The sequence below is a fragment of the Sulfitobacter sp. UBA1132 genome, from assembly GCF_002311545.1.
Lineage (GTDB): Bacteria > Pseudomonadota > Alphaproteobacteria > Rhodobacterales > Rhodobacteraceae > Sulfitobacter > Sulfitobacter pontiacus.
This window is the reverse complement of sequence record NZ_DCAN01000021.1, coordinates 63850-112231: the sequence shown is the minus strand read 5'-3', so window position 1 is coordinate 112231 and position 48382 is coordinate 63850. Positions and strand designations below refer to the sequence as shown.

Annotated in this window: 42 protein-coding genes, 1 tRNA gene, 1 other RNA gene, 1 pseudogene and 1 riboswitch; of the genes and pseudogenes, 22 read left to right on the top strand and 23 right to left on the bottom strand. The window is 61.9% G+C overall.

Annotation, left to right across the window (positions count from 1 at the left end):
* From cobJ to B4F27_RS17345, 7 genes and pseudogenes are all read right to left on the bottom strand, one after another.
* A pseudogene (gene cobJ / locus B4F27_RS17375) lies at positions 1 to 692 on the bottom strand (precorrin-3B C(17)-methyltransferase); the annotation flags it as partial.
* Positions 689 to 1405, bottom strand: a complete 717-nt coding sequence (locus B4F27_RS17370; RefSeq protein WP_286760277.1) for a precorrin-2 C(20)-methyltransferase — start codon at positions 1403 to 1405, stop codon at positions 689 to 691. The gene B4F27_RS17370 and the pseudogene cobJ, both read right to left, overlap by 4 nt.
* Positions 1406 to 1407: 2 nt before the next feature.
* On the bottom strand, positions 1408 to 2037 hold the full coding sequence (locus B4F27_RS17365; protein ID WP_005850082.1) for a precorrin-8X methylmutase: 630 nt from the start codon (positions 2035 to 2037) through the stop codon (positions 1408 to 1410).
* The gene (gene cobG, locus B4F27_RS17360) at positions 2038 to 3180 is read right to left on the bottom strand and encodes a precorrin-3B synthase (protein WP_286760276.1); all 1143 of its coding nucleotides are present in this window, start codon (positions 3178 to 3180) and stop codon (positions 2038 to 2040) included. It lies immediately after the preceding gene.
* The gene (cobN, locus tag B4F27_RS17355; protein WP_286760275.1) at positions 3177 to 6437 is read right to left on the bottom strand and encodes a cobaltochelatase subunit CobN; all 3261 of its coding nucleotides are present in this window, start codon (positions 6435 to 6437) and stop codon (positions 3177 to 3179) included. The genes cobG and cobN overlap by 4 nt, the downstream gene beginning before the upstream one ends.
* 6 nt (positions 6438 to 6443) lie before the next feature.
* On the bottom strand, positions 6444 to 7478 hold the full coding sequence (gene cobW / locus B4F27_RS17350; protein WP_009825395.1) for a cobalamin biosynthesis protein CobW: 1035 nt from the start codon (positions 7476 to 7478) through the stop codon (positions 6444 to 6446).
* A complete protein-coding gene (locus tag B4F27_RS17345; RefSeq protein WP_005850076.1) occupies positions 7475 to 7855 on the bottom strand; it encodes a DUF1636 family protein in 381 nt (126 codons plus the stop codon). The genes cobW and B4F27_RS17345 overlap by 4 nt, the downstream gene beginning before the upstream one ends.
* A gap of 94 nt (positions 7856 to 7949) precedes the next feature.
* Positions 7950 to 8167: riboswitch (cobalamin riboswitch) on the bottom strand.
* Positions 8168 to 8334: 167 nt separating this feature from the next.
* On the opposite strand from B4F27_RS17345, the gene B4F27_RS17340 reads away from it, so the two are divergent.
* On the top strand, positions 8335 to 9795 hold the full coding sequence (locus B4F27_RS17340) for a cobyric acid synthase (protein ID WP_286760274.1): 1461 nt from the start codon (positions 8335 to 8337) through the stop codon (positions 9793 to 9795).
* Between the two features lie 95 nt (positions 9796 to 9890).
* Positions 9891 to 10436: a biotin transporter BioY gene (locus tag B4F27_RS17335; protein WP_005850072.1), complete on the top strand. Its 546-nt coding sequence runs from the start codon at positions 9891 to 9893 to the stop codon at positions 10434 to 10436.
* A gap of 74 nt (positions 10437 to 10510) precedes the next feature.
* On the opposite strand, the gene B4F27_RS17330 is transcribed toward B4F27_RS17335, so the two are convergent.
* From B4F27_RS17330 to B4F27_RS17310, 5 genes are all read right to left on the bottom strand, one after another.
* Positions 10511 to 11932, bottom strand: a complete 1422-nt coding sequence (locus tag B4F27_RS17330; RefSeq protein WP_286760273.1) for a mannose-1-phosphate guanylyltransferase/mannose-6-phosphate isomerase — start codon at positions 11930 to 11932, stop codon at positions 10511 to 10513.
* Between the two features lie 54 nt (positions 11933 to 11986).
* Complete coding sequence (gene fcl / locus B4F27_RS17325) at positions 11987 to 12955, bottom strand: GDP-L-fucose synthase (protein WP_286760272.1); 969 nt, start codon at positions 12953 to 12955, stop codon at positions 11987 to 11989.
* A 4-nt stretch (positions 12956 to 12959) separates the two neighbouring features.
* Positions 12960 to 14084, bottom strand: coding sequence for a GDP-mannose 4,6-dehydratase (gene gmd, locus B4F27_RS17320; protein ID WP_286760271.1), 1125 nt, complete (start codon positions 14082 to 14084; stop codon positions 12960 to 12962).
* Between the two features lie 91 nt (positions 14085 to 14175).
* Positions 14176 to 15660 (bottom strand): phosphomannomutase/phosphoglucomutase, encoded by a 1485-nt coding sequence (locus B4F27_RS17315; RefSeq protein ID WP_009825389.1) that lies wholly within the window; start codon positions 15658 to 15660, stop codon positions 14176 to 14178.
* 216 nt (positions 15661 to 15876) lie between these two features.
* Positions 15877 to 18090, bottom strand: coding sequence for an NADP-dependent isocitrate dehydrogenase (locus tag B4F27_RS17310; protein WP_286760270.1), 2214 nt, complete (start codon positions 18088 to 18090; stop codon positions 15877 to 15879).
* A 519-nt stretch (positions 18091 to 18609) separates the two neighbouring features.
* Here B4F27_RS17310 and B4F27_RS17305 point away from each other — a divergent pair.
* From B4F27_RS17305 to B4F27_RS17295, 3 genes are read left to right on the top strand one after another with little or no spacing between them, the layout of a single operon-like run.
* Complete coding sequence (locus tag B4F27_RS17305) at positions 18610 to 19281, top strand: TetR/AcrR family transcriptional regulator (RefSeq protein WP_286760269.1); 672 nt, start codon at positions 18610 to 18612, stop codon at positions 19279 to 19281.
* A 30-nt stretch (positions 19282 to 19311) separates the two neighbouring features.
* Complete coding sequence (locus B4F27_RS17300) at positions 19312 to 19890, top strand: histidine phosphatase family protein (protein WP_286760268.1); 579 nt, start codon at positions 19312 to 19314, stop codon at positions 19888 to 19890.
* Positions 19883 to 20830, top strand: a complete 948-nt coding sequence (locus B4F27_RS17295; protein WP_286760267.1) for a 3-hydroxyacyl-CoA dehydrogenase NAD-binding domain-containing protein — start codon at positions 19883 to 19885, stop codon at positions 20828 to 20830. The genes B4F27_RS17300 and B4F27_RS17295 overlap by 8 nt, the downstream gene beginning before the upstream one ends.
* Positions 20831 to 20842: 12 nt before the next feature.
* On the opposite strand, the gene recR is transcribed toward B4F27_RS17295, so the two are convergent.
* The 4 genes from recR to B4F27_RS17275 all read right to left on the bottom strand — a co-directional run bounded on the left by recR (position 20843) and on the right by B4F27_RS17275 (position 24109).
* Complete coding sequence (gene recR / locus B4F27_RS17290; protein ID WP_005850052.1) at positions 20843 to 21436, bottom strand: recombination mediator RecR; 594 nt, start codon at positions 21434 to 21436, stop codon at positions 20843 to 20845.
* A gap of 72 nt (positions 21437 to 21508) precedes the next feature.
* Positions 21509 to 21853 (bottom strand): YbaB/EbfC family nucleoid-associated protein, encoded by a 345-nt coding sequence (locus B4F27_RS17285; protein WP_237277743.1) that lies wholly within the window; start codon positions 21851 to 21853, stop codon positions 21509 to 21511.
* A gap of 110 nt (positions 21854 to 21963) precedes the next feature.
* A complete protein-coding gene (locus B4F27_RS17280) occupies positions 21964 to 23712 on the bottom strand; it encodes a DNA polymerase III subunit gamma/tau (protein ID WP_005850048.1) in 1749 nt (582 codons plus the stop codon).
* Positions 23713 to 23746: 34 nt separating this feature from the next.
* A complete protein-coding gene (locus B4F27_RS17275) occupies positions 23747 to 24109 on the bottom strand; it encodes a DUF202 domain-containing protein (protein ID WP_037966831.1) in 363 nt (120 codons plus the stop codon).
* A 63-nt stretch (positions 24110 to 24172) separates the two neighbouring features.
* Here B4F27_RS17275 and B4F27_RS17270 point away from each other — a divergent pair, with 63 nt between their 5' ends.
* Positions 24173 to 25018, top strand: a complete 846-nt coding sequence (locus B4F27_RS17270; protein WP_005850043.1) for a KPN_02809 family neutral zinc metallopeptidase — start codon at positions 24173 to 24175, stop codon at positions 25016 to 25018.
* 237 nt (positions 25019 to 25255) lie between these two features.
* Here the strand turns inward: B4F27_RS17270 and ffs are convergent.
* Positions 25256 to 25353: signal recognition particle sRNA small type (ffs, locus tag B4F27_RS17265), an RNA gene on the bottom strand.
* A 148-nt stretch (positions 25354 to 25501) separates the two neighbouring features.
* Between ffs and nudC the strand changes: the two genes are divergently transcribed.
* Both nudC and B4F27_RS17255 read left to right on the top strand, forming a co-directional pair.
* Complete coding sequence (nudC, locus tag B4F27_RS17260; RefSeq protein ID WP_132998169.1) at positions 25502 to 26470, top strand: NAD(+) diphosphatase; 969 nt, start codon at positions 25502 to 25504, stop codon at positions 26468 to 26470.
* A gap of 36 nt (positions 26471 to 26506) precedes the next feature.
* Complete coding sequence (locus tag B4F27_RS17255) at positions 26507 to 26974, top strand: SRPBCC family protein (RefSeq protein ID WP_286760266.1); 468 nt, start codon at positions 26507 to 26509, stop codon at positions 26972 to 26974.
* Positions 26975 to 26997: 23 nt separating this feature from the next.
* On the opposite strand, the gene B4F27_RS17250 is transcribed toward B4F27_RS17255, so the two are convergent.
* The gene (locus B4F27_RS17250; protein WP_037941199.1) at positions 26998 to 27846 is read right to left on the bottom strand and encodes a prephenate dehydratase; all 849 of its coding nucleotides are present in this window, start codon (positions 27844 to 27846) and stop codon (positions 26998 to 27000) included.
* A 132-nt stretch (positions 27847 to 27978) separates the two neighbouring features.
* Here B4F27_RS17250 and B4F27_RS17245 point away from each other — a divergent pair, with 132 nt between their 5' ends.
* The 5 genes from B4F27_RS17245 to B4F27_RS17225 all read left to right on the top strand — a co-directional run bounded on the left by B4F27_RS17245 (position 27979) and on the right by B4F27_RS17225 (position 34430).
* Positions 27979 to 28488 carry a c-type cytochrome gene (locus B4F27_RS17245; protein ID WP_074637260.1) on the top strand — a complete coding sequence of 170 codons (510 nt, stop codon included), beginning with the start codon at positions 27979 to 27981 and terminating at the stop codon, positions 28486 to 28488.
* A gap of 187 nt (positions 28489 to 28675) precedes the next feature.
* Positions 28676 to 30625 carry an extracellular solute-binding protein gene (locus tag B4F27_RS17240; RefSeq protein ID WP_286760265.1) on the top strand — a complete coding sequence of 650 codons (1950 nt, stop codon included), beginning with the start codon at positions 28676 to 28678 and terminating at the stop codon, positions 30623 to 30625.
* A gap of 9 nt (positions 30626 to 30634) precedes the next feature.
* The gene (locus B4F27_RS17235; RefSeq protein ID WP_005850034.1) at positions 30635 to 31723 is read left to right on the top strand and encodes a microcin C ABC transporter permease YejB; all 1089 of its coding nucleotides are present in this window, start codon (positions 30635 to 30637) and stop codon (positions 31721 to 31723) included.
* Between the two features lie 5 nt (positions 31724 to 31728).
* Positions 31729 to 32835, top strand: coding sequence for an ABC transporter permease (locus tag B4F27_RS17230; protein ID WP_064215881.1), 1107 nt, complete (start codon positions 31729 to 31731; stop codon positions 32833 to 32835).
* The gene (locus tag B4F27_RS17225; protein ID WP_009825375.1) at positions 32832 to 34430 is read left to right on the top strand and encodes an ABC transporter ATP-binding protein; all 1599 of its coding nucleotides are present in this window, start codon (positions 32832 to 32834) and stop codon (positions 34428 to 34430) included. Before B4F27_RS17230 ends, B4F27_RS17225 begins: the two co-directional genes overlap by 4 nt.
* An 11-nt stretch (positions 34431 to 34441) precedes the next feature.
* Here B4F27_RS17225 and B4F27_RS17220 read toward each other — a convergent pair whose 3' ends face one another.
* Positions 34442 to 35950 carry a D-alanyl-D-alanine carboxypeptidase family protein gene (locus B4F27_RS17220; protein WP_037941210.1) on the bottom strand — a complete coding sequence of 503 codons (1509 nt, stop codon included), beginning with the start codon at positions 35948 to 35950 and terminating at the stop codon, positions 34442 to 34444.
* A gap of 245 nt (positions 35951 to 36195) precedes the next feature.
* A complete protein-coding gene (locus B4F27_RS17215; protein WP_037966822.1) occupies positions 36196 to 36888 on the bottom strand; it encodes an HAD family hydrolase in 693 nt (230 codons plus the stop codon).
* Positions 36889 to 36978: 90 nt separating this feature from the next.
* Between B4F27_RS17215 and clpS the strand changes: the two genes are divergently transcribed.
* Genes clpS through hemF form a run of 4 tightly spaced genes read left to right on the top strand, consistent with a single transcriptional unit; the run spans position 36979 to position 40067 of the window.
* A complete protein-coding gene (gene clpS, locus B4F27_RS17210) occupies positions 36979 to 37320 on the top strand; it encodes an ATP-dependent Clp protease adapter ClpS (RefSeq protein WP_005850026.1) in 342 nt (113 codons plus the stop codon).
* A 3-nt stretch (positions 37321 to 37323) separates the two neighbouring features.
* A complete protein-coding gene (locus tag B4F27_RS17205) occupies positions 37324 to 38316 on the top strand; it encodes a class I SAM-dependent methyltransferase (RefSeq protein WP_286760264.1) in 993 nt (330 codons plus the stop codon).
* Between the two features lie 29 nt (positions 38317 to 38345).
* On the top strand, positions 38346 to 39146 hold the full coding sequence (locus tag B4F27_RS17200; RefSeq protein WP_009825372.1) for an SDR family NAD(P)-dependent oxidoreductase: 801 nt from the start codon (positions 38346 to 38348) through the stop codon (positions 39144 to 39146).
* Positions 39147 to 39173: 27 nt separating this feature from the next.
* On the top strand, positions 39174 to 40067 hold the full coding sequence (gene hemF, locus B4F27_RS17195) for an oxygen-dependent coproporphyrinogen oxidase (protein ID WP_005850020.1): 894 nt from the start codon (positions 39174 to 39176) through the stop codon (positions 40065 to 40067).
* Positions 40068 to 40174: 107 nt separating this feature from the next.
* On the opposite strand, the gene B4F27_RS17190 is transcribed toward hemF, so the two are convergent.
* Positions 40175 to 40741: a fasciclin domain-containing protein gene (locus B4F27_RS17190; RefSeq protein WP_037953936.1), complete on the bottom strand. Its 567-nt coding sequence runs from the start codon at positions 40739 to 40741 to the stop codon at positions 40175 to 40177.
* Between the two features lie 102 nt (positions 40742 to 40843).
* Positions 40844 to 41797 (bottom strand): hydroxymethylbilane synthase, encoded by a 954-nt coding sequence (hemC, locus tag B4F27_RS17185; protein ID WP_286760263.1) that lies wholly within the window; start codon positions 41795 to 41797, stop codon positions 40844 to 40846.
* Positions 41798 to 41906: 109 nt separating this feature from the next.
* Here hemC and hemE point away from each other — a divergent pair, with 109 nt between their 5' ends.
* The 5 genes from hemE to B4F27_RS17160 all read left to right on the top strand — a co-directional run bounded on the left by hemE (position 41907) and on the right by B4F27_RS17160 (position 46340).
* Positions 41907 to 42956, top strand: a complete 1050-nt coding sequence (gene hemE / locus B4F27_RS17180) for a uroporphyrinogen decarboxylase (RefSeq protein ID WP_005850013.1) — start codon at positions 41907 to 41909, stop codon at positions 42954 to 42956.
* Between the two features lie 62 nt (positions 42957 to 43018).
* Positions 43019 to 43095 (top strand) — tRNA-Met (locus tag B4F27_RS17175).
* Between the two features lie 215 nt (positions 43096 to 43310).
* Positions 43311 to 44345 carry a TRAP transporter substrate-binding protein gene (locus B4F27_RS17170; RefSeq protein ID WP_037941222.1) on the top strand — a complete coding sequence of 345 codons (1035 nt, stop codon included), beginning with the start codon at positions 43311 to 43313 and terminating at the stop codon, positions 44343 to 44345.
* 95 nt (positions 44346 to 44440) lie between these two features.
* Positions 44441 to 45022 carry a TRAP transporter small permease gene (locus B4F27_RS17165; protein ID WP_286760262.1) on the top strand — a complete coding sequence of 194 codons (582 nt, stop codon included), beginning with the start codon at positions 44441 to 44443 and terminating at the stop codon, positions 45020 to 45022.
* 1 nt (position 45023) lies between these two features.
* Positions 45024 to 46340, top strand: coding sequence for a TRAP transporter large permease (locus B4F27_RS17160; protein ID WP_286760261.1), 1317 nt, complete (start codon positions 45024 to 45026; stop codon positions 46338 to 46340).
* A 77-nt stretch (positions 46341 to 46417) separates the two neighbouring features.
* Here B4F27_RS17160 and B4F27_RS17155 read toward each other — a convergent pair whose 3' ends face one another.
* The gene (locus B4F27_RS17155) at positions 46418 to 48085 is read right to left on the bottom strand and encodes an ABC transporter substrate-binding protein (RefSeq protein WP_286760260.1); all 1668 of its coding nucleotides are present in this window, start codon (positions 48083 to 48085) and stop codon (positions 46418 to 46420) included.
* Positions 48086 to 48382: the final 297 nt, after the last annotated feature.

The following is a 48382-nucleotide window of genomic DNA, read 5'->3' as shown; positions in this document are numbered from 1 at the left end:
TGTCGGCGTTGCCGACGATCACGACCGTGCGCATATCGGCCATCTCTGGCGTCGCTTCGGCCAGCGTGACGGTGCGCAATGTCTCGTCCGGGTGGCTGACGTTGCGCGCGAAAGAGATCAAGGTCTCCGGCCCGCAGGCCTCGCGCAGAATATCAAGCGCGGTGGCGAACTGATGCAGCCGCGAGGCAGAGCGCGGGTTGTAAAACGCCATGGCAANNCCCCGCTTCCCCCGCCAGCCGCAGCCGTTTTTCGATCAGCGACCAGGGCTTCAGATTGTCCGACAGGTTGATCGCGCAGAAATCATGCCCCAGCGGTGCCCCCAACCGCGCCGCCGCCGCGAGCATCGCGGTGATGCCGGGCAGGACGCGAATATCGATTGCCAGCCAGCCTTCCGGGCCTTTCTCTAACGCCTCGAACAGGGCAGAGGCCATGGCAAAAACCCCCGGATCGCCCGAAGACACCACCACAACGCGCCGCCCCGCCGCCGCCATTTCAAGCGCATGTGCGGCGCGGTCCAGCTCTACCCGGTTGTCGCTTTCATGCAGGGTCAGCCCGTCGCGCGGGGCAATCCGGCGCACATAGGGGATGTAGCCGACAATATCGGTCGCCGCGTCCACGGTGGCGCGCACCTCTGGCGTGACCAGCGCCTCGTCCCCGGGGCCAAGGCCGACAACCCGCACCCAGCCGGTCATGGCCGCCGTCCCTGACCATGCACGATCGCGATCGAGAAATAGGGCACGTCGGCCGGGACTTCCGTCAGCTTTTGCACCGTCTGCCCCGCCATCGTGCCTTTCTCGACCAGCCACGCGTCCTGCAAGCGGCCCGTCTTGGTCAGCGCACGCTTCAACTTATCAAGGTTGCGGCCAATCTTCATCACCACCAGCGCATCGGTATTAGCGGCCCGCGTGGCCAGCTCTTCCTCGTCCAGCGTGGCCATGAGCACGGTCAGCACATCATCACCCCAGGTGATCGGATGCCCCGTCGCGGTCCAGCAGCCCGACATGCCGGTGATGCCGGGCACGATCTCGACCTCGGCGCGGCCCTGAAGGCGGCTGTGCAGATGCATGAACGACCCGTAAAAGAACGGATCCCCTTCACAAAGCACGATCACATCTTCACTCTGCGCGAGGTCGGTCAAACGGTCAGCCCAATCATCGTAGAAGGCCGACAGCAGACGGTTGTATTCAGGATCGCTAAAGTGGATCTCTGTCGTGACGGGGTATTCCATCGCATGTTCCACCGCCGTCTCGGCCATGATGCCGTCCACGATGGTGCGGGCCTGCCCGCGCCGTCCGGGTTTGCGGAAAAACGCGACGTGCTGCGCGCCGGTCAGCAAACGGTGCGCCTTGACGCTCATCAATTCGGGATCGCCGGGGCCAAGCCCGATGCAAATGACCTTGCCCATCGTTATTCCTTCCACGTGGCCAGCGCGTTCACCGCCGCCACGGTAATTGCCGAACCGCCCAAACGCCCCTGCACGATCATCGACGGCACGGGCAAATCCTGCATCAACGCCTCTTTCGATTCCGCCGCGCCGACAAAGCCGACGGGGCAACCGATGATGGCCGCAGGGCGTGGGCAGTCGGGATCTTCGAGCATATTGAGCAGGTGGAACAGCGCCGTGGGCGCGTTGCCGATGGCCACCAAGGCCCCCGCCAGATGCGGCCGCCACAGTTCAAGCGCTGCGGCAGAGCGTGTGTTGCCCATCTGCTGCGCCAGCTCTGGCACCTTGGGGTCGCGCAGGGTGCAGATGATCTGGTTGTCAGCGGGCAAGCGCGTGCGGGTGATCCCTTCGGACACCATATGCGCGTCACACAGGATTGGCGCGCCGTCCGCCAGCGCCGCCCGTGCAATCTGCGCCATGTTTTCAGAAAACTGTACGTGCTTTTCCAGCCCGACCAGACCGGCGGCGTGGATCATCCGAACGGCGACACGTTCCTCATCGGGGGTGAACCGCGCCAGATCGGCCTCGGCGCGGATGGTGGCAAAGCTTTCCAGATAGATCGCGGCACCGTTGGTCTCGTAGGTGTGGGGCACTCAAAGCCTCCTGTCTTGAATTTGGGTCACTGTCAGCGGCGCGCTTTGCGGCGGATCGCCTGCGCGCCCGTGGCGGATAAGGGTGAAATGCCCGTCATGGCTGGCGGTCAGCGTGACGGGGGCAGGGGCGGGATGGGCGCAGCCTTTGGCACAGCCCGAGATATGGATCGTGTCGTCGCTGTCTGGCGACAGATGCGCGGCAATGGCGCGGGCGGCATCGCGTGTGTCCGACAAAGCCTGACGGCAGCCGGGGGCACCGGTGCAGACCTGCACACGGCGGCGCAGATCGCGGGCGTCGGTGATGAAATCGGGCAGCGGAGCTGATGGGGTGACCTCTTCCATCAACACCATGCGCCAAGGGGTCAGCCGCAGCGCACCAAGCTCCGCCAGCTGCGCAAAGCTTTCCGCCGTGGTCTGGCCAAAGGCAAACCCGAGAAGCGTGCCTTGCGGGGTCATACCGGGCTCAGGGACGGGCGCAGCGGGCAGGGGGACGGTATCAGCGCCCACAGGAGCCCCCTTCGTCGCGATCTGCGCGGCCATGCGCCCCCGCCCGTCGGTCACGCCACCGGTGTCCAGAAACCAGCGCGCCAGCGTCAGTGCGGCATCTGCGGCAGTCTCGACGCATACCAGTTGGCCCACCTCTGCCCCGTCCGCCCGGCAGATCAAGCCAGCGGCGCTACGTTCGATCCGGATATCGGCAGAGGTGCACGTCAGCACAGGCCGTGCTCCGCAATCGATCGCAAAGCCGAACTTGCTGGGCAGGTCGGGTGCGCCATCATCGGAAAGCGCATGGGCCAGAGCTTGCGCCACGCGGTGGCTGTCGTCCCCATCCTGCCAGAACGGCGTCACGGTGATATTGCGCCGCGCCTCTGCCGCCAGATCGGCATCGACAAGGCCAATCTCGCGCAGCCCGTCGATCAGCGCGGCTTGGCTATCAGTTGTCACCCCGCGCAGTTGCAGGTTCGCGCGGGCCGACAGGTCGATCATGCCATTGCCATAGGTGCGCGCCAGCGTGGCAACGCGGCGGATCTGGTCAGGGCTCAGCCGTCCCATCGGCACACGTAGCCGCACCACCAGCCCGTCGCCGGACATCATCGGCCGCAGCGCACCGGGGCACCAGCCAAAGACCAGCGGCGCGCTCATGCGGGGGTGCCTAATTCGGCAAGGACAGAGTTGCGGCGCGACGTCCAAAGCCCCGCCCGGTGCAGCGCATCAAACCGCGCGCGCAATGCAGCAAGCGCTTGCGGGTTGGCGTCCTGCATGAAGTCGACCAAATCATCGCGCCCGAGCGTGGCATCGAACATGGCGTCAAACAGATGGTCCGGCACGACGCCCGCCAGATGCGCAAAGGCGGCAAGGTGATCCAGCGTCGCGGCAATCTCGGCGGCACCGCGGAAACCATGCGTCATCATGCCAGTGGCCCAATCGGGGTTGGCGGCACGGGCGCGCACCACACGGGCGAGCTCCTCGGTCAGGGTGCGGGCACGAGGCTGGTCGGGGCGGGTGGCATCCAGATGGTAGAGCGCGGCAGCCCCGCCCTTGCCCAAACGCTGCATCGCGGCGGCAAAGCCGGCTTCATGGGCGGCGTAATCCTCTGCCATCAACAGATCGGTCTCGGGCAGGTCTTGCAGGTGCACGAAACTATCGGCCCGCGTCAGCTGCGTCTCAAGCGCGTCGCGGGCATAGGTGATCTCTCCGCGCGCGTCGATCGCGTAGGACGACGCAGCCAGCCACGCCTCGCCCGCCGCTGTGCGCGCCTCGTCGGAATAATCGTCCATCGCGGTGCCGATCCCCAAGCCATAGGATCCCGGGCGCGGGCCAAAGACACGGGGGGTCTGCACCAGATAGGGGTTATCAGCAGCCGTTTCGGGACGCTCGGCCAGCTTGGCAATTGCCGTCTCGAACAGCTGCGCCAGACCGGGGAACATATCGCGGAACAGGCCGGACACCCGCAGGGTCACGTCAATGCGCGGACGGTTCAACAGCGCAAGCGGCAGAATGTCGAACCCGCTCACACGGTCGCTGCCGTCATCCCAGCGGGGGGACAGACCCGCCAGATGCAGCGCCATGGCAAACTCCTCGCCCGCCGTGCGGATGGTGGCAGAGCCCCACATGTCCATGACCAACCCCTTGGGCCAGTCGCCGTGATCCTGCAAATGCTTGCGCAACAATTCCTCGGCCAGCTTCACCCCTTGGGTATAGGCCGCGCGCGAGGGCACGGCCCGTGGATCGGTGGTAAACAGGTTGCGCCCCGTGGGCCGCACATCGCTGCGTCCGCGATAGGGGGACCCCGACGGGCCGGGGGGCACAAACCGCGCAGACAGCGCCGCGATCAGCCCGTCGACCTCGCTCGTCCCATGATCGCCCGCGCCAAAGACATGCAGCCCGTCGCCATATTGCGTTTCCTTGATGTCGCAGACGAAGCGGTCGATGCGGGTCAGCGCCTCTGCCGCGCTGGCGCTGGCATCAAGGCCGAGGTCCTGTTCAACCCCGCGGCCCTGCGCCTCGGCTCGGATATCCGCGATCAGCCGGTCGCGCCGCGCAGGGTCCAGCCCGTCCGCGGTCGAGTATTCATCCAGCAGTCGCTCCAACCGGCCAAAGTCTTCGGGCAGCTTCGATGTCACCAAAGGGGGCGGCATATGGCCCACGGTCACGGCCCCGATACGGCGTTTGGCCTGCGCGGCCTCGCCGGGGTCATTGACGATAAAGGGATAGATCACCGGCATCGGGCCGATCAGCGCCTCGGGCCAGCAGGCGTCAGACAGGGCGACGGATTTGCCCGGCAGCCATTCCAGCGTGCCATGCGCCCCGACATGCACCATCGCATCCGCCTGCTGTTGCAGCCACAGATAGAAGGCGACATAGCCCGGGCGCGGCGTGCGGCTCAGGTCGTGATAGTCATCATCCCGTTCGGCCAGCGCCCCGCGTTCGGGTTGCAAGGCGACCAGCAGCTTGCCACTGCGCAGCGCCGGAAAACAGAACGCCCCGTCGTGAAACAGCGGATCATCCTGCGGCGCGCCCCAGCTGTCGGTCAGGTCATCGCGCAACGCCTGTGGCAGCTTTGCAAGCGCGGCCTCATACTCTGCCAGCGGCCAGCGGAGCGTTTCGGTGCAAAGACGGCTGGCAACCGTTTGCGTATCGGCAAAGTCCCCCGCATCCACGTCATAGCCTTGCGCCGCCAGCTGGGCCGTCATCTCCCGCAACGATGCCAGCGCATCCAGCCCCAGCGCATGGGCCATGTTCCAACCTTTGCCGGGGTAGGTGGACAGCACCACCCCCACAGACTTTGCCGCGTTGCCCTGCACCCGTAGCTGGTGCAAGCGCTGCACGCGATCGGCGATAAAATCCACGCGGTTCGCGTCGGCGCGATGGGCGAAACGGCTGTATTGCAGCGCCTCGTCCCGTTTGCCGGGCTGTTTAAAGCTGACGACACCGCCAAACAGACGGCCATCCACCTCGGGTAAGACGACGTGCATCGCCAGATCGGTGGGGGACAACCCGCGCTCTGATCCGGCCCAATCGCGCCGACGCGCGGTCGATAGGGCGACCTGCACCACGGGGCAATCTGATGCGCCCAGAACAGATGGTTCATCCGGCCCGCGCTGGGCGGAGAAAGCGGTGGCGTTCACGATCACCGCCGGATCAAGCCGGGCGATCTGCTGCGCGATCCACGGCGCGGTGTCCCCCTTGAGGCTGGGCGCGAAGAGCCCCACGGCGTCAAAGCCGCGCGCGTCAAGCGCGGTGATCAGCGCATCCACAGGATCGGTATCGGCAGCCGTCAGATAGGACCGGTAGAAGGTCACAATCGCGCGCGGCTTGTCGGAGGGTTCCGGCGCAGGGATCACGCCAGTGTGGGGGCGGTAGAACCCCGCTTCCGGCACGGTCTTGGCTCCTTTGGCCGGCCCCGCGTAAAGCCCCGCGGCCAGCGACAGCTGCGCCAGTGCCGCCTGCGCAGCCACCGCGCCGCCCGTATCGCACAGATGTTGCAAGCGTCTTAACGTCGAATGCGGCAGCGTCGACAGCGCGTCGAGCCGCGGGTCCGGTTGCCCGTCCGCAGGCAGCACCGCCAGCGCGATCTGCTGCTTGCGCGCCATATCCTGCAAGGTCGCCAGCCCGTAAGGCCAATAGCTTTCGCCCCCGATCAGCCGCACCAATACCGCCTTGGCCCCTGCAAGGGTCTGTTCGGCATAGGTATCGACCGACAACGGATGTTTCAGCGCGACCAGATTGGCCAGCCGCAACGACGGCAAGCCCCCTTCCGCACGATGCCAGCCCGCCGCGAAAGCCCCCAGATCACTGTCCGAAAAGGACAGCACCACCAGATCCGCCGGCGTCTGCCCCAGGTCTTGGGGCAGATCGCTTTGGTCCAGTCCGTGGCTTTCGCGAAAGACGACATGCATGGCGGCTTAGCCCTCCAGCACCGCGCGGATCGCGGCTTCGTTCACGTGATCATGCTCTGCGATCACAACCAGCTGGCTGCGGCGCGGCATGTCCCCCCAAGGGCGGTCGAACTGGCTGCGCACGCGCTCGCCCACGGCCTGCACCAGCAGACGCATCGGTTTGTCCTGCACCGCGATATAGCCTTTGACGCGCAGGATTTTCTGTTCGCGCGCCAAGCGCAACACGGCGGCCTCAAGGGTGGCGACATCGGCGACCTCGCCCATGTCGATCACCACGCTTTCAAAGTCGTCATGTTCGTGATCATCATGCCCGTCGTGGTGGCTGGGGCGCGCGTCGATGTCATCTTCGGCGGCGGCTTCCAGACCCAGCACAACGCGCGGGTCGATCACGCCTTCGGTCATCGGAATGATCGGCAGCTTGCGCGGCGCATGCGCCTCGATCACCTTGCGCGCGGCCTCGACGCCGTCGGGGCCTGCCAGATCGGCCTTGGACAGCAGCACGATGTCGGCGCAGGCGATTTGGTCTTCAAACACCTCGGACAAAGGCGTTTCGTGGTCCAGACTGTCGTCGGCATCGCGCTGCGCGGCCACGGCCTCCAGATCGGGGGCGAACTGCCCGCTGACCACGGCTTCGGCATCGGCCAGGGTAATCACGCCGTCCACGGTGATGCGCGACCGGATCGCTGGCCAGTCAAACGCCTTGAGCAAAGGCTTTGGCAGCGCCAGCCCCGACGTCTCGATCAGGATATGATCAGGCGTTTCGGGCAGGGCCATCAGGGCTTCGATGGTGGGGATAAAGTCATCGGCCACGGTGCAGCAGATACAGCCGTTTGCCAGCTCGACGATGTTCTCGGCGGGGCAATTGTCAATCGCGCAGGATTTCAGGATGTCGCCATCCACACCGGCGGTGCCGAATTCATTGACCAGCACGGCCAGACGCTTGGAGCCCGCGTTCTCCATCAGGTGACGGATAAAGGTGGTTTTGCCAGCGCCCAGAAAGCCGGTGATCACGGTAACGGGGATTTTGGTAAGGTTGGTCATTCGGTAGGCTCCTGTGGGGGAATGCGGGCGATGGATTGTTTGCGGAAGACCACGGGGCGTTCGCGCCAGGGCACCACGCCATCAGAGGTCTGGGCATAGGCAGAGACGCCCTTCACGATATCGGACAAATGCGCGTCAGTGTCGAGATCGCCATACACATAAGTCCAGCGCGACGGCCCACCCGACAGGACCATCGAACAGCCCCGCGAACAGGCCGACAGACATTCGGCTCCGCGCAGCTGCACACCGTCGGGCAGATGCCCCGACAGCGCGTCAAACAGCTGTTGGCCGGGGCGCGGCGCGTCCTCGGCAGTGATCTGACCTGCGCGACAGGTGGTGCAGATGGTGACGGTGACCGGTTGATCCGTGGTGGTCATATCTTGCCTCATACGTCGATGGGCCAAGGGGGATCGCCAGCAGCGAACGACATGCGAACAGCGTTCTAGGCCAGTCGCGAAACACCCCGTTCGCCCGTTACAAACTATGCTGGCAGGTCTCCCGGCTTGCGGATCTAAGGCAGCTTGCCTTGCGAACCTTCACCTTCCCAGCCTAGGGGCCAGTGGTTGAAAGCTCTCTCCGGTCACGGTCGCGGGGGCGGCTGCGCTTTGCGCTGACCCAAGGCTGGATCAATGCGTATCGCGTTCCCTCTTCGCCTGTCTGGGACAGGAACCAACATACGCCCTGCATTGGTCATTTGCCGGCCTCTGTCAAGCTGCGCCTGTCATAACGCAGGGGCCAAATCCGCTTTGCGCGGATTTTCCCGCGGGCGACCAATGCGCAGAGGCCGTCCGCGGATGCTTGACGGGATCAGCGCAGGCTGACACCAAGAGCTGCACAAAAAACACGAGGTCCCGCCATGCCCACCCGCGCCATCATGATCCAGGGCACCGGATCGAATGTGGGGAAATCGATGCTGGTGGCGGGCCTGTGCCGCGCGGCCACGCGTCGGGGGCTTTCCGTGGCACCGTTCAAGCCGCAGAACATGTCGAACAACGCCGCCGTCACCGAGGACGGCGGAGAGATCGGCCGCGCCCAAGCTCTGCAAGCGATCGCCTGCAGACGGCCCCTGTCGGTGCATATGAACCCCATCCTGCTGAAACCCGAAACCGACAGCGGGTCGCAGGTGATCGTGCAAGGGCAGCGCCACAGCACCCTGCAAGCGCGTGACTTCAGCAAGGCCCGCGCAGGGTTGATGGCCCCCGTGCTCGAAAGCTTCGGTATCCTCGGGCAAAGCGCCGATCTGATCATCGTCGAAGGCGCCGGCAGCCCGGCAGAGGTGAACCTGCGCCAGAACGACCTTGCCAATATGGGCTTTGCCCGCGCCGCAGGTGTACCCGTTGTCTTGGCCGGAGATATCAACCGTGGCGGCGTCATCGCCCAGATCGTCGGCACCCAAGTGGTCATGGACCCGCAGGACGCGGCGATGATCACCGGCTTTCTGGTCAACAAGTTCCGCGGCGATGTCAGCCTTTTTGACGACGGCTACCGCGAGATTGAACGCCGCACCGGCTGGACGGGGTTCGGCACATTGCCGTGGTTTGCCAATGCGCATCTGCTGCCCGCCGAAGACGCGGTGGACCTGTCGCGCGCCCCCTCCGACGGGGGGTTCCACATCGTCTGCCCCATGCTCTCGCGCATCTCGAACTTCGACGACCTCGACCCGCTGGCGGCGGAGGCTTCGGTGCGGCTGACCATGGTCCCCCCCGGCACGCCGCTGCCCGCGGACGCCGATCTGGTGATCCTGCCGGGCACGAAATCCACCCGCGGCGATCTGGCTTTCCTGCGCGCCCAAGGCTGGGACATCGACCTTTATGCTCATGTGCGGCGCGGCGGCGCGGTGCTGGGAATTTGCGGTGGCTACCAGATGCTGGGCCGGTTTATCGAGGATCCGCAGGGCTTCGAGGGCCCCGCGGGGCGCGAAGAGGGGCTGGGCCTGCTGGATGTTGAAACCCGCATGGCCCCGGACAAGACCCTGACCCGCGTCACCGCCGACCATGCCGCCACGGGCACACAGATTGACGGCTATGAAATCCACATCGGACAGACGGTGGGGGCCGATTGCGCCACGCCCTTTGCGCATATCAACGGCATCCCCGACGGGGCAGGGTCGCGCGATGGCAAGATCACCGGCACCTATCTGCACGGGCTCTTTACCAACGACAGCTTCCGCAGTGCCTGGTTCGCGCAACTGGGGCTGGGGGCAGGGCCGACTTCCTACAGTCAGACTGTGGAAGATACGCTCGACGCGCTGGCCGACCATATGGAAACCCATCTGGACGTGTCCGCCCTGCTGGCCTGTGCCGCACCGGTTGCATAACACCCGCGCTGACCTTTGGTCACGATCACGACGCTTGCTTAATTTTGTGATCGCGGGGATACATGCCGTCAAATTTACGCAAAGGACCCTTTGTTATGGAACGTAACCTGACCCTCGTTGCGCTGTTCGCTGCCCTGATTGCAGCACTTGCGTTGATCCCGAAATTCTCGCTTGGCTTTGGCGTGCCGATCACGGCGCAAAGCTTGGGCATCATGCTTTGCGGGACCGTGCTGGGGGCCAAACGCGGCGCGCTGGCCGTGCTGCTTTTCTTGCTGCTGGTCGCTTTGGGGCTGCCGCTTCTGGCCGGTGGCAACGGGGGGCTGGGTGCCTTCATGCTGCCGTCCTCCGGCTTCCTGATCGGCTTCCCCGTGGCGGCTTTTGTCACCGGCCTGATCGTCGAAAAATGGTACGGGCCCTCGCTGACCATCGTTGCGGCGGTTGCTTCGGTCATCGGCGGGATCGTCGTGCTTTATATCTTCGGGATCATCGGCCTGTCGATCGCGCTGGATAAATCGCTGCTGGAATCCGCCGCGCTCGTTACCGTGTTCATCCCCGGTGACATCATCAAAGCGGTGCTTGCAGGCTTTATCACCAGCGGTCTGGCCAAAGCGCGCCCCGCCAGCGTCCTGTCGCGCAGCTGATCCGACGCAAAGCCTGAACAACGAAAGCGCCCCTAAAGGGGGGCGCTTTTTTCGTTGCCAAGGCAGACGAAGCCTTACCCCCGCGCATAGACATCCTCGTAGCGGATAATATCATCTTCGCCAAAATAGCTGCCGGTCTGCACCTCGATCAGCACCATGGGCAGTTTTCCCGGGTTCTCCATCCGGTGCACAGACCCGAGCGGGATGTAGACGGACTGGTTCTCGCTGATTAATTTGACGGTATCGTCCACGGTCACTTTCGCGGTGCCTTCGACCACGATCCAATGTTCCGACCGGTGGTGATGGCTTTGCAGGCTCAGAGCTGCACCGGGGTTTACCACGATGCGTTTCACCTGAAACCGCCCGCCGATCACAAGGCTTTCGTACCACCCCCACGGCCGGTAATCGCGCGGCAGTTGGACCGCTTGGCTGGCATCCCGCCTTTTGAGCGCATCCACCGCTTCCTTCACCCGCTGCGCTTGCGATTTATCCGCCACCAGCACCGCATCGCCCATGGCGACGGCGATGATGTTGTCCAGCCCGATGCCGACCAGTTGCAACCCGTCGGTTTCCGATCGCAGCAGCGTGCCCGCACAGTCAATCGCGGTGGCATTGTCTGAACAGACATTTCCCGCCGCGTCAGGCCCGCTTTCCAGCCAGACCGCATCCCACCCACCCAAATCGGACCATCCGGCGGCGAACGGCATCACCGCGAGGTTATCCGCCTTTTCCATGATCGCATAATCGATAGAGATATCATCGGCTTGGCACCAAGCTTCGGGCGCGAGACGGGTCAGCCCCAGATCAGAGGTCGCCCCGTCAAGCGATGCGCGCACCGCGCGCACCATCTCGGGCGCGTGGGTCTGATAGGCCGCAATTATCGTCTGCGCCGTGAACAGGAAGATCCCGGCGTTCCACAGGAAATTCCCCGCCTGCAGCATCCCCTGCGCCTGTGCGCGATCCGGCTTTTCGACAAAGCGCGCAAGGGGTTGCGGGGTTTTGGCGCTCGCATCCGCCCCCTCGGCCAACTCAAGATAGCCATAGCCCGTTTCGGCCCGCGTAGGCGTGACGCCAAAGGTGACCAGATCACCTGCCTGCGCGCGCGGCACCGCGGCTTGCACGGTCTGGGCAAAAGCATCGCAGTCGGGAATCACATGGTCCGACGGCGCGACCAGCATCAGCGCTTGCGCGTCAGTGCGCGCGATATACAGCGCCGCGGCAAGGATCGCAGGGGCGGTATTGCGCCCCTCGGGTTCGATCAGGATCGCCTGCGCCGCCCGTTCAACCTGCGCCAGTTGTTCGGTCACGATAAACCGGAACGGATCGCCGGTCACCACAATCGGCGGGGCGAATCCGGGGCCGGTCAGACGCTTGGCCGAGATCTGGAACAGGCTTTCATCCCCCATCAGCTTGGCAAACTGTTTGGGGTAGCATTTGCGCGACAGGGGCCAAAGACGTGTGCCCGACCCGCCGCAAAGGAGAATAGCGTGCATCATGAGAGGCAGTTAATCTGAAAAATTCTAACGAGAGATTAATCAAATGCGAGAGATTTAGCTGCGCAGGTGATCCTGTCGCAAAAACCAATCATACGTCTCGCGCAGCCCGTCTTTCAGATCGATCCGCGCGCGCCAGCCCATATCCGCCAAACGCGAGACATCCATCAGCTTGCGCATCGTCCCGTCTAGCTTCGACGTATCGAACACCAACCGCCCTTTGAACCCCGTCACCTCCGCCACCATCTGCGCCAGCGCCGCGATGCTGATGTCGCGGCCCGTGCCGACATTGATATGGCTTTGCATCGGGTGCATCTGCGCAGCGTAGGCATCACGCGGCAGGTCGAGCACAAACAGCGACGCTTCCGCCATATCGTCCACATGCAGGAATTCCCGCATCGGTTTACCGCTGCCCCAAATCACGACCTTCGCCGCCCCGTCGCGCGTGGCCTCGTGGAAACGACGGATCAGGGCGGGCAAAACATGGCTGTTTTGCGGATGAAAATTATCCCCCGGCCCATAGAGATTCGTTGGCATCACACTGCGATAATCCACGCCATATTGCCGGTTATAGCTTTCGCAAAGTTTAATGCCCGCGATCTTGGCGATGGCGTAGGGCTCGTTCGTGGGCTCAAGCGGGCCGGTCAGCAGGGCATTTTCGGCCATCGGCTGCGCCGCGTCACGCGGATAGATGCAAGAGCTGCCCAGTTGCAGCAGCTGTTGAACCCCCGCGGCGAACGCCTGATGGATCACATTACATTCGATCATCAGGTTTTCGTAAATGAACTCAGCAGGATATGTGTTGTTCGCCATGATCCCGCCAACCTTGGCCGCGGCGAGGATCACCACATCCGGACGCTCCGTCGCCATAAATTCGCGCACCGCCGCTTGATCGGTCAGGTCCAGTTCTGCACGGGTCCGCGTCACCAGTTCCAACGCCTCCCCAGCATCCTGTCGCGCCTGCAACTGCCGCAAGATCGCCCCGCCGACCATGCCGCGATGCCCTGCGATATAGAATTTCCGCATGGGCCTACCCGTTCTCGAGCGGGATCGGCAGATCCAGCCCGTGCTCTTTCAATAACGCATGCCGCCGTGCGATCTTGAGGTCATTCGCCACCATCTCTGCACACATCTCTTGCGCGGTGATTTGCGGCTCCCACCCGAGTTTCTTCTTCGCCTTGGCGGGCGATCCCAGCAACGTCTCCACCTCGGCGGGGCGGAAATACTGCGGATCAATACGCATCACCACATCGCCGGGGCTGACCGCGGGGGCATCCTCCCCAATGACGCTATCGACAACAGCATATTCATCCACGCCCGTGCCTTCAAACCGCAGGCTGATCCCAAGCTCTGCCGCCGACCATGTGATGAACTGGCGCACGGAATACTGCACGCCGGTGGCGATCACGAAATCCTCTGCCACGTCCTGCTGCAGCATCATCCACTGCATGCGCACATAATCCTTGGCGTGTCCCCAATCGCGCAGCGCGTCGAGGTTGCCCATATAAAGACACCCCTCCAACCCCTGCGCGATATTGGCCAAGCCGCGCGTGATCTTGCGCGTGACAAAGGTTTCGCCACGGCGGGAGCTTTCGTGGTTAAAAAGGATGCCGTTGCAGGCATAGATCCCATAGGCCTCGCGATAATTAACCGTGATCCAATAGGCGTACATCTTGGCAACCGCATAGGGGCTGCGCGGGTGAAAGGGTGTTTCCTCCGTCTGTGGTGTCTCTTGGACCAAGCCATACAGCTCAGAAGTTGATGCTTGGTAAAAGCGGGTCTTTTTTTCCAACCCCAGAAACCGGATCGCCTCTAGCAACCGCAGGGCCCCGTTGGCGTTCACCTCTGTCGTATATTCGGGCGTCTCGAAACTGACCGCGACATGGCTTTGCGCGCCAAGGTTATAGACCTCGTCCGGCTGCACCTCGCGCATGATCCGCGTCAGGTTCGAACTGTCGGTAAGATCGCCATAATGCAGGATCAGATCGGGATCATCCTCGTGAGGGTCTTGATAAATATGATCAATCCGCTGCGTATTAAGAGATGACGACCGCCGCTTGATCCCGTGCACCTCGTATCCTTTGTCCAGCAACAACTCCGCCAGATAGGACCCGTCTTGACCGGTGATACCGGTGATCAGCGCGCGTTTTACCATCAGGGCCCCTAAACGAAAAATGTGCCTGCCCGAGGGGGCAGACACATCAACATTTACTCAACTTAGAGGATTTTGGCGAGTCTTGATGCAATCAGAAGGTTTGATCGTAGTCGCCAACCTCCGGCTCTGTCCGGATCACCGCGTCCAGATCGGCGAAGATCGCGCGCAATTCTTCCTCGGATTCAGAGCTTTCGCAGACCACCACAAGGTTCGGCGTGTTCGAAGAGGCGCGCACCAGCCCCCAGCTGCCGTTGTCCAGGATCACCCGCGCGCCATTTACGGCCACGACCTCTTTCACGGGGCGGCCGCCCAACTCGGTCACGTCTTTCAACTTGGCGACGATCCGGTCGAGAATATCGTATTTGTCCTCGTCCGACGCATAGGGCGACATGGTGGGGGTGGAATATGTGTGGGGCAGGGCGCGGCGCAGGTCCGACATCTTCATGTCGGGGTTGCGGTCCATCAGTTTGCAGACTTCGACCGCAACGCGCATGCCGCAGTCATAGCCGCGCCCGATGGGTTCAGCCAGGAAGTAGTGGCCGGATTTCTCGAACCCCGCCAGCGCGCCCAACTGTTTCACGCGCCGTTTCATGTGGCTGTGGCCGGTTTTCCAATAGTCCGCCGTAACGCCATTGGCCTGCAAAACAGGGTCAGAGGCATAAAGCCCGGTCGATTTGACATCGGCGACAAAGGTGCTGTTGGGGTAAATCGCGGACAGATCGCGCGCCATGATGACGCCCATCTTATCGGCGAAAATCTCTTCGCCCTCGTCATCCACCACGCCGCAGCGGTCGCCGTCGCCGTCAAACCCAAGCGCGAAATCCGCGCCCGAGGCTTTCACGCTGTCGGACATATCATGCAGCATTTCCATCGCTTCGGGGTTCGGGTTGTAATGCGGGAACGTGTAATCCAGCGTGTTGTGGCTATCGACCACCTCGACCCCCAGACGGCGGAACAGTTCGGGCGCGAAGGCGGCGGCGGTGCCGTTCCCCGTGGCGCAGACGACCTTGAGCTTGCGGGTCATTTTGAAGTCGCCCACCAGATCATCCAGATAGGCTTCGCGCACACCGTCGACGAATTCATACTTGCCGCCTTCGCGCTGTTCGCCACGCCCTTCCAGAACGATATCGCGCAGTTCGGCCATCTCGTCGGGGCCGTGTGTCAGCGGGCGTTCAAAGCCCATCTTCACGCCGGTCCAGCCATTGGGGTTGTGCGAGGCGGTGACCATCGCCACCGCTGGCGCATCCAGATGGAATTGCGCGAAATAGGCCATGGGCGACAGGCAGGGGCCGATATCCTTAACGTGAATACCCGCCTGCATCAGGCCCAAAATCAGCGCATTTTTAATCGATAGGGAATAGTCGCGGTAATCATTGCCGACAGCGATAACGGGCTCGATCCCGCGCTGTTGCATCTGCGTGCCCAGACCAAGGCCAAGCGCGGTGATGCCCGGCAGGTTGATCGCCTCGGGGTACTGCCAGCGCGCGTCATATTCGCGAAAACCGGTGGGGGCGATCATGGGGTCGCGCAGAAATTCCCATGTGTTCGGCGTGACTTTGGGCAACGGCTTGGTCATGAAATATCCTGATCTATCAGCGTTAAAATACTGCCCTCTTCGATAGAAGGAATGCGTGCAGGGATCAACTGACAGCAAGGGCGCGGGACGGTTTGTTGCCGACGGTGCGGCAAGGTGCCGGTCAAACAACCGGCAGTGCCTGCGAATGGTTCCCAAAGAAAACGCCCCGCCCTTTTGCAAAAGGACGGGGCGGATAGGTCGCGATGCTGTGGTGCCTTAGCCGATGATGGCGTTCAACGTGGCCGACGGCCGCATCACCGCTTCGGTCTTGGCGGGGTCCGAATGGAAGTACCCGCCCAGATCGACCGCTTTGCCCTGAACCTCTGCCAGCTCGGCCATGATCTTGTCCTCATTCGCCGCCAGTTTTTCAGCGATGGGGGCAAAATGTTCAGCCAATGCGGCGTCGTCGCTTTGGCTGGCCAGCGCCTGTGCCCAATAGAGGGCAAAGTAATAGTGGCTGGCGCGGTTGTCCGGCTCGCCCACTTTGCGCGATGGCGATTTGTTGTTGTCCAGAATGCCTTGGGTCGCGGCGTCTACGGCTTTGCCCAGGACGGCGGCCTTGGCATTGTCCTTCTGGTCCGCGAGGAACTTCAGGCTTTCGCCCAACGCACAGAACTCGCCCAGGCTGTCCCACCGCAGGTGGTTTTCTTCAACCAGCTGCTGCACGTGCTTGGGGGCGGACCCGCCCGCACCGGTTTCAAACAGGCCACCGCCCTGCATCAGCTTGACGATCGACAGCATCTTGGCCGAGGTGCCCAGTTCCAAAATCGGGAACAGGTCGGTCAGATAGTCGCGCAGCACGTTGCCGGTGATCGCGATCGAATTCTCGCCCTTGCGGATTGTCTCCAGCGTCTGGCGCGTGGCCTTGGCGGGGGACATGATCTGGAACTTGTCGGCCACGCCCTTGGCTTCAAGGATCGGCTTCACATAGGCGATCAGCTCTGCGTCATGGGCGCGGTTCTCGTCCAGCCAGAAGATCGCCTCGCAGCCTTCGGCTTTCTGACGGTCGATGGCCAGCTGTACCCAGTCCTCGATCGGGGCCTTGCGGGCCGAGGCCGCGCGCCAGATGTCGTTCGCCTCGACGTTGTGCTCGGAAATCACGTCGCCATTGGCGGCGATCATTTTCACGGTGCCGTCAGCGGGGATCTCGAACGTGGTGGGGTGCGACCCGTATTCCTCGGCCTTCTGCGCCATCAAGCCGATGTTCTGCACAGTGCCCGAGGTCGTCGGGTCCAGCGCGCCGGTTTCCTTGAAGTAATTAATGCTTTCTTCATAGACGGGGGCGTAAGAGTTGTCGGGGATCACGCAGTTGGTGTCGTGTTCCTTGTTGTCGGGGCCCCAGCCCTTGCCGCCAGCGCGGATCAGCGCGGGCATGGACGCGTCGATGATCACGTCGGATGGGACGTGCAGGTTGGTGATCCCTTTGTCGGAATTCACCATATACATCGGCGGGCGTGCATCCATCGCGTCTTTGACGGCTTGGGTGATTTCGGCATTGTCCTTGATCCGCTCCATCATGTCGCCGATGCCTGCGTTCGGGTTCACACCCGCCGCTTTCAGCTCGTCACCGTATTTGTCGAAGACGGGCTTCAGATATTCCCGCACAGCGTGGCCAAAGATGATCGGGTCCGACACTTTCATCATCGTCGCTTTCATGTGCAACGAGAACAGCGTGCCGTCTTTCTTGGTCTCTTCGATCTGCTCGGCCAGGAATTTATCCAGCGCCTTGGCAGACATGAAGGTGGTGTCGACCACAGTGCCCGCGGGGAAAGAAACGCCATCCTTCAACACGGTCTCGGTCCCGTCGGCGGCAACATGCACGATCTTGGCGGCGCCAGCCTGCGCCTCGGTCAGCGTCAGGGATTTCTCGTTCGAGAAGAAATCACCGCCCGACATCGACGATACTTTGGTTTTGCTGTCCTTGGACCATGTGCCCATCGAATGGGGGTTCGCCATCGCGTATTTCTTGACCGCATTGGCCGCGCGACGGTCCGAGTTGCCTTCGCGCAGAACGGGGTTCACCGCAGAGCCCTTGATCGCGTCATAGGCCGCGCGGGCTTTCTTTTCCGCGTCGGTGCTTGGCGCTTCGGGATAGTCGGGCAGCGCATAGCCCTGACCCTGCAATTCCTTGATCGCGGCGACCAACTGCGGCACCGAGGCAGAGATATTCGGCAGCTTGATCACATTGGCGTCGGGCGTTTTCACCAGATCGCCCAGGATCGCCAGATCGTCGGACTGTTTTTGCGCCTCGGTCAGCGCGTCGGGGAAGGCTGCCAGAATACGCCCCGACAAAGAGATATCACGGGTGCCCACAGAAACCCCTGCCGCATCGGCAAAGCTGCGGATGATCGGCAGCAGCGAATAGCTTGCCAGTTCGGGGGCCTCATCGACCTGCGTGTAAATGATGTCGGGTGTCTGTGTCTCAGCCATGGTATCCAGCCTTTCCTGAAGTTTGGTATGCGATAGTACACTTAGTTTGAAATATCCACCTCCCCCGCGTCACGAAGGCCGCGAAACTGCGGCCAGCGGCGGCGAAACGCGCAGGGCGATGCCCAAGCCACCACATAGCGCCCCCCGCAGCATTGCAAAACGAATCACTCACCTCTCCTTGGGTCGAGCGGGGTTGATGCCGTTAACGCTCACACACGCGGTAAGTGCGGGCAATGAACCCATACCGTGTCACGCTGCCTATTTGTTCAACCCTCAGGGGGGTGTGCCCTCTGGTAACAGGTGATTCGGTGCAATTCTTGGTCGCAAACCAAAGCCGATGTCGCTAAGCGCACCCAAATCCCGAGGCAACGAACTGGTTTACTTTGATTTTTGATAAAGTTTGCGAAAAATGCTGAAGCGCCGCAATAATAACAGTCGCGGGGCATGTGTGACCACTGCCGGACCGCGCAACGCGCAGGTCATGCACCTTGATGGCCTGATCAGAGGGACCGGGGTGTCATGACGGACCGAAAGGAAGACGGCACAAGCAAGGATGGCCGCGTCGCCCGCGGCGAGATCACCCGCGAACGCGTGCTCGACGCGGCAGAGCGGTGCTTTGCCGAGCTTGGTTTTGATGCGGTCAGCATCCGCCGGATCGCGCGCGAAGCCGACGTCACGCTGGGTGTGGTCGGCTTTCACGGGGGAACAAAGCAAGAGCTTTTCGTGACCGTGCTGAAACGGCGGGTCGAAACGCTCAACGCCATGCGCATGGCGCGGCTTGATGCGCTCAAATCGACAGAGCGGCTCACGCTGGAAACGCTGATCGATGCCTATGTCACCCCGTATCTCGAAATCGCCTCGCGCGGGGATCCGCAATGGCGGGCCTATGCGCAGCTGGTGGCGCGGATCATGTCTGACGAACGCTATTACCGCGAGGCAGGGCCGCTTTATGATCGCGTCGCCTCTATCTACCTTGACGAAATGGAGCGTCTGCGTCCCGATTCCGACCGTGAACAGCTTGCTGCGGTGCTGTCGCTGACCGTGTCCTCGATGGTGTCCATCGTCGCAAGCGGCATCCGCATCGCGGGCCTGTCGCAAAGTGATCGGCGCGAAAGCCCTATGGTGTATCGCCCGCTCTTGCTTGATTTTTGTGTGGGTGGCGTTCTGCGCGCGCTTGAGCCAAAGTGCTAGGCAACTCAACGCGATAAAAGGCCCCACGTCATGAAATCCTATCCCAAAGTCTGGTTCCTGCGGCACGGTGAAACCGAATGGAACGCAGAAGGGAGGGTGCAGGGCCAGACCGAATCCGTGCTCTCCGAACGGGGCAGGGTCCATGCGCAGCAGCAGGCCGAGCTGATGGCACCGATCCTTGCGCATAACCCGCCCTGCATCGTGTCGCCGCTTAAACGCACGCGCCAGACCGCGGATATCGCCCTTGGCGGGCGGGACTACCAGACCGACGATCGCCTGAAAGAGATTTTCGCCGGCGATTGGGAAGGCCACCTGCGCGCCGATATCTTCAAGAACCTGCCCGAAGGCATCACGGCGCAAAGCCCCCATATGGAATTCTATTGCGCCGCTCCCGGTGGCGAAGGCTTTGACGTGTTTCAGGCGCGGGTGAATGCCTTTGTCGACACGCTGACCGAACCCACCGTCGTGGTCGCTCACGGGCTCAGCGGCCAGCTTTTGCGCGGTGCGCTCTGCGGGTTGAACCGCGCCGAGCTGGGCCAGCTGTCAAACCGGCAGGGCTGCGTCTATGTGCTTGAAAACGGGCAGGAAACGGTGCTGTCGGTTGACTGACACGACCTCGATGATGCCCCGCTGCACCGTGGCCGTCATCGGCTGCGGGTTGATCGGCGCAAGCTGGGCCGCGCTGTTCCAGCACGCAGGCCACACCGTCCGCGCGTGGGACCCTGACACAGATGCCCGCGACGGTTTCGCCGCCCGCGTGGCGGGGCCCTTGGCGCAACTGCAAGAAATCTCGGCGGGGGCGGCCTCCCAAGGCGCGCTTTCAACCCACGAGAGTTTGCAAGACGCCCTGCAAGACGTTGTGCTGATCCAGGAAAACGCGCCCGAGAACGTGCCGCTGAAACACCAGCTTTACGCACAGATCGAAACTATCGTCGCGCCGGATGTGATTATCGCCTCCAGCACCTCGGCGCACCCGTGGTCGGATCTTGTGCCGGGGATGCGGCACCCCGGCCGGCTGATCACCGCACATCCCTTCAATCCGCCTCATCTGGTGCCGCTGGTCGAAGTCTACGGCCCTGACACGAACGTGCTCGACTGGGCCGAAGGGTTCTACCGCAGCCTCGGCTCTGCGCCCGTGCGGCTGAAAAAAGATGCGGTGGGGCATATCGCCAACCGGCTGTCCTCGGCGCTCTGGCGCGAGGCGGTGCATATCGTCGCCGAGGGCATCGCCGATGTCGACGCGGTGGATCAGGCGCTGGTCAACGGCCCGGGGATGCGCTGGTCGGTGCTGGGGGCGCATATGGCCTATCACCTTGGCGGGGGCGCCGGGGGCATGGCGGGCTATCTGGCCCATCTTGGGCCAAGCCAGCAGAAACGTTGGGATAATCTCGGCGCGCCTACGCTCGACGCCGAGACATGCGCGCGTCTGGTCGACGGGGTAAACATTGAGGCCGCAGGCCGCAGCATCGCCCAGCTAGAGGCCGAACGCGACGCCGCCCTGATTGAACTTGCACAGATGCGCAAACGGCTGGCGGATCGGAAAGCCTGAGGCCACGTGGCCCTAGATCGATTTGCGCGCGCGCATCGCTGCGGTGATCGTCCCATCGTCAAGGTAATCAAGCTCCCCGCCGATCGGCACACCCTGGGCCAGAGAGGTCAACCGCACCTGACCCTCAAGCTGGTCCGCGATATAATGCGCCGTGGTCTGCCCGTCGATTGTGGCGTTCAGCGCCAGAATAACCTCCGACACGGCCTCGTCGCGCACACGGTCCATCAGCCGGGGGATGCGCAATTCCTGCGGGCCGATGGCATCCAGCGCCGACAGCGTGCCACCCAGCACATGATAACGCCCCTTGAACACGCCCGACCGTTCCATCGCCCACAGATCGGCGACATCCTCGACCACGCAAATCTCGCCATTGGCGCGTTTTTCCGACGTGCAGATGTCGCAGATATCGGCGGTCCCCACATTGCCGCAGTTGATGCATTCGCGCGCCGTCGCCGCCACGGTCTGCATCATATCGGCCAAAGGGGTCAGCAACAGCGCGCGCTTGCGGATCAGATGCAGCACCGCCCGGCGGGCCGAGCGTGGCCCCAATCCGGGCAGCCGCGCCATCAGGTCGATGAGCGCATCAATGTCGCGTGTGCTGCTCATCTGTGGACCCCCATGGCGTTGATGTGAAAGAGTTTAATGCCTTCGGCGAGGATTTAACCCCATTTGGAAGGATCAGAACGGCAGCTTCATATCCGCGGGCAGACCCATGCCTTCGGTCAGCTTGCTCATCTCGGACTGGGCGCGGTCGGTGGCTTTGGTCTGCGCGTCCTTGATCGCGGCGAGGATCAGGTCCTCGACGACTTCTTTCTCGTCGCCGTTGAAGATCGACGGATCGATATCCAGCGACTTCAGCTCGCCCTTGGCGGTGCAGGTCGCCTTGACCAGACCGGCACCGGATTCCCCTTCGACGATGATATTATGCATGTCTTCTTGCAGCTGCGCCATCTTGCCCTGCATTTCCTGCGCGCTCTTCATCATCTTGGCCATGTCACCCATGGCACCCAAACCTTTAAGCATGTGGTCGTCTCCTGTAGCTTTATTTGCTTATGTATATGCGGTCTTTGCCGCCCCCCGACAAGGGGTGCCCCGGCGTGGACAGGTCGCGGGCAGAGCAGGGGCAGGCGGGGTCAGTCGTCCTCGAAAGGGTCCCATTCGTCCTCGACCTCGGGCAGCGCTTCGGACACGGCGGCGGCGGCGATTTCCTCGGGCGTGCGGATCGACAGGATCTTGGCACCGGGAAAGCTCGCCATGACGGCCTGCATCAACGGGTGGTTTTCCGCCTGCGATTTCAGCGCGTTTTCCTTGGCGTCGCGGATCTCGGCGATGGTTTTCGCGCTGCTGTCGCCCACGATGGTCACGGCCCAGCGGTTGCCGGTCCACAGTTGCAGCCGCGTGCCAAGGCGCTGCGCCAGATCGCGGGGGGCGCTGTCGGTCGGGGTGAATTCGATCCGCCCCGGTTGATAGGCCGCCAGTCGGACCGAGGTCTCGACCTCCACCAACAGTTTCACGTCGCGGTTGCTTCGGATGAGCTCGACCACATGTTCAAACGTCGGGTAATGCGCCAAAGCCTGCGCCACCGCCGGGGCAAGTGCCGCCATCGTCGCGCCGCCCGCAGGCCCGCCCGACATCTGCTGGCTGCCCATAGCGCTGGTCGATCCACCTCCGGCGGGCACGGCGGCCCCGCCCCCCGGTCCCTGCGGCGGGGCGGGAGGAGGCGTGGTATTGGCCAGCTTGCGGGCAAGCTCTTCAGGGCTGGGCAGATCGGCGACATGGGTCAGGCGGATCACGGCCATCTCGGCGGCCATCATCGCATTGGGCGCGCTTGCCACCTCGTCCAGCGCTTTGAGCAACATCTGCCACAGACGGGTCAGCACGCGCATCGGCAGGGTTTCCGCCATGGTGACGCCACGGCTGCGTTCCTCGGGCGAGACGGTGGGATCTTCGGCGGCATCGGGGGTGATCTTGACCACCGATACCCAATGGGTGATCTCGGCCAGATCGCGCAGCACGGCCATCGGGTCGGCCCCGTCGGAATACTGGTTGCCCAGCTCGTCCAGCGCGCCGGCCGCATCGCCGCGCAGGATCATATCGAACAGGTCCAGCACCCGCCCGCGATCCGCCAGCCCCAGCATCGCACGCACCTGCACCGCCGTCGTTTCGCCCGCCCCGTGGCTGATTGCCTGATCCAGCAAGGACGTGGCATCGCGCGCCGACCCTTCGGCGGCACGGGTGATCAGCGCCAGCGCATCCTCCGCAATCTCGGCCCCTTCGGCGGTGGCGATCTTGCGCATCAGCGCGATCATCACCTCGGGTTCGATCCGGCGCAAATCAAAGCGTTGGCAGCGCGACAGCACGGTCACGGGCACCTTGCGAATCTCGGTCGTGGCGAAGATGAATTTGACGTGCTCTGGCGGTTCCTCAAGCGTCTTGAGCAGCGCGTTGAACGCGCCGGTCGACAGCATGTGCACCTCATCGATGATATAGACTTTGTACCGGGCCGAGGCCGCGCGGTAATGCACGCTGTCGATGATCTCGCGGATATTGCCGACGCCGGTGTTCGATGCGGCGTCCATCTCCATCACGTCGACATGACGGCCCTCCATGATGGCGACGCAATGTTCGCAAACCCCGCAGGGTTCCGTCGTCGGCCCGCCGTTGCCGTCCGGCCCGATGCAGTTCATCCCCTTGGCGATGATCCGTGCCGTGGTGGTTTTGCCGGTCCCGCGGATGCCGGTCATGATAAACGCCTGCGCAATGCGATCCGCCTCGAACGCGTTTTTCAGCGTGCGCACCATCGCGTCCTGCCCGACCAGATCGGCAAAGGTTTCAGGCCGGTATTTGCGGGCCAATACGCGATAGGCAGAGGGTGCTGTCATGACGATCCTGCAAGATTCGATTGAAGCCCTGAACCTAGAGCATCCAAAGGATGCCGCCAACCGCAACCGAGGCAAAGCTGAAAATCACCGCCAGCGTCTTCATCCGCGCATTGGGTTGCGCATTGGCATGGTGGTCGTTCAGCCGGTCCAGCGTCTTGGTCGCCGCATCATGGGCCGCCCAGAAGATATAGACCGCCGCGACGACAAAGATCGTCGCCACGCTTTTCGCGGCCCAGGTCGGGTCAAAATCCCCGAACACCGCCTTGAGCCCGATCGCCACCGCAAGCGACGCCATCCCCGTGCGCATCCACCCTGCAAAGGTGCGCTCGTTCGCCAAAATCGTGCGGTCTTCGGCCCAGTCGGTGCGGTTCTCGGCCAGCTCATTGCTTTTATTCATTGAACTATTGTGCGCGTCGCGCGTTACGCTGACAATAATATTTGACATAGCGGGGACAGATTTATGCGGTTGCGCGGCATCAGAAGAAGCAAAAACGTTGAGGTCCGCCGCGGCGGGCGCGGGGGCGGTGCCGGGCGTGCGGGCGGTCTGGGGATCGTCGGCGTCTTGGCGGTGCTGGCGATCGGCTATTTCACCGGCATCGACGTATCGCCCTTGCTGAACGGAGGCGGCGCGCCGCAAACCCAGCAGGGCGCGCCGGTCTCTGACTCTGACGCGCAGGCCACGCAGTTCACCGCGCAGGTGCTGGCCACGACCGAAGATGTCTGGGGCGAGATTTTCCCGCAGCAGTTGGGTCGTGAATACGTGCCGCCCAAGCTCGTTGTCTTTTCCAATGTCACGCAAAGTGCCTGCGGCGGGGCCTCTGGCGCGACGGGGCCGTTCTACTGCCCTGCGGATGAAAAGGCCTATATCGACACGCAATTCTTTGATCTTCTGGCGCAGCGCATGGGGGCAGGCGGGGATTTCGCCGCCGCCTATGTGATTGCCCACGAGGTCGCCCACCACGTTCAGAACGAACTGGGCATCCTGCCCAAGGTCGACGCGCTGCGCCGCCAATCCTCGACCGCCGAGGCGAACGCTCTGACCGTGCGGCTCGAGCTGATGGCTGATTGTTTTTCGGGCATCTGGGCCAAGAACGTCAAAGGTCTGATGGAGCGGGGCGATCTGGACGAGGCATTGAACGCTGCGCGCAAGATCGGCGATGACCACCTGCAACGTCAGGCCGGTCGCGTCCCGCAGCCGCACACCTTTACCCACGGCACGTCCGAGCAGCGCTCCAGCTGGTTCCAGCGCGGGTTCGATAGCGGTCAGGTCGGCCAATGCGACACATTCGCGGCAGAGCAGCTGTAACAGCGTTCGATGCTATAACGCAAAAATAATGATTATAAACAACAGGTTAAGTTACCCATGGGTAACCTTACCCGTTGCCTGTGGCCGTGCCGAAATGCCAATATCCAAACGCATGGAGGCACTGCGGGGCAGGGGCAATAAGCAAAACTATAGTGTGGCGGGGTGGGGTGCCCCTCTCGGGCCATCCTTTGGATGACCCTGCGGGGCGACGCGTATTTTGCTGCGCAAAATACGCTGGGGTGAGAGGCTGATAACGACCCAAGTGGGTCTCGTTACGGCTGCTTCCTTCCGGATCTGACCGGGTTGGCGAGGCACCTGCCCGCACCAACCTCTCACCGCCCATATAGTATAGGGCCGGATGGGATGCAAGACGGGCCCAAAGGCGTTTTTATCTCGGGCGTTTTTATCGGGCACGGCGCCATGCAGCCTTGGCATCGCGCGGTTTGGCCAATAGGCATGGTGCACGCAAACGGGAGGATACGCATGAAGCACGCCGAGACGGTCACTTTCGGAGGGTCAGCGCTTGACCGCGCCGGAGAGGTTCGCGCCGACAAGGAGGCCGTGGCCGCATTGCGCGCCGATGACGCCGCCCGCGCCATTCTGTTCTGGCGGGGCAAGGTCCTGATCGACCCCGCACGCCCCGCGTCTGTTGTGCGTTTGCCACTGGATCACCCGGTTCTGGCGGATGCCGGCTCTGCTCCGATTTTGCTGGGGCGCGAAGAGGGGGCCGCGCGGTTTGCCTATGACCTGTCGCCGTGGATGCCCGATGACTTCGACCCGCGCCAGCTGGGGTCTTTCGTGGATCAAAGCGAACAGCGCCACCCGATGTTGCCGCCCGACTATGCTTTCGTCGAAATGCGCCGCGTGATGACGTGGCTCAGCCCGCGTGACGCCGAGCTGGCCGCGACCGGCAAGGCCATTCTGGCGTGGCACGAAAACCACGGCTACTGCGCGCGCTGCGGCTTTGAAACCGTGGTGAATGACGCAGGCTGGCAACGCAATTGCCCCGCGTGTCGCGCGTCGCATTTTCCGCGCACCGATCCGGTTGTGATCATGCTGATTACCCACGGCAACTCTGTCCTGATGGGGCGGTCGCCGGGCTGGCCCGAGGGGATGTTCTCGCTTTTGGCGGGGTTTGTCGAACCGGGTGAAACGCTCGAAGCCGCCGTGCGCCGCGAGGTGTTTGAAGAGGCGGGCGTGCAGGTCGGTCAGGTCAGCTATCTTGCGAGCCAACCTTGGCCCTTTCCCGCGTCGCTCATGTTCGGCTGCGCCGGAGAGGCGACAAGCCACGAGATCACCATCGACCCCAAAGAGATCGAAGAGGCCCTGTGGGTGTCCAAAGAGGACATGATGGATGTCTTTGCCGGGCAACACCCCAAGATCAAACCGGCCCGAAAGGGGGCGATTGCGCATTTCCTGCTGGAAAACTGGCTTGCGGATACGCTGGATTAAGGCAACCTTCGGGAAAGACGACGAACAAGGCAGAACATGAAATTTTCCACCAAAGAAGACATCGACGCGCCGATTGATGCGGTATTCGACATGCTGTGCGAATTTGACCAGTTCGAACGCGCCGCCATGCGCCGCGGCGCAGAGGTGCAGCGCGTGGACCGGCTCGCAGAAGCGGGGCCGGGGATGCAGTGGGAAGCTGCCTTTGACATGCGCGGCAAACGACGCGAGCTTCAGGTCGAGATGGACCGTTTTGACCGCCCGACCGAAATGAAGCTGAACACCCGTTCGCAGGGGCTGACCGGCGACATGAGCTTTGATCTCGTCGCCCTGTCACGCAGCCGCACGCGCATCATGGTCGCGCTAGAGCTCAAGCCGCAAAACCTGTCGGCCCGTCTGCTGGTGCAGTCGTTGAAGCTGGCCAAGAATTCGCTGACCAAGAAGTTCAAGAAACGTGTCGGCGACTACGCCAAGGACATGGAAGACCGCTACCACAAACCCCACTAGGGGGTTTGCGGTGGTTGCCGCACTTACTGGCCGTGACGGTCGGGATGCGCGGGGTAGACGCCCAGAATGTCGATGAAGTTGGTGAAATGCGCCAACTCCTCCAGCGCGCGGGCGACGGCGGGGTCTTCGGGGTGGCCTTCGATATCGGCATAGAACTGTGTCGCCGTGAACGACCCGCCCGCCATGTAGCTTTCCAGCTTGGTCATGTTGACGCCATTGGTCGCGAAACCGCCCATGGCCTTGTAAAGTGCTGCCGGGATGTTGCGCACCTGAAAGACAAAGGTGGTCAGCATGTTTTCCGCACGGCGGGTCTGGTCCAGCTCGGGCGACATCAGCAAAAAGCGGGTGGTGTTATGGTCCAGATCCTCGATGTCGCGGGCCAGCACCTTGAGCCCGTGAATATCCGCCGCGACCTCGCTTGCCAGCACGCCGACATCGCGTTCCTCCGACACCGCAAGATCCGCCGCAGCCCCCGCGCTGTCTGCCGCTGCCTCTGAGGTGATGCCATGGGCGTCCAGCCAGCTGCGCGCCTGCGGGATCAGCACCATATGCGCGCGCACGTGTTTGATGTCTTCGAGCTTCACGCCGTCATGGGCCATCAGGCTGATGCGCACGCGCACGAACGCCTCTGCAATGATGCGCAGCCCGCTTTGCGGCAACAGCCGGTGGATGTCCGCAACCCGCCCGTAGGTCGAGTTTTCGACCGGCAGCATCGCCAGATCGGCGCGGCCTTCGCGCACGGCGCGGATCACCCCTTCGAAGGTCATGCAGGGCACCGGGATCATGTCGGGGCGGGCTTGCAGGCAGGCTTCATGGCTATAGGCCCCCAAAGCACCTTGAAAAGCGATGCGCGGCGCGGTTTTACTGGTCATCAGGGGCATCCTTCTTCAAGCCGTTGCCAACTATGGCGTTTGGTCGCGGTAACTACACCTTGCCCCGAAGAAGGGAAAGCAATAGATACGCCTGCAATACGATGCCCGAATACCAACGATGGACCTTCACGCATGTTCGATACAATGACCGTTACCAAAATCGCTGCCGGCCTGTTTGGCGCTTGGCTTGTCCTTCTGCTTGGCAAATTCGCGGGCGAAGAGCTTTATCATGCCGAAGCGTATGGCGAACAAGGCTATGTCATTGAAGTGGCAGACGCCTCTGGTGGCGGTGAGCCCGCTGAAGAAGTCGATTTCGCCGAGATCATGGCGGCCGCTGATCCGGCCAAGGGTGAAAAGGTTTTCCGCAAATGTTCCGCCTGTCACAAGGTTGAAGATGGTGCGAATGCGGTTGGTCCCTACCTCTACGGTGTTGTCGGGCGTCCGGTTGATTCCGCTGACGGGTATGCGTCCTACTCCGGCGCGCTTGAGAAATCGGCTGAGACATGGACCCCCGAGAACCTGAACGCCTTCCTGACCAAGCCTGCGGGTTTCGCGCCAGGCACTACGATGGGTTTCGCGGGTCTGCCCAAGATCGAAGACCGGGCGAATGTGATCGCCTATCTCGACAGCCTGGACAACTGATCCACCCCATATCCCGATTGCAAGGCCGCCCCCTCGTGGGCGGCCTTTTGCTGTGAAGTGCCCTGTTTTCAGTCAGGTAACATATTCGCAACTTGTAACTTGGGCGGTCGGGCCGTTAGCGTGTATCCGGCAGTGATCTGCCGCGACGACCCTTGTCTATCGCCTGTTGTTATAAAGGATACGCCCGATGCCCCGGACCCATGCCCGTGCTGACACACAATCGCAAACCCCCATGCTGCGCGTCGCTGGTGCGGCCTTGCTTGTTTTCGGGGCCGCGATGCTGGGCGGTGCTGCTTGGGGGCAAGAAGACGCTGCGCAGAGCAGTGACAAGATCATCACCGCGCATGGCTATTCCTTTTACGGCGATCTGAAATACCCCGCCGATTACACCCATTTCGACTATGTGAACCCCGACGCCCCCAAAGGCGGCGAGATTTCGATCTCGACCCTCGGGACGTTTGATTCGATGAACCCCTATTCGCGCAAGGGCCGCGGCGGCGCGTTGAGCACGGTGATGTATGAAAGCCTGCTTGGCGAGGGCGTCGGTGGAGAGATCGTGCCCGCCGATGTTTACGGCGAAGCCTATTGCCTGCTGTGCGAGAGCCTTGAATACCCCGAGAGCAAGGATTGGGTGGTGTTCCACATGCGCAAGGACGCGAAATTCTCGACCGGTGATCCGGTGACGGCCCATGACATCGCCTTTAGCCACAACCTGCTGCTGGATCAGGGGCTGAAATCCTATGCCGATGCAGTGCGCAAGCTGATCCCCAAGGTCGAGGTGATCGACGATTACACCATCAAGTTCTATTTCAGCCCCGGCGTGTCCCGGCGCAGCCTGATCGAACAGGTCGGCGGCGTGCCGGCGTGGTCGAAAAAATGGTACGAGGAAACCGGCGCGCGGCTCGACGAATCGCGGCTGGAAACCTCGCCCGGGTCCGGCCCCTATATGATCGACAGCATCGATGTGAACCGTCGCATCGTCTACAAGCGCAACCCCGATTACTGGGGCAAGGACCTTCCGTTCAACGTGGGCCGCAACAATTTCGATAAAATCCGCGTTGAATACTTCGGTGACGAGAATTCCGCGTTCGAGGCCTTCAAGGCGGGTGAATATACCTTCCGCACCGAGGGCAGTTCGAAACAATGGGCGTCGTCCTATGACTTCCCCAAGGTGACCGCGGGGCAGGTGGTCAAAGAGGATATCCCCGACGGGTCGCCCCCCACGCCCTCGGGCATCGTGTTCAACCTTGGCCGCGAGGTCTTGCAGGATAAGCGCGTGCGCGAGGCCGTGGCCCTGGGGTTCAACTTTGAATGGACCAATGAATCACTACAATACGGGCTGTTCAAACAGCGGGCGTCGTTTACGCAGGACACACCGCTGATGGCCACGGGCGCACCCCAAGGGGCGGAACTGGCGCTGCTGGAAAACCTTGGCGATGTCGTGCCGCCCGAACTGCTGACGCAAGACGCGGTCATGCCGCATACGTCGGATGCGAGCCGCCTGTCGGACCGTCGCAACCTGCGCCGCGCAATGAAGCTGCTGGACGAGGCCGGTTGGGCCGTGGGCGATGACGGCAAACGCTATAATGCGCAGGGCAAACCCTTGCAGTTGCGGTTCTTGCTGAACTCCTCGGGGTCGGCGACGCTGTCGGCGGTGATTGAAAACTTTATGTCGAATTTGCAGAACATGGGCATTGATGCCGTGCTCGAGAAAGTCGACAGTTCCCAATACACGGCCCGCGAACGGGACCGCGATTACGACATGGTCTATGACAGCTATGGGGCGTTTCTGGGCACAGGCACCGGGCTGGAACAACGCTATGGGTCAGAGGCGGCGGCCTATTCGCTGTTCAACCCTGCAGGGCTTGCCAGCCCGTTGGTGGATGCGATTGTGACCGCGTCGCTGGCGGCCGACACGAAAGAGGAAGAGGACGCCAGCCTGATGGCGCTGGATCGGGCGCTGCGCTATGAATTTTTCATGATCCCGACCTGGTATAACGACAGTTTCTGGACCGCCTATTACGACCAGTACGAACACCCCGAAACGCAGCCGCCTTACGCTTTGGGTTACCTCGATTTCTGGTGGTACAATGCCGATAAAGCAGACGCCTTGCGCGCTGCAGGCGCACTGAGGTAAACGCCGGCCATGGGCGCATATATTCTTCGACGGCTGTTGCTGATCATACCGACGTTGCTTGGGATCATGCTGATCAACTTTGCACTGGTGCAGTTTGTGCCGGGTGGCCCTGTTGAGCAGGCGATCGCGCGCATTCAGGGCGGTGGTGACGTGTTCGAAGGGTTCTCTGGCGGGGGATCGGATGCGGGGAATGCCGCAGATACCGGCGGCAACGAGAATTACGTTGGCGCACGGGGCCTGCCGCCCGAATTCATCGCCGAGCTTGAGAAAGAGTTCGGCTTTGACAAACCGCCGGTAGAGCGGTTCGTGAACATGCTGTGGAATTACATGCGGTTCGATTTCGGCGACAGCTACTTCCGGTCGATCAGCGTGATCGAGTTGATCAAGGAAAAGCTGCCCGTGTCGATCACGCTGGGGCTGTGGTCCACGTTGATTGCCTATCTGGTGTCGATCCCCCTTGGCATCCGCAAGGCGGTCAAGGATGGCACGGCCTTTGATACATGGACATCGGGCGCGATTATCGCCGCCTATGCGATCCCGGGCTTTCTGTTCGCGATCCTGCTGCTGGTGCTGTTCGCGGGCGGGTCCTACTGGCAGATATTTCCGCTGCGGGGGCTGACTTCGGATAACTTTGACCAGCTGAGCCCCTTGGGCAAGGTCGCGGATTACTTCTGGCACATCACGCTGCCGGTGCTGGCCTCGACCATCTCGGCCTTTGCGACGCTGACCTTGCTGACCAAGAACAGCTTTCTCGACGAGATCAAGAAGCAATATGTCGTCACGGCGCGGGCCAAGGGGCTGTCAGAGCGTAAGGTGTTGTACGGCCACGTCTTCCGCAACGCGATGCTGATCGTGATCGCGGGCTTTCCAGCGGTGTTTATCGGTGTGTTCTTTGGCGGCTCGCTGATCATCGAGACGATCTTTAGCCTTGATGGGCTGGGCCGTCTGGGGTTCGAGGCGGCGGTTGCGCGGGATTATCCGATCGTCTTCGGGACGCTGTTCATCTTTGGCCTTATCGGTCTGCTGGTCGGTATCCTGTCTGACCTGATGTATGTGGTCGTCGACCCGCGCATCGACTTTGAAAAACGCGAGGGCTGAACCCCATGGCGCTATCCCCGCTGAACCAACGCCGCTGGCGTAACTTTACCCGTAACCGCCGCGCCTATTGGAGCCTTTGGATTTTCGCGATCCTGTTTGGCATCTCGCTGTTTGCCGAATTCGTGGCCAACGACAAACCGATCCTCGTGAACTATCGCGGCGACTATTACATGCCGATCTTCAAGTTCTACCCCGAGACCGAATTCGGCGGCGATTTCCTGACCGAAGCGGTGTACCGCGACCCCGAAGTGCAATGTCTGATCGCCTCGGGCGGGTTGATCGACTGTCTGGACGACCCCGAGGGTATCATCGAGGACGCGCAGGATGGCGAGGTCGCGGGCGAGGCGATTGCGGCGGGCTGGTCGATCTGGCCGCCCATCCCCTATAGCTTTGACACCGCCGTGGACCGGCCCGGCGCGGCTCCGTTGCCGCCGAACGGGCAGAACCTGCTGGGCACCGATGGCACCAAACGTGACGTGCTGGCGCGGGTCATTCATGGCTTCCGGCTGTCGATCATCTTTACCCTGATTGTGACGGGCGCGGCATCGTTGATCGGGATCATCGCGGGGGCGGTGCAGGGGTTCTTTGGCGGCTGGACGGATCTGATCTTCCAGCGCGTGATCGAGATCTGGACCTCGACCCCGTCGCTTTATGTGATCATCATCATGTTCGCCATTCTGGGGCGCAGTTTCTGGCTGCTGGTGTTCTTGCTGGTGCTGTTCAGTTGGACATCGCTGGTGGGTGTGGTGCGGGCCGAATTCCTGCGCGCGCGGAACCTTGAATATGTGCGCGCGGCGCGCGCGCTTGGGGTGGGAAATATGACGATCATGTTCCGCCACATGCTGCCCAATGCGATGGTCGCGATGCTGACGATGCTGCCGTTTATCATCACCGGCACGATCAGCACGCTTGCGATCCTTGATTTTCTGGGCTTCGGCTTGCCGTCGTCGGCCCCGTCCCTGGGCGAGCTGACGTTGCAAGCCAAGCAGAACCTGCAAGCGCCCTGGCTGGCGTTCACCGCGTTCTTCACTTTTGCCATCATGCTGTCGCTGCTGATCTTTATCTTTGAAGGGATCCGCGACGCCTTTGACCCGAGAAAGACGTTCTCATGACGCCTTCGACCCAGAACGCCGCGGTGCTGCAAGTGGATGACCTGCGCGTCTCCTTCCGTCAGGAAGGCGCGTTGACCCATGCGGTCAAGGGCGTGAGCTTTGCCGTGCAGCGCGGGGAGACCGTGGCGCTGGTGGGGGAGTCCGGCTCGGGTAAATCCGTATCGGCGCTGAGCACCGTATCGCTGTTGGGCGACAGTGCCGAGGTGTCGGGATCGGTGCTGTACGACGGGCAGCAGATGGTCGGGGCGAGCGACAAGCTGCTGCGCAAGGTGCGTGGCAATGACATCAGCTTTATCTTTCAAGAGCCGATGACCTCGCTGAACCCGCTGCATACGATCGAAAAGCAGCTGGCGGAATCGCTGGCGCTGCATCAGGGCGTGGCAGGGGCCGAGGCGCGGGCGCGTATCCTTGAACTGCTGGACAAGGTCGGGATCGTGGATGCGGAAAGCCGGTTGGGTGCCTACCCGCATCAGCTGTCGGGTGGGCAACGGCAACGGGTGATGATCGCGATGGCGCTGGCCAACAAGCCCGATGTGTTGATCGCGGATGAGCCGACCACGGCCTTGGACGTGACCATTCAAGCGCAGATACTCGACCTGCTGAAAGAGCTGAAAGACAGCGAGGGCATGGGTCTGCTGTTCATCACCCATGATCTGGGCATCGTGCGCCGCATTGCCGACCGCGTCTGCGTGATGAAACAGGGCGAGATTGTCGAACACGGCCCCACGCACGAGATTTTTGACAACCCGCAGCACCCCTATACGATCAAGCTTTTGGGGGCGGAGCCGTCGGGCCGACCGGACCCGGTTGCCCCCGATGCCGAGGTGATCGCCAGCACCGATCATCTGAAGGTCTGGTTCCCGATCCAGAAGGGGTTCATGCGCAAGACGGTGGATCACGTGAAGGCGGTAAACGATGCGTCGCTGTCGGTGCGCGCGGGGGAAACCCTTGGTATCGTGGGTGAATCCGGGTCGGGCAAGACGACGCTGGCACTGGCGATCATGCGCTTGATCTCCTCTGAAGGGGGGATCAGCTTTATGGGGCAGGACGTGCGCAGTTGGTCCACGCGGCAGTTGCGACGGTTGCGCAAGGATATGCAGATCGTGTTTCAGGATCCGTTCGGCAGCCTGTCGCCGCGGATGACCTGTATGCAGATCATCGCCGAAGGGCTGAGCGTGCATAAGGTGGACCCCGACCGCAATCCGCGTGAACTGGTGCGCGATGTGATGATCGAGGTGGGTTTGGACCCGGCCACGATGGACCGCTATCCCCACGAATTTTCCGGCGGGCAACGTCAGCGGATCGCGATTGCGCGGGCGATGGTGCTGCGGCCCAAGCTGCTGGTGCTGGACGAGCCGACCTCGGCGCTGGATATGACCGTGCAGGTGCAGATCGTGGACCTGCTGCGCAATCTGCAGCGCAAATACGGGCTGGCCTATCTGTTCATCAGCCACGACCTGAAGGTCGTGCGCGCGATGTCGCATAAGGTGATGGTGATGAAGCGGGGGGATGTGGTCGAATACGGCGATGTCGATACGCTGTATGACAATCCGCAGTCCGACTACACGCGCACCTTGCTACAGGCGACGACCTGAGCAGGCCAAGCTTAAGAGCTTGGCCCGATCATAAAGCAGTTCACATTGCGGGCGACCAGACGGCGGCAGGCCAGATCGGCTGTCTCGCGGGTCATGCCAAGGAAGTTGGCGTCGAACCCTTGCGGGCGACGCACGACTTTGCGCAGGCTGCCGTCGAGGGTCGAGATTTCGGACAATGCGGTTTTCAGCAACACTTTCTCGGCGGCATAGCGGCTGGGATAGCGGCCCACATTCACGCCCCAGTGACGGCCACCAGATGTCGACACGCGGGTGATGACTTCGGGGGCTGGGGGCGCTTTGGGGGTGACCTGTTTGACCGCGGCGGTTTCAACCAGCGATGCGGCAGCCGAGGGGCGCAGCGTGGGCCGGACCGAGACCGAGGCGAGCAGGGTTTCCGCCTCTGCTGCGGGTTCCGGTGTCGGGGCAGGGGCCTCTGCCACGACGGGCGGCGCGGTTTTCTGCGCCTCTTTCAGCGCGGCGGTGATGTCCGAGTTCAGGATCGGCGAGGTCGCTTGGGGCACCTCTGCGGTGGCAACCACGACCTGAGGCTGGTGGCCCGGACGCAATGTGGGACGTTTGGAGGTGGTGACGGCCCCCACGAGGCGGATGACCTTGCCTGCGGCCCCGTCGGATGCGACGGGCGTATCTTCGACATCGGCGTAAGCGGGTTTGGAGGGTTTTTTCAGCGGCGCGCTGGAGGGGGCGCGGCGGAAGCCCAGATCCATCAGCTCGGCCACTTTAGCGTTCCGCGCGCTGGTGGAGGTGCCGCCGAAGACGGTCACGATAATGCGTTCATTGCCCCGTTCGGCCGAGGCGGTGAGGTTGAAGCCAGCGGCGCGGGTGTAGCCGGTCTTGATCCCGTCGGCGCCTTTGTAGGACGACAGGAAGCGACGGTTGGTGTGGCTGACCTTGCGCACGCCCGCATCGGCAGTGATGCGCGAGAACAGGTTGTAGTATTCGGGGTGATCATACAGCAGGTGGCGGCCCATGATGGTCATGTCATGTGCGGTCGACATGTGGCCGGATTCTGTCAGGCCGTGGGCGTTCTTGAAGGTGGTGTTGGTCATGCCAAGCGCCTTGGCGGTGCGGTTCATGCGGCGGGCGAATTTGGCCTCGGACCCTTCGATGGCTTCCCCGATGGCGGTGGCGGCGTCATTGGCAGATTTGACGGCCGCGGCGCGGATCAGGTAGCGCAGGGCGATGGTCTGGCCCGATTTCAGCCCCAGTTTGCTGGGCGGTTCGGACGCCGCGTGGCTGGTGATCTTGACCTTGCTGTCGAGCGAGATCTCACCACGTTTAATCGCCTCGAATGCGATATAAAGTGTCATCATTTTGGTGAGGGAGGCCGGGTGCAGACGGGTATCCGCGTTTCGGGAGTGCAACACTTCGCCGGTTCGGGCGTCGATCACATAGGCGGCATAGGGGGCCGCCATTGCGCTGAGCGGCAGGATCAGCAAGATCCATATAGCCGCAAGAATAAATAGCCCATACCGGGCTGGCTGCACACGCCGCACTCTCATCATAACTGCCTTTGCTCTGCCTCGGCCGTCGATTTTTCAACTGACCATTATTATTAAGGTAAGGTTACCATAGGACGTGTTTTCGATAAAGGCGTTCGATGTGGTGCAGCCCGGAAAAGAGGCGATTTCCGCGCAGCACATATAGCGTATGCCCAAAACTCCGCCACTATAGGGGCGATTGTGGCGGGAATGTGGCAAGAGTTGGGCGACAACGCAGCGAAGGTAAGGCGAGAATACAGCGGCGTTCAGGGCAGCAGTTCTGCCACTTCGGACAGGCGCGTGATCTGGTGGAAGCGGGGCGAATCACTCGGGGCGGGGGCGTGCTCCAGCGCCCAGGTGACGCCGTGGGGGATATAGACGCCATGCCCGCCCGCGTGGATCATCGGCACCACGTCCGATTTCATGGAGTTCCCGATCATCATGCCGCGGGCCGGACCGTCGCCGTGGGTGTCAAAGATGCGCTGGTAGGTTTGCGGGGTCTTGTCCGACACGATTTCAATCGCGGTGAACATATCACGCAGCCCGGATTCAGCGAGCTTGCGTTCCTGATCCAGCAGATCGCCCTTGGTCACCAGCACCAGCCGATAGTCGTCTTGCAGGGTTTCGAGGGTTTCGCGCACATCCGGCAGCAGTTCGACCGGATGGGCCAGCATATCCCGCCCCGCCGCCAGCAGTTCGGAGATGACATCGGCCGGTACGCGGCCCTCGGTGACCTCTATCGCGGTTTCGATCATCGAGAGGGTGAACCCTTTGATGCCAAAGCCGTAGTGGGGGATGTTGCGCCGCTCTGCCTCCAGCAGCCGGTCCATCAGGCTGTCGCGGTCGGTGTAATCGGCAAGAAGTTCCGCGAATTTGACCTGTGTCAAAGCAAAGAAGCGTTCGTTGTGCCATAAAGTGTCATCGGCATCAAAACCGATGGTCGTTAGCGGATTGCCCATCTTTGGCGCGCCCTCTTTTCTAATTCTGCTTTAGGGTTATATAGACGCCTACACGACTCACTTGAAACGACTTCTCAGGCAGGAGCAGCAATGCGCCTTGATGATCTTATGATGGCGGGCAAAGACCGGGACGACGACGAAACCGATCTGTTGACCAAGACCAAACCAAAGACCAAGCGGCCGCCTTTGTACAAGGTGATGCTGTTGAACGACGATTTCACCCCGATGGAATTTGTGGTGATCGTGCTTGAACGCTTCTTCGGGCTGAACCATGCTCAAGCCTTCGAGATCATGTTGACCGTGCATAAAAAAGGGCTGGCGGTCGTGGGCGTGTTCAGCCACGAGATTGCGGAAACCAAAGTTGCGCAGGTGATGGATTTCGCCCGGCGTCACCAGCACCCGCTGCAATGCACCATGGAAAAAGAAGAATAACACGTGATTGATGCACGTCTGCAACTGGCGCTTGACGGCGGTGGTCTTGAGTTGCCAGCTGAAGGGGCGATTGCCGTCTTTCAGCCCCCCCGTGACAGTGATTTGCCAGGTTTGGACAAAGACCGCGTGCAGATTATCCATGATTTCAAACCGGATTATGACGCATGGGCCGCGCGCGGCTATGATGTCGTGCGCACCATCAAGGACCGCTATGCGGCCTGTATCGTCTGCCTGCCACGCGCCAAGGCCGAAGCCCGCGCCGTGATCGCCGCCGCCTGCGAGGTCTGCGACGGGATCGTTGTGATCGACGGGCAAAAGACCGACGGTGCCGATAGTATCCTGCGCGAGATGCGCGACCGTGTGACCGTGCAGGGCCCGATCTCGAAGGCCCACGGCAAGATGTTCTGGATCTCGGAACCGGCGGCGGAGTTCTTTTCCGACTGGCGTCAGGGGCCGGAGCTGACCGAAGGCGGGTTCTGGACCGCGCCGGGGGTCTTTTCCGCCGATGGTGTCGATCTGGCCTCGGCGTTGCTGGTGGACGCCTTGCCCGAGAAGCTCGGGTCCGAGGTTGCCGATCTGGGGGCCGGTTGGGGCTTTTTGTCGGCCCACGCGCTGACACGGCCTGACATCAAGAACCTTTATCTTGTTGAAGCGGGACATATGGCGCTGGAATGTGCGCGCCGCAATGTCACCGATGATCGCGCGTCCTTTGCATGGGAGGATGCCACAAGCTGGGAGCCGCCCCACCGCATGGACAGCGTGATCATGAACCCGCCCTTCCACATCGGTCGCGCGGCTGAACCGCAGATCGGGCAGGCGTTTGTTGCCACGGCAGCACGCATCCTGTCGCCGCAAGGCAAGCTGTGGATGGTCGCGAACCGTCATCTGCCCTATGAGGCAGAGCTGAAAACCCGTTTCGCCCATGTCGAGGAAATCGGCGGCGATGCGCGGTTCAAACTGTTTCACGCGGCACGGCCTTTGCGCAAACGCCGATAGGCGGGCCGCGCCTGATTAAGGAACGATTTATGTCATTCTCAATCTCTGGCAAAAGCGTCATCGTCACCGGGGCCGCGAACGGTATCGGTTTGGCGATTGCCCGGCAATTCGCCGACAAGGGCGCAAATGTGATGTGTGCCGACATCGACGAGAAAGCGCTGGTCGAACAGCTGGGCGATGCCAAGGACGACGGCAACATCCGCTTTTTCGCCGGCGATCTGCGGCAACGGCTGACGATTGCGAACCTCGTCTCTGCCACCATTGACGCCTTTGACGAGGTTGACGTGTTGGTCAATGCCTCGCGGCAGTTCCTGCCGACGGATGCGCTGGACAATGATGACACCAGCGTTGAAACCCTGTGGCAGGAAAACGTGATGACCGCGATGCAGCTGACGCAGCAGGTCGCCAAACGCATGATCAAACAATCCGAGGGCAAGGAAGACGGCAGCGTGGGCAGCATCGTCAACCTCAGCTCGACCACCTCGCGGCACACACGGCCCGAGTTGATGGCCTATTCCATGGCGGCGGCCGCGCTTGAGCAGATGACACGGTCGATGGCGCTGACGCTGGCACCGCATCGCATCCGGGTGAACGCCGTGGCCTTCGGGTCGGTGATGAGCGGGTCGCTGAAAGCGTCCTGCGCCGAGAACCGCGAGTGGCGCGACGACATCCGCAACCACACGCCGCTGGGGCGCATCGCATCGCCGTCAGAGCTGGCCGACACGATCCAGTATCTTGCCGCCGACAGCTCCAGTTTCCTGACAGGCGAAGTGATCGTTGTGGACGGGGGGCGGTCCTTGCTGGACGCGGTGGACGCGCCGGCACACTAAAATACGCAGTAACGAAAGGCTTTGCGCATGACCGTTGATTTCGAGGCGGAGAAGACCCGCGCCGCTGAGTGGTTCCGCAGCTTGCGCGACCAGATCGTGGAGGCATTCGAAACGCTGGAGCGTGACCACGCCGAAGGCCCGCTGTCGGATGCCGCGCCCGGCACGTTCGAGGTGACCCCGACCAAACGCAGCAGCGACGACGGTAGTGACGCGGGCGGCGGTCTGATGAGCGTGATGCGTGGCGGGCGTGTGTTCGAAAAGGTCGGCGTCAACGTCTCTACGGTGTTCGGCACCCTGGGAGAGCGCGCGCAGGTCGCGATGGCGGCGCGCAAGGGCATCCCCGGCATGGCCGAAGACCCGCGGTTCTGGGCGTCGGGCATCAGTCTGGTCGCGCATATGCAGAACCCGCATGCCCCGGCGGTCCATATGAACACCCGCATGTTCTGGACCCCCCATGCCAGCTGGTTCGGTGGCGGGTCGGATCTGAATCCCTGCATCGAATATGACGAAGACACTGCGCATTTCCACGCCGTGCAAAAGGCGCATCTGGACCCTCATGGCAGCGATCTCTACCCGCGGCTGAAGGCCTGGGCGGACGAGTATTTCTATATCCCGCACCGCCACCGCGCGCGCGGGGTCGGCGGTATCTTTATGGATGATCACGCGACAGGCGATTGGGAGGCGGATTTTGCCCTGACACAGGATATCGGCCGCGCCTTCCTGCCCGCCTATCTGCCGCTGGTGCAAAAGCGGATCACGCAAGACTGGTCAGAGGCAGACAAGGAAGCGCAGCTGGTGCATCGCGGGCTTTATGCCGAATATAACCTTGTCTATGACCGCGGTACGAAATTCGGGCTGGAAACGGGCCATGACGCCAATGCGGTTCTCATGAGCCTGCCACCTTTGGCGAAGTGGATCTAGGGGGCCAGCCCCCGCCCTGCGGGCTCCCCCGGGATAGCTGCCATTTGGAATGAAAAAGGCCCCCGACCGTGCAGGTCGGGGGCCTTTTCGTCTAAACTGGTATCAGCTTATTGCTTTGGTAGCATCACGCCGTCGATAACGTGGATCACACCGTTGGACTGTTTGACATCTGCGATTTCGATGAAGGCCGTATTGCCGTTCTCGTCCGTCAGAATCACGCGGCCATCATCGGCGTAGGAGGCTTGCAGCGTGCAGCCGCCCAGTGTCGGCACGGGGTGCTCGCCGCCGTCGTCCTTGATCATGCCCTGCAGCGCGTCAGCCATCACGGCCTTGCCCACCACGTGGCAGGTCAGGATTTCGGTCAGACGCTCCTTGTTCTCTGGCTTGACCAGCATTTCGACGGTGCCTGGCTCAAGACGGTCGAAACCGGCGTTGGTGGGGGCGAACACGGTGAAGGGGCCTTCGCCTGCGAGGGTATCAACCAGACCGGCAGCTTTCACAGCAGCAACCAATGTGGTGTGGTCGGCAGAGTTCACGGCGTTTTCAACGATGTTCTTGTCGGCGAACATTTCAGCACCACCGACCATGGGGTTCTTCATCTCGTCGGCGAAAGCCGCACCAGCAGTCAGGGCCAGAGCTGCGGTTGCGGTCATCATCTTTTTAGCGAAAGTCATGGTGTTCTCCTCGGTTTATATCGTGATCATTTGGTGATCATGCCGAAGCAACGGGGCCATGCTGCGCTTAGTTTCAAACAGAGCGCGAATTTATTTTGGATGTTATCCTTTGACGTGCCAGTCGAAGAAGCCGGGCCCTGCCTGGGCCAGCAGGTCCTGCGCCAGATCGACGCCCATCTGACCGCCTTGCGCAACAGGGCCGCTGCGGTCACCGGCAATTGCCTCTGACCCGTCGGGGCGCAGGACCTGGCCGCGCAGGTGGAGCGTGTCGCCGTCCAGCGTGGCCAGCCCGGCAATCGGTGTCTCGCACGATCCGTCAAGCGTGAGCAGAAAGGCGCGCTCGGCGGCCAGACGTTGGCCCGTGGGGGTGTCGTGGATCGCGGCGAGCATGGCTTCGGTATCAAGGTCACCGGCGCGGCGTTCGATGCCAATGGCCCCTTGCGCCACCGCGGGCAGCATCAGCGTATCGTCGATCGGCGTGGCGGGGACGTGTTGCATGCCCAAACGGTTCAGACCGGCCACGGCGAGGAAGGTACATTCGGCCACACCATCGGCAAGCTTTTTCAGCCGCGTCTGCACATTGCCGCGGAATTCGACGACCTGCAGGTCGGGACGCTGGTGCAGCAGCTGCGCACGGCGGCGCAGGCTGGAGGTGCCGACAACCGCGCCTTCGGCGAGTTGGTCCAGCGCCGACAGGGTGGGCGCGACAAAGGCGTCGCGTGGGTCTTCGCGCGGCAGGTAGGTATCAAGCAGCAGGCCCCCCGGCTGGATCGTGGGCATGTCTTTCATCGAATGCACAGCGATGTCGATTTTGCCCGCCAGCAGGTCTTCTTCGATTTCGCGGGTGAACAGACCCTTGCCGCCGATGTCCTTGAGCGGGCGATCCTGAATGACATCGCCGGTGACTTTGATCACGACGATTTCAAACGCCGCCTGCGGGATTTCAAAGGCGGCGGCCAGACGGGCGCGGGTTTCATAGGCCTGAGCCATCGCCAGAGGCGAGCCGCGGGTGCCGATGCGCATGGGGTTTTCGGGGGTGGGCAGGTTCACAGTCATGGCTCTTCTTTAGGGGTGTGGATTTGATCTGACAAGCGGTGCCATTGCCTTGACATCGCGGCGCTACATCTTGACCTAAGACAAAACCATTGAAGAGTAGGAATCCCCGATGCCGCAGACCGACACGCAAAGCAAAACCATTCTGCGTTCATTGGCCGGAGAGACGCTGCCGGTGCCGCCGATCTGGATGATGCGGCAGGCCGGGCGCTATCTGCCCGAGTATAAGGCGACGCGGGCGCAGGCGGGGGATTTCCTGTCTTTGTGCTACAACCCCGAGCTGGCGACCGAGGTCACCTTGCAGCCGATCCGTCGTTACGGGTTTGATGCGGCGATCCTCTTTGCGGATATTTTGCTTGTCCCGCAGGCACTTGGCGCTGATTTGTGGTTTGTCACCGGCGAGGGGCCGCGCCTGTCCACGGTCACCACACAGGCGGATTTTGACCAGCTGCGGCCCGTGGGCGATATCCACGAGACGTTGAACCCGATCTATCAGACGGTGCGCAACCTTGCCGGTGAACTGCCGCGCGAGACGACGTTGATCGGCTTTGCCGGTGCGCCCTGGACTGTGGCGACCTATATGATCGCGGGGCAGGGGACCAAGGATCAGGGGCCTGCGCATCTGCTGCGCACCCAGGATAACGCCCTGTTCGAGAAGCTGTTGGACCTGATTACCAAGGCGACCATCGAATATATGTCTGCGCAAATTGACGCAGGCGCCGAGGTGATGAAGATCTTTGACAGCTGGGCGGGGTCGCTGCCGGGCGATGCTTTCGAGAAATACGCGCTGGCCCCTGCACGCGAGATCACGCAAGAGCTGAAGAAGCGCCATCCCGGTATTCCGATCATCGGTTTCCCGCGCGAGGCCGGCGATAAATACATCGGGTTCGCCAAGGCGACGGGGGTGGATTGTGTGGCGCTGGATAATTCCGTCTCGGCGGATTGGGCGGCCAAACATGTGCAGGTGGACGGTTGCGTGCAGGGCAACCTTGCATCGACCCATATGGTCACCGGCGGGCAGGCGCTGGTGGATGAGACGCGGCAGATCGTCAAAGCCTTTTCCAAGGGCCCGCATATTTTTAACCTTGGTCACGGGATCACGCCGGATGCCGACCCTGACAACGTGCAGCGCATGATTGATACGGTGCGCGAGGGCGAATAATCAAATAAGATTGGCTTTGGCTCTTGACGGGGGCCGAAGCCTGTCATACTCGGAGCGCCGATGGCGTTATAGCTCAGTTGGTTAGAGCGAACGACTCATAATCGTTAGGTCCCTGGTTCAAATCCAGGTAACGCCACCATCTCCCCCCCCCCCGCACAGATATGACTTTTGTAGGTTAGCTGTTGTTCAGCATGGCCCGTCGTGTGTCGTGTTCCCGAGCTGCGTGTTTTTCATCCGCTTGTACCGGAGGTGATTGATAATCCCCTGTCGCTGGTGTCAGAGTGTCACTCAGCTAAAGGCTCGGAACTGCTCGGCAACAGAGCGGTCCGTTTTGACTGAACACGGGAGATTAGAATGATGATGAGAAGAACCCTGATGGGGATCGCGGGTGCGGCCCTTGCCGTTGGCATGAGCGCGACCGGCGCGATGGCGCAAGAGGTTACCCTGCGCATGCACCAGTTCCTGCCGCCACAGGCCAATGTGCCCAAACTTATTCTGGATGTCTGGGCCGATAAGGTCGAAGCCGCCAGCGACAACAAGATCAAGATTGAACGCTACCCCTCCATGCAGCTTGGCGGGAAGCCACCTGAGCTGATGGATCAGGCGATTGACGGTGTGGCCGATATCGTCTGGACCGTGGTGGGCTATACCCCTGGCCGCTATCCCACGACCGAAGTGTTCGAGCTGCCCTTTATGGTCACCGACGCCCGCGCGGCGAGCTCTGCCTATTGGCAGATGTTCGAAAAGCATATGAAAGACACCGAGTTCAAGGACGTACATATTCTGGGCACATGGGTTCACGGCCCCGGCATGCTGCACACCAACACCGAAGTGCGGTCGCCCGACGATATGCAGGGTCTGAAGATTCGCGGCGGGTCGCGTCTGGTGAACCAGCTGCTCGAGATTACCGGCGCGACGCCAGTGGGCATGCCGGTTCCGGCGATTCCCGAAGGTCTGTCCAAGGGCGTAATCGACGGCACCACGATCCCGTGGGAAGTGACGCCATCGTTGAAAGTGCCGGAACTGGTGAAGAACCACACCGAATTTGACGGTGCCGCACTTTATACGCTGACCTTCGTGCTGGCGATGAACAAGGACCGCTATGACGGGCTGTCGGACGAGCTGAAAAAGGTTCTGGATGAAAACTCCGGTCTGGAATTCTCGGTCTTTGCGGGGGGCACACAGGCGGATGCCGATGGCCCTGCGCGTCAGGTCGCGGTTGATCTGGGCAACAACATCGTCGAGCTGAACGAAGAAGAGACCCAGGTCTGGCGCGATGCGTCGCAGCCGATCTACGACAGCTGGATTGCCGATATGGACAGCAAGGGCATCGACGGTCAGGCGCTGATCAATGAGGCGCGTGAATTGATGGATGCCTACGGCAAATAATTCCTGACGACGATAGCAGGCCCGCGGTGCATTCCTGCGCCGCGGGCCTGCTTGCTTGATACACCCCAAAATACCTAGACAAGATTGAGAGAACCATGCGTCGGCTGATATATTTTCTTGCCCGCTTTACCGCCGTGATCGGAGGGCTGGTGCTGATGGCGCTGGTGCTGATGACCACGGCCTCTATCATCGGGCGCACGGTCAACAAGATGCTGCATAGCCCCTTCTTTCAGGAGAAGCTGACCGGCCTGTCGCAGGGGCTGATTGACATGGGCATCGGCGAGATCAACGGCAATTATGAATTGCTCGAGGCGGGGGTCGCCTTCGCCATCTTCTCGTTCCTGCCGATCTGCCAGTATTACGGCGCCCATGCCACGGTGGATGTGTTTACCTCTTTCCTGCCGGCGCGGGTGAACCGTTGGATCATGGCCTTTTGGGAGGTCGTTCTGGCCGCGGTGATCGTGCTGATCATCTGGCGTCTCTACGAGGGGATGCAACGCTATCTTGGCAATGGCGAGACGACATTGTTCCTGCAATTTCCGGTGTGGTGGGCCTATGCCGCCAGCTTTGCGTCCGGCGTGATTGCCTGCGTTGTGGCGGCCTATTGCGCCGTGATCCGCGTGTTAGAGGCGATCCGCGGCACCGATATTCTTCCCAGCGAACAAGGGGCGCACTAAGATGACCAACCTAGAACTGGGCTTCTGGTCCTTTCCGGTGCTGCTGCTGATGATCTTTTTGCGCGCCCCTATCGGGCTGGCGATGCTGCTATGCGGGTTTGGCGGCTGGTATCTGGCGATGGGGGGCAACCCCACGCCGCTGCTGTCAAAGCTCAAGTCCGAGACCTACACGACGTTTTCCAGCTATTCGCTGAGCATCATTCCCATGTTCCTGCTGATGGGCCAATTCGCGACCCTATCGGGGATGAGCCAAGCCCTGTTCAAAGCGGCAGAGAGCTTTTTGGGGCATCGCCGCGGGGGTGTGGCGATGGCGGCCGTGGGGGCCTGCGCGGGCTTTGGCGCGATCTGCGGCAGCTCGCTGGCGACAGCGGCGACCATGTCGAAGGTCGCGCTGCCCGAGCTGCGCCGCTATGGCTATTCCGGCGGGTTTTCCACCGCGACACTGGCCGCGGGGGGGACATTGGGCATCCTGATCCCGCCGTCGGTCATTCTGGTGATCTATGCGATCCTGACAGAACAGAATATCGCCAAGCTGTTTCTGGCGGCCTTCCTGCCCGGTGTGCTGGCGGCCATCGGCTATGTTATCACGATCTCGATCTATGTGCGTCTGAACCCCAAATCCGCGGGCGTGCGCCCTGCGGTGCCCATGGGGGACCGCTTCAAGGCGCTGGCGAATACATGGCCGGTGCTGGTGATCTTTTTCGTCGTCGTGGGCGGCATCTATCTGGGGTGGTTCACCCCGACCGAAGGCGCGGCTGTGGGCGCTGCGGGCACCGGTCTGGCGGCGTTGCTGGCGGGTAGTCTGAACTGGGCGGTCTTGCGCGAAAGCCTGATGGGCACGGCCAAAACCACGGGGATGATCTTTTTCATCGTGCTGGGGGCGGGGTTCTATAACGGCTTTCTGGCCCTGTCGGGCGTGCCGCAATTCATGGCTGATTGGGTCTTGGGGCAGGGCTATAGCCCGTGGTTCGTGCTGGTCGTGATCCTTGTCTTCTACCTCGTTTTCGGCTGCCTGATGGACAGCCTGTCGATGATCCTGCTGACAGTGCCGATCTTTTTCCCCGTGATCTCGGCGATGGATTTCGGGATGAGCACAGAGCATCTGGCGATCTGGTTCGGCATCCTTGTGCTGATCGTGGTCGAGGTCGGTCTGATCACGCCACCGGTGGGGATGAACCTGTTCATCATCAACTCGATGGACCGTGAAACTCCGATGACAGAGACCTATAAGGCCGTGATGTATTTTGTCGGCTCCGACATCGTGCGGGTGATCATTCTGGTGATGTTCCCCGCGATCACGCTGTTCCTGCTGCCCTGACAGGGCACAGCGCTGTGACATGAAAAAAGGGCCGCGTCTGACGCGGCCCTTTCGTTTCGGGATTGGCAAACTGGTGTTTACGACGTCCAGGCCATCCGCGCGGGGTGGTATTCAAAGCCGATGTGGTGACCGGCCCCGACCAGCCCTTCGCGGGTGTGGTTATAAAGCGAGCGCCAGTAAGGCTGGATCGTGACGCCTTCGTTCTGGATCAGCGCTTCGCCCTTGGCCATCAGAGCGCGACGTTTTTCGACATCGGCGACCGACAGGGCCTCGGTCAGGAGGGCGTCGAATTCGGGGTTGGACCAGCCAAATTCGTTCCACGCCTCGCCCGAACGATAGGCCAGCGCCCAGATCTGCACACCCAGCGGACGCGCGTTCCAGTTGGTCGAGGAGAAGGGGTATTTCGTCCAGTCGTTCCAGAAGGTCGACCCCGGCAGGATCGTGCGTTTCACCTTGATGCCAGCGTCGCGCAACTGTGCGGCGACGGCATCTGTGGTGTCCTTGCGCCATGCGTCGTCGATGGAAAACAGCTCGTGTTCGTAGTCGGCCATGCCGGCTTCTTCCATCAGCGCGCGGGCACCTTCGGGGTCCGCCTCGCGCGGGGGAAGCTCGGCATATTCGGGGTGCATCGGGCCGACGTGGTGGTTTTCGGCGACCAGCCCGCGACCGGCATAGCCCAGTTCAAGCAGCACGGCGTTGTCGACCGCCATAGCCAGCGCCCGGCGGACACGCGCATCGGCATAGGGTGTCTTGCCATCCACCTCGGCCAGTTGGTTGGGGCGTATCACAATAGTCGCACCCGTGGCGATTTCGTTCTGGTTCCAGCCGTCCAGCGTGCTGAACACGTCGATGAATTCACCCTCGATGGAATAGGTGGCGTCGATCTCTTCTGCTTCGGCAGCGGCGACAAAGGCCGAAGGGTCAGTGCCGTAGTCGATGTATTCCAGCCGGTCGATATAGGGCCCGCCGTAGACCTCGGTGCCCCACCACGTGTGGTCGGGGTTCTTGACCAACACGGCCTTGATCCCGACTTCGACGGATTCGGGCAGGTAGGCACCGGTGCCGAGAGGGTTGTCGAGCATGGTTTCCGGATCAAACCCTTCGGGGACGATGGCGGCGGGATAATCGGCCATGCCGGGGATCAGGGTGATGTCGGGGCGGGGCAACGACAGCTTGACCGTATGGTCATCCACCACGGTGATCGCGCCTTCGATCGCCTGACCGGAGTCCTCGTCGATCAGCGTGGCAAAGCGCCCGGCCATCGAGTTGCCCTCGACCGATTTATCGCACCAGCCCGTGATGTTGCGCGCCACATCGTTGGCGGTGAAGGGCGTGCCATCGTTCCACGTGACACCTTTGCGCACATTCAGCACATATTCGGTGGCGTCTTCGTTGATCTCCCAGCTTTCGAGCAACGCGGGGGTGAAGGTGCCGTCATTCTCCCAGATCGCGAGATATTCAAGCCAGCCACGGGTGATGTTGGCGATCTGCGACCAGTCGTAGGTGCGCGGGTCTTTCAACGCGCGGACCTCCATCTGCATCCGTACGGTGCCGCCGGATTTATGCGCGGCCGCATGAGCGGGCGCTGCCATGCCGATCATCGCATAGGCGGTTGTCGCCGTGGCCCCAAAGGCGCTGGCGAGGGCCAGAAACTCGCGTCGGTTGACCGGATCGCGTTTGGCAGCTTCGGCAGAGGCGTGAATGGCGGCGGGTAAGGGGGTGCCGGTACGGGTTAAGAACGTCATGATCTTCCTCTCTGGTCGGGTGCTGCCCCTGTGGTTCGGGCGGCGGATACGAAGCACAAGCACAGGCGCTGGATGCTTTGCGGTGATGCAGCTTTGCTGCGTTTATTGACTAGAAATGTAACTAGCATGTATCACAGAGTTTCAAGCATTGCGCGGCGGTGCGTCAACCCACAGCAGCGGCGGTCACCGGGGTTTGCGCAAAACGCACTGCGCGCCCGACCCGGTTCAGGATCAGACGCGCGACCCGTGGCGTGCTGTTGGGCGCCTCCGGCGGGAGTTTATCTGGCAAAATGAAGC

Bases quoted from the DNA above. Each gene is read 5' to 3' on its own strand.
- B4F27_RS17370 (WP_286760277.1), bottom strand. From the start codon at position 1,405: ATGGGCAAGGTCATTTGCATCGGGCTTGGCCCCGGCGATCCCGAATTG.
- cobG (WP_286760276.1), bottom strand. From the start codon at position 3,180: ATGAGCGCGCCGCTGGTCTTTGGCTGGTGCCCCGGTGCGCTGCGGCCG.
- cobN (WP_286760275.1), bottom strand. From the start codon at position 6,437: ATGCATGTCGTCTTTCGCGAAAGCCACGGACTGGACCAAAGCGATCTG.
- cobW (WP_009825395.1), bottom strand. From the start codon at position 7,478: ATGACCAACCTTACCAAAATCCCCGTTACCGTGATCACCGGCTTTCTG.
- B4F27_RS17345 (WP_005850076.1), bottom strand. From the start codon at position 7,855: ATGACCACCACGGATCAACCGGTCACCGTCACCATCTGCACCACCTGT.
- B4F27_RS17340 (WP_286760274.1), top strand. From the start codon at position 8,335: ATGCCCACCCGCGCCATCATGATCCAGGGCACCGGATCGAATGTGGGG.
- B4F27_RS17335 (WP_005850072.1), top strand. From the start codon at position 9,891: ATGGAACGTAACCTGACCCTCGTTGCGCTGTTCGCTGCCCTGATTGCA.
- B4F27_RS17330 (WP_286760273.1), bottom strand. From the start codon at position 11,932: ATGATGCACGCTATTCTCCTTTGCGGCGGGTCGGGCACACGTCTTTGG.
- fcl (WP_286760272.1), bottom strand. From the start codon at position 12,955: ATGCGGAAATTCTATATCGCAGGGCATCGCGGCATGGTCGGCGGGGCG.
- gmd (WP_286760271.1), bottom strand. From the start codon at position 14,084: ATGGTAAAACGCGCGCTGATCACCGGTATCACCGGTCAAGACGGGTCC.
- B4F27_RS17315 (WP_009825389.1), bottom strand. From the start codon at position 15,660: ATGACCAAGCCGTTGCCCAAAGTCACGCCGAACACATGGGAATTTCTG.
- B4F27_RS17310 (WP_286760270.1), bottom strand. From the start codon at position 18,090: ATGGCTGAGACACAGACACCCGACATCATTTACACGCAGGTCGATGAG.
- B4F27_RS17305 (WP_286760269.1), top strand. From the start codon at position 18,610: ATGACGGACCGAAAGGAAGACGGCACAAGCAAGGATGGCCGCGTCGCC.
- B4F27_RS17300 (WP_286760268.1), top strand. From the start codon at position 19,312: ATGAAATCCTATCCCAAAGTCTGGTTCCTGCGGCACGGTGAAACCGAA.
- recR (WP_005850052.1), bottom strand. From the start codon at position 21,436: ATGAGCAGCACACGCGACATTGATGCGCTCATCGACCTGATGGCGCGG.
- B4F27_RS17285 (WP_237277743.1), bottom strand. From the start codon at position 21,853: ATGCTTAAAGGTTTGGGTGCCATGGGTGACATGGCCAAGATGATGAAG.
- B4F27_RS17280 (WP_005850048.1), bottom strand. From the start codon at position 23,712: ATGACAGCACCCTCTGCCTATCGCGTATTGGCCCGCAAATACCGGCCT.
- B4F27_RS17275 (WP_037966831.1), bottom strand. From the start codon at position 24,109: ATGAATAAAAGCAATGAGCTGGCCGAGAACCGCACCGACTGGGCCGAA.
- B4F27_RS17270 (WP_005850043.1), top strand. From the start codon at position 24,173: ATGCGGTTGCGCGGCATCAGAAGAAGCAAAAACGTTGAGGTCCGCCGC.
- nudC (WP_132998169.1), top strand. From the start codon at position 25,502: ATGAAGCACGCCGAGACGGTCACTTTCGGAGGGTCAGCGCTTGACCGC.
- B4F27_RS17255 (WP_286760266.1), top strand. From the start codon at position 26,507: ATGAAATTTTCCACCAAAGAAGACATCGACGCGCCGATTGATGCGGTA.
- B4F27_RS17250 (WP_037941199.1), bottom strand. From the start codon at position 27,846: ATGACCAGTAAAACCGCGCCGCGCATCGCTTTTCAAGGTGCTTTGGGG.
- B4F27_RS17245 (WP_074637260.1), top strand. From the start codon at position 27,979: ATGTTCGATACAATGACCGTTACCAAAATCGCTGCCGGCCTGTTTGGC.
- B4F27_RS17240 (WP_286760265.1), top strand. From the start codon at position 28,676: ATGCCCCGGACCCATGCCCGTGCTGACACACAATCGCAAACCCCCATG.
- B4F27_RS17235 (WP_005850034.1), top strand. From the start codon at position 30,635: ATGGGCGCATATATTCTTCGACGGCTGTTGCTGATCATACCGACGTTG.
- B4F27_RS17230 (WP_064215881.1), top strand. From the start codon at position 31,729: ATGGCGCTATCCCCGCTGAACCAACGCCGCTGGCGTAACTTTACCCGT.
- B4F27_RS17225 (WP_009825375.1), top strand. From the start codon at position 32,832: ATGACGCCTTCGACCCAGAACGCCGCGGTGCTGCAAGTGGATGACCTG.
- B4F27_RS17220 (WP_037941210.1), bottom strand. From the start codon at position 35,950: ATGAGAGTGCGGCGTGTGCAGCCAGCCCGGTATGGGCTATTTATTCTT.
- B4F27_RS17215 (WP_037966822.1), bottom strand. From the start codon at position 36,888: ATGGGCAATCCGCTAACGACCATCGGTTTTGATGCCGATGACACTTTA.
- clpS (WP_005850026.1), top strand. From the start codon at position 36,979: ATGCGCCTTGATGATCTTATGATGGCGGGCAAAGACCGGGACGACGAC.
- B4F27_RS17200 (WP_009825372.1), top strand. From the start codon at position 38,346: ATGTCATTCTCAATCTCTGGCAAAAGCGTCATCGTCACCGGGGCCGCG.
- hemF (WP_005850020.1), top strand. From the start codon at position 39,174: ATGACCGTTGATTTCGAGGCGGAGAAGACCCGCGCCGCTGAGTGGTTC.
- B4F27_RS17190 (WP_037953936.1), bottom strand. From the start codon at position 40,741: ATGACTTTCGCTAAAAAGATGATGACCGCAACCGCAGCTCTGGCCCTG.
- hemC (WP_286760263.1), bottom strand. From the start codon at position 41,797: ATGACTGTGAACCTGCCCACCCCCGAAAACCCCATGCGCATCGGCACC.
- hemE (WP_005850013.1), top strand. From the start codon at position 41,907: ATGCCGCAGACCGACACGCAAAGCAAAACCATTCTGCGTTCATTGGCC.
- B4F27_RS17170 (WP_037941222.1), top strand. From the start codon at position 43,311: ATGATGATGAGAAGAACCCTGATGGGGATCGCGGGTGCGGCCCTTGCC.
- B4F27_RS17165 (WP_286760262.1), top strand. From the start codon at position 44,441: ATGCGTCGGCTGATATATTTTCTTGCCCGCTTTACCGCCGTGATCGGA.
- B4F27_RS17160 (WP_286760261.1), top strand. From the start codon at position 45,024: ATGACCAACCTAGAACTGGGCTTCTGGTCCTTTCCGGTGCTGCTGCTG.
- B4F27_RS17155 (WP_286760260.1), bottom strand. From the start codon at position 48,085: ATGACGTTCTTAACCCGTACCGGCACCCCCTTACCCGCCGCCATTCAC.